This is a genomic window from Pseudomonas sp. NY8896 (assembly GCF_039634505.1).
Genome location: NZ_CP132350.1, coordinates 3,843,763 through 3,900,501, shown reverse-complemented (window position 1 = coordinate 3,900,501; position 56,739 = coordinate 3,843,763). Strand labels below are relative to the sequence as shown.

Here is a 56,739-nt window from a genome sequence, read left to right as displayed (position 1 = left end):
CCTGGTGGTCGATCAGGCCACGGGTGGCAGGGGTGAGCGGGGCGGCGATGACCAGGTGATCGCTGCCGGCAAACAGCTGTTGCAGGTTGTCGACGCGCTGTACGCCCGGCACCTCGGCAATGGGTTGGCCTGGGCGATTCAGCGCCAGTACCTGCATGCCCAGGGCATTTGCCTTGCGCGCCAGGCTCTGGCCGATGCTGCCGAAGCCGAATATGCCCAGGGTACGGCCACGTACCGGGGCCAGCGGGGTCAGGCGCCAGTCGGCGTCTTTGACCCACAGGCCCGGTAGCTGCTTGGCGGCAGCGAGCACCAGAGCCAAGGCAAACTCGGCCACCTGCTCGGCATTGGCGCCGCGGCCACTGGTGACCGGCGGGCCCTGGAACACCCAGTCGGGGTAGAAGTCGATGCCCGAGGACACCACCTGCACCCAGCGCAATTGCCACGGCCAGCCGGCGGGCGGGGAATCCACTCGGTTACCGCGTACATTGACCGGGCGCAGGATGAAGACGTCGGCAGGGATGTCCAGCTGCAGCTGGGTGGGTGCGATATCGACCACCTCGTGGTCAGGCAAGTGATCGCGCAGGTACTGGTTAGCCTGGGCGTCCAGCTGGCTGGCGATGATCGAGTGGCTCATGCTGCCACCTCCGCCAAGGCTGCACGGCCGACCTGGCCAAGTACTACGTCATCCTGGGGGGTGTGGATGCGGCTGCACAGCACATCGCGATAGTGCCGCTCCAACGGGTTGCGCCGCGACAGGCCAGGGTTACCGGCAGCCTCGATGGCCAGCTCCACAGCCTGGATGGCATTGCGGCTGACCAGGTGCTTGAGTTGCCCGGCATGGCGCGGCTCGGTCTGCCCGCTGACGGCGGCGTTCAGCAGGCTCTGGTTGGCGAACAGCAGCGTGTCGATGCGTCCGACCACGTCCTGGAAACGCGCCAGGCTGGCCAGCGGTGCCCCCAGGTTGGACGGCGCCCGCTGGTTCAGGAACTGCACCAGCCAGTCACGTGCGGCCTGGGCCACACCGTCGTACAGTGCAGGCAGCAACACTGCCATCCACAGCAGGCCGGTGCTGTCGAGTTCGGGGCGTGGTGCGCTGGCCGGGCTGACGCTGACGGCATGCTCCAACGGGATCAGCACCTCGTCGAACTGCACTTCATGGCTGCAGGTGGCACGCATGCCCAGGTGGTCCCAGTCTTCGACGATACGGATGCCAGGGGTGTCCTTGTGTACCAGGAAGCCGCCTACGAGGGGGTCCTGGTCGTCGCTGCGGGCCCACACCAGGTACCAGCTCAGGCCATGGCTGCCGGTGGAGTAGATTTTGCGCCCGGACAACCGCCAGCCCTCGGCGGTGCGCCGAGCGGTGGTCGCCGGCAAGCCACCGCGTGCCGGTGTGCCCAGTTCCGGCTCGACGCGAAAGGCGTTGATCAGCGCGCCGTTGGCCACCGCGTCGCGTGCCACTTGCAGGCGCAGGTGCTCGGGCCAGCGATCCTCGTCCTGTAGGCGCAAGTGCTGCAGGTACTGCATCACCAGGATCAATGCGGTGGACGGGCAGCCTTTGCCGACGGCGGTGATCACCAGGCGTGCGCTGGCCAGGTCGGCCCCGCCACCGCCCAGGGCGCGCGGCACGGTGAAACTCAGCAGGCCGTGGCGGTGCAGCAGGGTGAAGTTGTCGACGGGGAACTGGCCGCTGCGGTCGTAGCGCTCGGCATTGCTGGCCAGGGCCTGGGTGAGTTCGGCTAGTGCGCTGGCGGAAGGGGGGTGACTCATGGGTATTCATCCCTGGAACACGGTGGGTTTCTAAGACCGTATTCGTATGGGTGAAGGCTGTAAAAGTCTTTTTTGTTCTATGCTAATTATCAGTTGTATGAATTAAAGTTGTTAGTTGTTATGCAATACTGGTATTTAATCGGGCTGCATTGCAGCCCATCGGGAACATGAGGCGTCTCCTAGACAGTGAACTGCGCCACGTTTTTACGCTCACCCACACAACTGTTGCCCGGCCACCCGGCCAAACAGCTCCACCGGCTCCTGCAGGTTGCCCAGGTAGCGCGGGTGGAACAGCCACAAATCCACCTGGGGCTTGAAGTCCGTTACATTGACCACATCCAGCGCGTCCCGATGGCGGCTGTTCTGCAACAACGGCTCAGGCACGAGGCCAAGCCCCTGCCCATTGGCCACCAGCCCCAATTGCAACTCGGTACCAAAGGTCTCCAGGTTGATCGACAAGCTCAGCCCCTGTTCACTCAGGGCGCGCTGCAGCCCCGCGCGGAAGCCGCAGCCATCGGGGTTGAGCACCCAGCCACGGGTGTAGCAGTCCTTGAGCTTGAGGCTGCGCTTGCCGGTGCTGCCTTTGGCTGCAACTACCCGCAGTGGCATGCGTGCGATCGACTGGCTGGCGATGCCCTCGGGGAAGATCTTGCCCGGCGGGAACAGCGCAGCGGCAGCGTCGAGTTCGCCATTTTCCATGCGCGCGATCAGGCTGCTGCCCCAGCCGCTGGTGACCTGGGTGCGCAGGTCCGGGTAGGTTTCGCGGATTTGCGCCAGGGCATCGAGCAGCACCACATCACCCAGGGTTTGCGGCACGCCCAGCCGCAGGGTCCCGGAAGGCGCTCCGTCGTTGGCCACCAGCTCGCGCAGCGAGTCGATCTCGCGCAAAATGGCTTTGCACTGTTCGTACACGCGCAGGCCCATGGGGGTCGGTTTGAGAGGCTTGGTGTTGCGGTCGAGCAGGGTGGCGCCCAGGTCTTCCTCGAAGTTCTGTACGCGGCGGGTGATGGCCGGTTGAGTCAGCTGCAGGGCCTCGGCGGCGAGGTTGGTCGACTGGCAGCGGATGACCGCCACGAAGGCGTCCATGTCATCGATTTTCATATTCGGCGCTCACATATTGGGGCGGTGGGACATACCTTGGAAGAATAATCCTCATTGGCAGGATTGTCACAGCACCGTCCGTGTAACCCGCGTGATCAACCTTGGGCGAATGCCGCCAGCTTCTCCCCATCCAAGCGGTAGCGCACCCACTCATCCTGCGCCTCGGCCCCCAGCTTCTGATAGAAACCGATCGCAGGCTCGTTCCAGTCCAGCACGCTCCATTCCAGGCGCCCGCACTGGTTCGCCACCGCCTCGCGGGCAATGTGCTGAAGCAGTTGCCGCCCGGCGCCATCGCCACGTTGCTCGGGTGTCACATACAAGTCTTCCAGGTAAATGCCATTGCGCCCGAGCCAGGTCGAGTAGCTGTAGAAATACACGGCAAAACCAATCGCCCGGCCATCACGCTCGCAAATCAGGCTGTGCACTGTGCTGCCCTCATCGAACAGGCTGTGCTCGATATCCGCCAAGGTGGCGACCACCTCGTGGCGTGCGCGCTCGTAATCGGCAAGTTCAGTGATGAAGGCCAGGATCTGCTCGGCATCGGTGCGAACGGCAGGGCGAATGATGAGGCTCATGGTGACGGCTTCCTTGATCCGGGTTAGCGGTACAGTGGTGTGTATCTAAGTAATTTAATGTAACTGTATCGGTCGCAGGGTAGGGCGACTCCGGTAGTGTGACAGTACCTAAGAAGAAAGTGGAATGCCCGCCATGCTTGCCTCTGCCGACCTGCTGACTGCCTTCGTGCTATTTGCTTTCGTGTCTTCCATCACCCCTGGGCCCAACAACACGATGTTGCTGGCGTCGGGGGTGAACTTCGGCGTGCGCCGCTCGATCCCCCATGCCCTGGGCATCAGCGTCGGGTTCATGGTCATGGTGCTGGCCGTAGGCCTGGGCCTGGGCGAGGTGTTCAAGGCCTGGCCGCCGTTGTACACGGTGCTGCGCTATACAGGCGCGGCCTACTTGCTGTTCCTGGCCTGGAAGATTGCCACCTCCGGGCCGGTCGGGACGGCCTCTTCCAGTGCCCGCAAACCGCTGGGCTTCTGGGGCGCGGCGGCGTTCCAGTGGGTCAATCCCAAGGCCTGGGTGATGGCGGTAGGGGCGATTACCACCTACACGCCGGCGCAAGGCTATGTGACCAACGTGATCGTCATCGCCGCCTTGTTTGCATTGGTCAACCTGCCCAGCGTCGGTGTGTGGGTGATGTTCGGCAGCGCGTTGCGCAACTTGTTGCAGAACCCGCGCTGGCTGATGCTGTTCAATGTCCTGATGGCCGTGTTGCTGGTGATTTCACTGTACCCACTGCTGTTTGTAGAATCAGCGTTTTCCTAGCCTCGCGAGTACAGCCAACTGATGGAGTTGATCCCCTGGTCCCACGAATGTGCCGAAGGCTTCACCCTGCGTGGCTGGCGTACCCCGGCCAGCGGCAAGCCGTTGCTGCATTTCCTGCACGGCAATGGCTTCTGTTGCCTGGCCTACCAGCCGTTGTTGATGCGCTTGAGTGAGCATTTCGACCTGTGGCTTTGCGATGTCCAAGGGCATGGTGACAGTGACCACGGAGGGGTGTTTCGTGGTTGGAACCGTACCGCTGCGCTAGCCGTTGAAGCGTTTGAGGAAGGGCGTGGCGAGTACGGCGACGTACCTCGATTTGCTGTAGGGCACAGCTTCGGTGGCGTACTTACCGGGCTGATCCTGGCCAGCGAGCCGCAACTGTTTGCACGTGCCGTGCTGCTCGACCCGGTGCTGTTCAGCCGACGCATGATTGGCGTGATGGGGGCGGCAGCCCTGGTTGGTCTGCATCAGCGCCATGCGCTTGCGCGCAAGGCTGCCAGCCGCCGCAGCCACTGGCCCGATCGCGAAGCCGCGCTGGCATCGCTGCAGGGGCGTGGCATTTTCAAAGGCTGGACCGATGCGGCGTTGCAGGCCTATGTCGAGCATGCCATCGGCGATTGTGGCGAGGCAGTGGTGCTCAAGTGCCGGCCCAGCCGTGAAGTGGAAATTTTCAGTTCGTTCCCCAAGCGCATGTGGGCAAGCCTGGCGGCGATCAATACCCCCACGCGGGTGATGTATGGCGAACGTACCTACCCCTTCGTACCGCACTCGGTACAGCGGCTGCTGGCAATCAACCCGCAGGTGACCGGCCACCAGGTACCCGGTGGGCACTGCTTCATGCAAGAGGACCCCGAGCTTTGTTCCAGCGAAGTGAAAAGGTTCCTACTGGAGGGGCTTGCGGGATAACTTTTCCACGCAGTAGCGGAGAAATGTCATCAGTAAGGTGATGCTTTTTTGAGCCTGCAACGATGATTACCACGACCTTTTCACAACACCCTTGTTTGCAAAAGCACTTCGATCATTCTTGGCAGGCAAACAATTCGCTGCGCCAGGCCATGCAGTACGCCCTCGCTCCGCTGGTCAGGCAAGCCCCCGTTTCTGTTGTTGTCGTGGGGTCTTACGGGCGGTGCGAGGTCTCGCGTATTTCGGACATCGATTTTTTCATCGTGCATGACGGCAGCATGTCTGAGGCCCGGCTGCTCGACGTACTGCATCAAGTCAAAAACCTGGTTCGACCGCTCAGCTGGCCGGGTGAGAGCGATGAGTCCAAGTTTGGTCAGGGCGCGCTTTCACTCTATTCGGAGTTGAGCAACCACATTGGATGGAAGCAGGAAAGCAATACGGCGCTCACCCGACGAATGCTGCTCCTGCTGGAAGGCCGCCCACTGTTTGGCGATGAGAGTTTCACTCGGTGGCGAACTGAGTTGCTGTGCCGGTATGTGGCAAGCGACCAAGGAACAGGGTTGCCCAGGTTCATGCTTAATGATGTGGTTCGGTATTACCGCAGCATGATGGCGAACTTCGAGGAAAAGCGGGCTGAAGGCAAGGCTTGGGGCGTGCGTAACATCAAGCTGAAGTTCTCTCGCAAGCTGCTTTACCTGGGAGGGATCGTGGTGATTGCCGAGGCCCATGGTCTACCGGCCAGTGAAAAGATTAAACGCCTCGACCATTGGCTTTCATTCACACCGCTACAACGCGTTGCGATGCTGGGACAGTCAAACCCCCATACTGGGCAGTTGCTAGAGCAGTATGCCTTGTTCCTGGACTTGATATCTTCACTGGAAAATCGTCGTCGCTTGGACTCACTGAGCCCAGAATACGCACGGACAGATCCTCTCTATCGAGAAATTTCCATCGTAGGCAAGGCATTTTCCGAGGGGCTTGAGCAATGGCTCGCAGCCCAGTATCCAGGCCACCCAATCCTGCACGCAATGCTTTTCTGAACAGGCTCAGTGTCCTATTGGTGGAACGATGTATGCCATATGAGCCAGCTACCGCCGCATTGGCATCATTGATAAGGTTATCCCAGCCAAGAGAGGAGCCTTCTCATGAAAAAGATTCTGGGTATCCACCGCAGCCCCCACGCCCATTGGGTGGGTGATGGTTTTCCGGTGCGCAGCCTGTTCACCTACGACAACCTGGCCAGCCGGATCAGCCCGTTCCTGCTGCTGGACTACGCCGGCCCGCATGATTTCACCCCCACCACTGCACGGCGTGGGGTGGGTCAGCACCCGCACCGTGGTTTCGAGACCGTGACCATCGTCTACCAGGGTGAACTGGAGCACCGTGATTCCACCGGTGCTGGCGGCTTGATCGGCCCAGGTGACGTACAGTGGATGACGGCTGCCAATGGCATCATCCATGAAGAGTTCCATTCTCCGGCCTTCGCCCACAGTGGCGGCACGCTGGAAATGGTCCAGCTGTGGGTCAACCTGCCGGCGCGGGACAAACGCGCGGCGGCTGGGTACCAGACCCTGCTGGCCAGCGACATCCCGGTGGTCACGCTGGACGGTGACGCTGGCAGCTTGCGGGTGGTTGCGGGCGACTACCGTGGGCACCTGGGGCCAGCTCGGACCTTTACCGCGATGGATGTGTGGGACCTGCGGTTGAATGCTGGCGCGGCCTTGCAACTGCCGGTCGCTGCCGGCCGCAACGCGGCGCTGGTGGTGCTGCGTGGTAACGTGCGAATCAACGGCGAGCGCGAGGCAGGCCCGGCCAGCCTGGTGTTGCTTGACCGGGAGGCTGAGGATGTCAGTGTCGAGGCGTTGGAAGGTGCCAGCGTGCTACTGCTCAGCGGTGAGCCGATCGATGAGCCGATCGTCGGCTATGGCCCGTTCGTGATGAACAGCCAGGCGGAGATCGCCGAATCTTTCGATGACTTCCATGCCGGGCGGTTTGGGCAGATGCAGGATGAGCGGGAAGGGGCTCGGCACTGAGCCTTGCCTGAAAAAGCCGGGGTTGCAAAGCAGCCCCGGCATGCTTGTACATGGCTTGACCCTCAAGGTTTTCTGGCATGATCCACCCATGCCCACCCTCACTCGACAGCACGCCGTGCGCCGATCATTGCCCACCCCCGGCCACCACACCCTGTGGCTGCGCTACCGTGCCCCCTATCATTGGCCCTCGACCCTGGGCTTCCTAGCCGCCCGCTGTATCCCCGGCATCGAAACCTGCCACGACGGCACCTACAGCCGCACCCTGATCGTTGCTGGCCACCACGCCGTCCTGCACGCGACGCCAATGACCAACCAACACCTGCGCGTTCGCCTTGAAGGCGCGCCTTCAAACGCGCTGCCCGGCCTGATCGCCAGGCTGAGGCGGGTTTTCGACCTTGACGCCGACCCTGCACGCATCAGCGCCGAGCTGTCTTGCGACCCTTTGATGGCAAGCCTGCTCAAGGCGCGCCCGGGGCTGCGTGTGCCGCAAGGCTGGGACGCCTGCGAGCAAGCCATGCGTACCGTACTTGGCCAGCAAATCAGCGTGGCCGGCGCCATGACCCTGGCGGGCCGGCTGGTCCAACGCCACGGCGCCCCGCTGCGTCTGTCGGCACCGGGCTTGAGCCACGTGTTCCCGGCTCTACCGACATTGGCAAATGCACAGTTCGAAAACATGGGCATGCCGAGCGCGCGCGCCACCACCCTCGCCACCCTGGCCAACGCCTTGCTGGCCGACCCCGGCTTGCTGCGTCGCGGGCAAGTGCTGGATGAGCTATTGCGCAACCTGTGCCGGCTAAAGGGTATCGGGCCGTGGAGCGCCCACTACCTGGCGCTGCGTCAGGCCGGCGCCGCTGATGCCTTGCCGCTGGGTGACGTAGCCTTGATCAAGGCGTTGCGGTTGCTTGAGGGCGACGAGGCGCAACTGGCCGAAAGGGCACTGGACTGGCGCCCGTGGCGGGCTTATGCGGCGCAGCACTTGTGGGCCTCGCTGGGGCCGGCAGGGACCACTCGTCGTTAAGTCGGTCATTGCATTCGAACGCACGGCCTATGCGCAGGATCTTCCACTAAGGTGCTAGAGGATTCCCCGCATCATCATTGCCCCGGCGCATGGACGCCTGCCCGGGCATGCGCAATATCAATTGGCGCCCCGCCCGACAAAGGCGTAATTCCACACAACAGGCCATCGCACAGAGAGGGTCGTACCATGTCGTTGATAGGAGTTTCGATGCTAGAAATGCGGCAGATGATCGAGCAGGCGTGCCTGCCGGATCGCTGTGAAGTCAGCTGCCTGGATGGCGCCAACCTGACCATCCGCCTGGGTCAGGGCCAGAGTCTCGATCAAAGTGTGACCCTTAGCGGGGTCTCGCTGCACAACCTGAACAGTTGCCGTGACCTGGTCAACCTGGTGGGGCAGCTTCATGCGCTACGTGACAACCACCCGGCGCCTCTCAGGTCGATGGCCTGAGGGCGCCCGCCGTGCCCCGGTCAGCCCAAGCTGGCCGGGCGTACGTACTCTGGCATCAGGCCGTTGAACCAGAACAGGATCATCGCCACCAGCATGCTCACCAGCAGCAACAACCCTACACCCCAGACACAGGTTGCAAACAGCATCGCCTGTTCCTTCTTCAGCCGCAGGAATGTCTGCAACCCGCCATAGAGCAACACGCTGGCATAGGCAGAGGCAGCCAGCAGCGCGGCGAAAGCCAGCCAGCGAATAGGCACCAGGCCGACCACCCCGGCAAAGAACCACGGCGTGGCGCAGTAGGCGGCAAAACCAATGCACTGGTTCAGGCTGGGCTGTGCATCGAACCCGCGCGACATCCAGCGGATCATCACCCCCATCAGCATCACCCCCACGACGGTGGTGGCATACAGCAGCCCCGCCAGTTGCGCGGCGCTGCCCATGCTCAGGCGCACTCGCTCCTCAGCCGCCAGGCTCCAGCCGAAGGTGGTGGTGCCGACAAACAGGCACACCGCAGGGACCAGTGCCAGGGCCAACAGGCGCGGCAGGTATTGCTGTGGGTGGTCCTCCTCGGCACGGCGGATATCCAGCCAGGCGTCGGCGGGGTGGGTGAATAGCTTGAGCAACGGGCTGTTCATGGCGTTCTCCAGCAGGCATGGGCCTTTTAGCTATGGAGACACGCTGCGGCCAGGCGGTTCAGCCGGGTTGGCCGCCGTTGATCGGCTTACTGCAATTCCAGCAGCAAGTTCAGGCCGCCGTCACCGCATTTGCCCTGGTCGCGGACCACACCACGGTAACTTCGCCCATCCCAGACGAAGGCCACGCTATGCGCACGGTCCACCTTGTCAGGCAGCGGTGGGCAAATGTGCAGGCGCAGCCCAGGGCGGCCTTGCAGGTTGAGGGCGGCGAGCTGGCATTGGCATTCCACGCTCTGCGCCACCGGGCCGAACAGGGTGTCGCGTACGTAATCGAGCTGCAGCGAGGCATTGGGTGCACGGCCAGGCATCTTCATGGGTGCGTGGCTCCGTTGCACAGGCTTGAAGGATTGAGCGGGTAGGGCATGGCGAGCTCCAGACTGAAGAGAGAGCGGCTTAACGTTTGAAGCTTGCCTGGCCAAGATGTTCAATGTGTTTCATGTACGTTCATCTTGTTCGACGTCGATGAGGGAGGGCAGACCCTTCAGGCACCCGCCTTGCGCAAAGTCAGGTTGATACGCCGCTCACCCAGACGCGGGTGCGTGCCGGGCTTGATCGGTAGCACACCATGGAAGCGCAAGCGGTCTATGCCCCCCCAAACCAACACATCGCCGTGGCTCAGCGGGATGCGCTGGGTTTTGTCGGCGCGCTGCAGACCGCCGAACAGGAACACCGCCGGCAAGCCCAGTGACACCGACACGATCGGTTGGCCGAAATCCTGCTCATCGCGGTCTTGGTGCAGGCTCAGGCGGGTGCCCGGCAAGTAGTGGTTGACCAGGCAGGCATCTGGCACGAAACCCTCGAACCCAGCCAAGGCTGCAGCTCGGGCAGCCAGGGCGAGCAAAACCGGGGGCAGGGCGGGCCAGGGCTTGCCGCTGAGTGGGTCGCTGGGGCTGTAGCGGTAGCCGCCTTCGTCACTCACCCAGCCCAGCGAGCCGCAATTGGTCAGGCCTACCGCCATGCGCAGGCCCCCCGGGGTGTGCATGTGCCGGAACGGCGCGGCACGCAGCACTGGGCGCAGGGCGTCGAGCAGCGCCTCGGTTTCGGCCAGGGCGAAGCCAGGCAGCAGCACGGTGTGGCTGGCCAGGCGTTGCGGCTGGGGGCCGAACAGGTCGAGGTCGGACTGGATCATGAGGGGCTGCATATGTGTGATGTGTAGCCAGTGTATCCCGATGGATGCAATTGCTGTAGGACCGGCCTTGTGCTGCGAAGAGGCCGGCATAGCTCCCCAGGCGGAGCGAAAGTATGCCAAGGGTTGGGGTATCAAAAAAGGAACCGCGGCACCAGGGAGAGGAGCACCGCGGTTCAAGGGGGAGAGGTTTACTTCTGGGTCACAGTGGCCAGGTTCGCGCTGCCCAGCTGGGTGATGGTGGCGGTTTGGGCGATACCGCTCTGGTCGACGAACGCCTTGTTGCCCTGGCCTCCCTGGGTCACGTAGGCGACGTTGATGCTGTCAGTCTGTTTGATGGTGGCTTCGTTGCCGCTACCGTACAGCTGGTTGGTGTAGCTTTGGTTGGCGTAGCCGGACTGGTCGAGGGTGATGGAGTTGCCGGTGCCCTGGCTGTTGCCGTAGGCATAGTTGTCGGTACCGCGTTGGTCGGCGATCAGGATGTTGTCGGTGCCGTTCTGCTCGAAGTACAGCTCGTTGTTGACGTCATCCTGCTTGGTCTGCATCTGGTTGCCTTTACCCGTCTGGGTCAGCGTGGCCATTTGGTCAGCGCCCTTCTGGGTCAGGTTGACGCCGTTGCCATTGCCCGTCTGGTTGATGGTGGCGTTCTGGTTGGTGCCGAACTGGCCGCCCATCTTGGCGCCTTTCCAGTTGCTGGCGGTGATGCTGTTGCCATTGCCTTTGGTGTTGATGGTCAGGTTGAGGTTTTCACCATTTTGGTAGGTGAAGTGCAGGTTGTTGTTGCCGGTCTGGGTGATGGTGGCGGTCGCGTTGTTGGTCTCGAACTGATCCGACCAGCTGGCGTTGGCATTGCCTTGCTGCGACAGGCTGACCTTGTTGCCGGTACCGAAGCTCTGGTCGATATAGCCTTCGTTCGCCTGGCCGGTCTGGGTCACGGAGGCCTGGCTACCGATCTGGTTGTCCTGCCACACCTCCACCGAGTTGCCGCCACCGTACTGGCCAATGCCGATGGTGCCACCGGTGCCTTCACGCTGGTCGCCATAGGCCCAGTTGTCGTGGCCATCCTGGTAGACCTGAATGTCGCCATCGACATGGTTCAGGTGCTCGGCGGCGGCGTAGTTGTCCTGGCCGGTCTGGTTGACGGTGCTGCGGTTGTTGAGGCCACCGAAGGTTTGCTCGATGAAGGCCTCGTTGCGCTGGCCAGATTGCCAGGTGGTAGCTTTGCTGCCTTCCTGGCTGTCCTGCCACACCGTGGATTTGTTGCCGACGCCTTGCTGGGTTTGCAGCGACTCGTTGTTCAGCCCAACCGACTGGCTGGCGAAGGCGTCGTTGTAGCTGCCTGAAGCCTGCTGTTTGATCTGGCTGCCATTTTCAAACAACTGCTCGGCGTAGCCGGCATTGTACTGGCCAGTGGCGCTCTGCTGGATATCGCTGGTGCTTTCGGTCTGCACCGCCAGGTGGTTGTGGCCCTTGCCGGTCTGGTTCTGGGTGGCCGAGGCAAAGGAAGCCTGGGTCTGGGTGACTTCGGCGATGTTTTCCTTGCCGTCCTGAGTCTGGGACGAGGTGCTGTCAGCAGCCATGGCCTGACCTGCGAGGGCCAGGACGATAGCGGCACTTAACGGAGCGAGCTTGTACATGGTGGTGCCTCCAGGTCTATCGGTATTGGGTGATCTGAACATGCTGGCCATTGCCGGCCTGGGTCACGGAGCTGTTGAGGCCCGAGCCGGACTGCACGATGCTGGCGCTGTTGTCGTTGCCGATCTGCTCGATGGCAGCGCTGTTGCTGCTGCCGCTTTGGCGGATCGACGCGCTGTTGCCATTTCCCTGTTGGCTGATGCTGGCCATCAGGTCATTACCTTCTTGCAGGATGTACGCTTCTTGCGCACCACCGGCCTGCACGATGCGGCCCAACAGGGCCTGACCGTTCTGGTCGAGGGCGGCGCGGTTGCCCGACCCTTGCTGTTCGATCACCGCAGCCTGACCGGCACCGACCGGTAGCAGGCGGATGATCACCGGGTCACCTAGGTCGTTGCCGGGCGCAAGGTCGGCATTGTCCATCAGGTCATCGGCCCAGCTGGCCTGGCCCGCCAGGGCCAGGCTGAACAGCAGTGGATACAGGCGTTTCATGGCGTTTCCCCCGCCTTTACTGCACAACCACGTTGACGGTGCGGGTGGTACCCGGGCTGGTGGTGATGGTTGCCGTCGGCGCGGCGGTCGGGATGATCGTGGTGCTGTTGCTCACTGCCAGACGCCAGCGGCCGTTCACCGGCACCGTGGCGGTACCCAGCGTCTGTACGCCGGTGGTGGTGGTGACCCGGACGGTGACAACGTTGCCCGTGGTCACCGACGAGGTACCGCTGATATCCCAGTTGTACCGGTTGTTGGAGCGCGCCGTGACGGTGGCTGCCGTGACCGCGAAGGTTTCGGCGGCAGGCCGTGGCGATACGTTGACGGTGACCGTGCCTGGGGTAGACAGCGCCCCCAGCGAGTCACGGGCCTGGTAGGTGAAGGTGGTGGTGAAGGCCGTGGTCACCGTGGCCGGTGGGGTGTAGGTGACCGTGGTGCCGTCGGTGCTGACTGTGCCTCGGCCGGCAGCCGGTTGGGTGACGCCAGCAACGGCCAGCGGTACGTTGCCTTCTGGATCGGTGTCGTTGGCCAGCACGTTGATGGTCAATGGCACGCCCAGGGTGGCAACGGTTTCCGGGTTGGCAGTCGGTGCCTGGTTAGGCGCGACGTTGATGGTGACCGTGGCCGGTTCCGACTTCAGCCCCTTGGCGTCCACCGCCCGGTAACTGAAGGTGGCCACCAGCGGTTGCGTGGCCCCGGCTGGCGGGGTGTAGGTAACCGAGGTGGTGCCGTTGAGCACCACGCCGCCAAGGCCGGTTCCAGGCTGGGTCAGGTCGCTGATGGTCAGCGGAACGTTGCCGTCCGGGTCGCTGTCGTTTTGCAGCAGGTTCAGGGTAATCGGCACACCGACACTGGTGCTGCCAACGTCGGCCTGGGCTAGCGGTGGCTGGTTGGCCGCCTCGACCGGTGCGTTGCCGACCACGATCACCGGCTCCACGTCGCTACCCCCATGGGCAGACTTGACCGTAACGGTGGCTGGCGGTTGCGCCACATCGTTGACCGTGAGGCTTTGCAGCGTGCCCGATTTGGACAGGCGGCCATAGCCTTGGGCGAGCATGTCGGGGATGGTGACCTCGTCACTCGACCTGGCCTCGATCAGCAGGCGCTTGTTGGCCCAGTCATAGCGCGCGGTGCTGACCTTGACCACGTCGGTGAGCTTGCTTGACAGCGCGGTCGGCTGGGTGCCGGCGGCACTGTTGCTGGCGGTGACCACCACTACCGCCGGCGGCACGGCCTGGCTGAGCTGCTGGCTGAAGAACAGGCCATTGTTGTCCGCCGTCAGGTTGAACTGGCAGGGCGAAGGCGGCGTGCCGATAAGCGCCAGGCCATTGCGCATGCACAGGCTGGCCTCTTTCGGGGCCTTGGCGAACACTTCCACGCGGGTGCCGCTGCCGTTGCGCGAGTAGGTGGCGCGCTCCAGGGTGACCGGGGTTTGCGCGCGTTGGTCCAGCACCTTGCCCGAGACAGTGAACAACGCAGTCTCGATGCGACCGGGCGGGCCGTCGATGCGGATGAAGTTGGTATTGAACGGGCTGCCCACCACGGCTTCTGGGCGGTTCGGGTCACCAATGAAGGTTTCGGTGGCGCCGGTGTCCGGGTTGACTTCGGTGTAAGGCCCGCCAACCCCTCGCAGCCATGGCCCGAGTGCGCCGTTGAGCGCCCCGGTGAAGTTCCCCGGCGCACCGATACCGATGTCGCGGGTAATGTTGATCGCTCGCCGACCGGGCGAGGTGACGTTGACGGTTTCGACACCGTAAGGGTGCGTAATGGTGTACACACCTGCGCGGGGTACCGATACACGAATACGGATGCGGGCGAAGCTCTGCTGGTCGCCGTCCACCGGGTTTTCGGCGGCAAAGGCCGCTTCCAGGCCTGCGACATAGGCATCCAGTTCATAGCCGCTGTTACCCACGGCAGGGATGGTGGCCTCGGCCAGGAACCAGAACATCTCAGGCGGCCAGTTGTCCGGGAACACCAGCGGCAGCGCATCGTCGTAGATGCCGGGTTCCGGCAGCAGGGTGCACATGTAGGACGGTGCGGCCGGGGTGCCAGGTACGCGGGTACTGGTGGCACGTGACTGGCACAGCTCCAGGGACTGGTTCAGGCCGTCCTTGTACCACATCGGGTAGCCACCGGTGGCGAAGGTGTAGGGCCCTGGGTCCACTTCAGACAACGCGGCAAAGGCAGCGCTGGTAACGGTGAGGGAAAAACCGGCGGCGAACAGCGCACGGCGCGACCAAGTGTTCATGCTGCCTCCTTGAAGGCTGAGCCTTTGTCTGTTCATGGCACCAGCACCACGTCTTCGGTATCGCTACCCCCATTGGCGCTGGTGACCTGCACCTTGGCCGGCGGGATGGGTGAGACGGTCATGCTCAACGTCTTCACCGCGCCGTTGCCGCCAAGGTTGCCGATCAACGTACCGTTGCCGGTATGGGCGGTGAGCACGGGTGGGGTGGTTTCGTCGCTGGTGCTGGCCACCAAGGTCAGCTCGCCGGTGGACAGCCGGTACTGGGCTTGGGTGATGGTGACCAGGTCGGTCAGCGGCACGTTGTGGGTGGTCAGGCTGCTGGTCGGAATCGCCACGCTGTTGTCGGCGGTGAGTGTGAGGAGGGTGCCGGCCGCCGGGTTCAGCGCCGATTGGGCGTACCAGGCGCCGGTGCCGTTGGCCTCGGTGAGGCTCAGGTTGGGGGTCTGGCTGGTCAGGGTTACGCTGGCAGGCGGCGGCGGGGCCATCACGAAGATGTCCTGCTGGGCACGCAGGTCGCCATTCTCGGTATGCCGCGAGTAGGTGCTGCGCTGTGGCATCAGCGGGGTAGGCAGGGCGACAGTCGAGAGCTTGCCGGAGATTGCGAAAAGTTCGGTACGCAGGTCGATGCCGCCAGGGCCTTCGATGCGGACGAAGTTGGTGTTGAACGGGCTGCCGGTTACCCGTTCTTCCAGGTTCGGGTCGCCGATGAAGCGTTCGTTACCTTCGGTGTAGGGGCCGTTGACACTGCGCAGGAACGGCCCGACATCGCCTTTCAGCGCACCGGTGAAGTCGCCTGCGCCGGCAATGCCGATGTCGCGGGTCATGTTGATCGCACGGCGCCCTGCGGCGGGGACATCGAACACTTCAACGCCGTAGGGGTGGGTGACCACGTAGGTGCCGGCGGTAGGGACATCAACCCGGATACGCACCCGGGCGAAGCTGACCTGGTCACCCTCCACCGGCTCTTCGGCGGCGAATGCCGCTTCGATTGCCGTGCCGTAGCTGAGGTTGATGCCGCGGGCGGCGTCGGCGATGGCGGCGTCGGCAGTGAACCAGAATGCCTCGTCAGGGAAGTTGGTGGGGAAGACGATGGGTTGGGTATCGTCGAACACACCGGGCGTGGGCAGCAACGTGCACATGTACGACGGTGCGCCGGGTGCGCCGGCGACCCGAGAGCTGACGGCTTTGGTCAGACACAGGTCGAGGGTACGACCGTGGCTGTCCTGGTACCAGGCAGGGAAGCCGCCGTTGGCGGGGACGTAGGCGCCTGGATCGACAGCATTCAGTGCAGCCTGCGCCGGAAGCTGGAGCATGCCGGCGAAAATCGCCACTGCCAGCGGGTGGGGTATCGGTCGGTGCATGAGTCAATTCCTCCTGCAAACGGGCCCATGGACTTGGGGCGTCTGGGAGGAGATCGGCAAGAGCTGTGCCAACAGTTGAATATTGCGTTGCAGGCCTTGTGGCGCAGGGGGTGGAGGTTTTCAGCAGGGGTTTTTACGAGCGGCTGGCGGTGGGCCGCGTTCCCCCAAGGTTGGGGATTGGGGACAGGTAGTCCCAACCCAGTTTTAGAAGCAAACCGCTGTCAGCAACGCTATGACAACAACTTCGCTCGGCACGGGTTGGGAACGGGCAAGAGTGGGAGCGGACCACGGATAACACTTACTCTTTCGATTTGGATCTGCGCGGTTTACGTGGTTTTTTTTCAGGGCGCTTGCCGGGTTTGAGCTGCCAGCGATCGGCGTTGGCGAGCAGGCGCTGCTGGATTGCGGGTGGGTAGTCGCTCAGTGTCGTTACCGGTGGAACGGGTTTGCCAGGCATGCCAGCCTCGCGGATCACCTTCGGCCAGCGTGGTCGCCAGCACAGCAGCAGGCTGAGCCAATGCCCGGTGCCGATGATGACGAAGGCGGGCCAGATCATCAGCAGGATGACTTTGAACAGCCAGCTGCTTTTGCGGAAGAAGCGACCAAGGCCTTCGAACTGGGCGCTGAAGGCCTGGATGGGTGAGGGGAGTTGAGTGCTTAGGCGGGGGCGGGGGACGGCGTGTGGGCCTTCTTCCATGTAGCGGCGGATGAATTCCCATTCGTCACGCAGTTCGCTGCCGCCTTGGCCTTGTTTGCCGAGTAGGGCCATTTCCATGTGGGGGAGGCCGGTCCGGCTGGGGTGCCAGACCAGGCCGAGTCGCATGCCAAGGCTGAGTGCGTCATCTTCTGGGCTGATGGCTGTGCTTCCGGTGGTTTTCCAGGGGAAGGTTACGATACCGCCACAGTATTTCGGTCGATGGAGGTGAACTTGTTGAGTTTCTCGATTGAAGCGTACGAGCAGGTGACGGCTAGTCAGTATTTCTAGTCGTGTTAGGTGAATTCCGTACTTTGAATAAAGATACAATAAGGTTGAACTGACTGAAAGCATTATAAGTGTTGTGAGAAATGTGATTGCCGAGCGGCCCTCGGGGTCAGTAATATCCATCCATATAAATCCAGTGGTGGTGATGAGTGCGGCAGCAATGGCGGGGGCGATGGCGCCGAGCGTTGCGAGTGTAATAAGACCACGTTTTTCTTCTGAGCCACCACAGCGAATGTCTAAGAAAATGTCGTTAAAAGCGAATACAGGGCCTCTTGCGCGTGGGTTTTCACTGACGGATTGGAAGTGCACTTCCTCATCGAGATCACCCTCATAAAAATCCTGACCTATACGCTTTTCATTTGGTGTCAACTCTGACTCATATGCTTTGCGCTCGGCCTCGGACTCAGTAGCCATTTTCCAAAAGCCCCATTCGATCAAATACATTACAATACCTCGCTGAATGCTGAGTGTAGGGCCTTCAGTTCTTCTTGTTCTTCAAATGGTTTTGAATTTTTTGCAAGACGGAAGCTGCTGCGCTTGCACCACTTCTCCAAAGCATCGTCTTCAAATATGTAAATTATCACTGTCAGGACCAAGCCAATCCAGAAAGCGCCGAGAACTAGGCGGGCAAGTAGTAACCGAGCGGCTTGCGTTCCGAGTTTTTTTGCGAGTGATCCCAAGGACGCGGATAGCATCCTTACTAACTTGGCTTTGGCATTTTGAGAAAGGTAGTCGAAGAAAGGTTTTGCAACAGCAATGGCCGTTCCTAATTCGGCCAGCGATAGGGTTATTGTCGCCATTCCTCTTACGAGGTACGTCGTGGCCAAAAGCCTGGATTTTTTTTGAGTCTGTTTGATATGTCCAACGTGACTGTCGTTGAAATGTTCAAACCAATCCGCGAAATCCCACCACGCGAGCAGCGAACCTCCAACACTAGCCAATCCAGCTCCCCAGAGCTTCAATCGCCCTAAAGTGGCCGCAGCACCTTTTTTCCCAGTCACACTTTTAGCGCCATACCGTGTGACCACTTGATCCACATAGCTGGCCCCAATTTCAAAGCCCGCCGCAGCCGTGGTCATCGCGGCCGCCAGGAGTTCGGTCTTTATCCGCGCGTCACTGTCGGGCAATTCGCGGGCTTTGAACGCCATCAGCATGCCTTCCAGCAGGCACACTACGCCGGCGGCCCGTACCTTGTAGAAGTCACTCTTCTTGCTATCGGCCTGCATCAAACCCTCAGCCCAGGCCTGATCCAGGTAGCGTGCAATCTGGCCACCGCTGCGTTGTGGGTCAATGGGTTGCCCGCTGCGCGCAGCTTCGCTCAGGCGAATATCAACCGCCGTCTCATGCACCGAGGCAAACAACGTTAGGCGCAGGCCATGGTGCAGTGCCCGGTCTGCACTGTTGGGCGCGCCGGTACGCAGCACTTGTCGCCCCAGTGCAACGTACCAGGCATGCAGGCCGATGCTGGCCGTGTTGTTTCGCTTCTGCAGCTCCTCGTACAGCGAGTTGATACGCCCGAAGGCATTTGCAGCGATGTGCGCCTGGCGGGCGAGCGCCTCACGTAGCACGAACGACGACTGCGCAGGAGGCTCGGCCTTGGCCGCCTCCAGCAGCGCCGCAAGTTCGTCTCGGATGTCGTCCTGGTTGTAGGAGATGCCGCGTATTGCCAGGTTGCCCCGGTCGGCCACGTCGCTGCGCCACCAGTGGTCCAGCACCTTCGTGCCCCATTCACTCAGCTCCATGCCGATCACGCACTGGCCGGTCTGCTCGGCAAAGGCCAGGCCGTTGATCAGGTCGGCGTTGTCGTAGCGGTCCAGCGCTTGCAGCAAGCGTTGGCTGATTACCCAGCGGGCATGGTCCTTGGCGCGGTCTTCGGCAGCTTGCTGAGCTTGTTGCATGGCTTGCTCGAAACCGTCGAGCTGATCGTGCATGGCCTGGCGGTCGACCAGGTGGCCGTATTTCTGGTCGAACTTCTTGCTGAACTCGCCAGCGTCCTGACGGGCTTGGACCTTGGCACGGACGTCGCGCTCGAACTGCGCCAGGTGAGGCTTCATGCGTTCGTCGTGGGCATCGGCCTGCTGTCTGGCGCGTTCGGAAAATGCATAGATTTCAGCATGTACGTAGGGTTGGTTGCGTATGTTTTCCGCCATGACTTCGCGCTTGACGGCCTGGTCGGCCATCATCTGCGGGTAGAGCTTTTCGATCTCCAGGAACGATTGCGCCACCAGCAGCCTGCGCTCGTTGTCCACACCGGGTTCCACGATGCGTTGCAGCCACTTGGTCTTCACATCCTCGACAGCGGCGTTGCGCCAGGCGTTGAGCTCCTGGGTGATGCCGATAGCGTCTTCGATGACGATGGCGGCGCCACGGGGTTTGCTCTGGTTCAACAGCGGTGCCAGGGCCTGGCGTGAGGCGTGGGGCGAGACGATTTGGTCATTGTTGAACGGCTGCAGGTCCAGCAACGCCTGCAGGTCGGCATCGTTCTGGGCCTTGAAATCGGCAACCCAGCCCAGTTGATCGTGCTTGAGCACGTGGGGCTGTGGCGGGGCCTCGGAGGGCTGGATGAAACGGGCGATGTCGATGGCCGGCAGGCTGCTGCGGTATTCATCGTCGAGCAGGCGGTAGTTGTCGAGCATGCGCGGGGTGAGCGGAGAGGGGCTGAACAGCGGGCGCAGCTCCTGGATATCGTCGAGGTCGTAGAGGGTGATGGTCCAGCCGAAACTGCGGATGATGTCATCCAGGTTGCCAGCGAGGGGGGCAGGCTCCCAGGGAGCGTCGGCGCTGATGTACAGCAGCGAGCCATTGGGTGCGACGCGGTACTGGCTGTGCCACTCGTAGGCCGGGGCGCTGTGGCGCTTGATCAGCAGGTAGAGAAAGCCTTCGCGCAGCGGGCGGATGGCGTAGCTGGAGTGGGTCAACTCGCCGACGTCCTGGAAGGGGCTGAGGTAACCGGGCAACTTGGGCAGGCGGGCACGCTGTGCCGGGTTGCCGCCAATGGCGGCGTAGCGCAGGGGCAAAAGTTCAAAGCGGCGGGTGCAGCCGGCGACCGGGCTGTTGCGCAGGGCGGGGCGGTAGCCGGTGGTGATGCGCCTGCACAGTTCGAGGGTTTCGCTGAGTGAGTCCATGGTTGTTTGCCTCAGTCCTTGGTTTGCAGGTGTCGCTGCACGTTGTCCATCAGGGATGTCTGCTGCTCGCGGGTGGCGGCAATCGCCGCCTGCCAGGCCGGTGAGTTGCTGAGTTGTTCGCCACCGCGAGCCATCATGAGCACATAGCTGATAAGGTCGTCCTCACGGTCCAGGCCTTGCTCGCGCGCCTGATCCAGATAGTGCTGGATCAAGCCAACCCGCGTGCCGTGGCAAGCAGTAGCCAAGGCCAGGCAGGACGGCTCGTCCTTGAGCAACTCGGCAAGCTGGTAGCTCAGCGGGTCGCCCGCCAGTTCAGCCCAACACGCTTCGTTCAACGTGATTGGCGGGAGGTGTGTGGATTGAGGCTGGTCACCGCCGCAGATCTGCAGCCACAAACGCCTGCTAGGGTGCGCGACGGACGACCACCAGTGGTGGATAGGCGCCAGCCATTCGCTTACCCCAGGCAGTTCACGGTGCGTATCCAGCACTTGCAAAACTGCAGCCGTGTGAAAGCGCAGGAGGTACGAGTGGCCGTCAGCACCGGTAACGATGTTGGCGTGGCTCAAATGCCGGGCCAGCCGGGCGGGGGGAAGGGCGCTGACTATCCAGCCGCATACTGCGCCCGATGCACTTTGTTCAAGTTGCCATTGAAAATCATACTGGGCCGAGACATCCGAGCCGGGGCGCGAACCAAACAACCAGGGGCCCGCCGTGCGCAGGTTGCTGAACTGTGCTTGCTGCAGCAATGGCCAACAGCGGTCCGCGTAGTGCCCGGTCAGTCGCTCCTGCACCTCGGGTGTCAGATTGGCCATTTCTACGATGGCGCTCAGGCGATATCGGTCGGATACCCGCAACACCTCGACCATTGCTCTGACAAATGGGCTGGGCATCAGCTTGCTCCTTCCATGCGAATCATGTTGTGGCCGTCTGCGATCGCTTTCAGCAGGCAACTGAGACATATGGGTTCGCCGGGCTCAGGTACGCCAGGTGTTGAAGTGGTGCGATGACTCCCGGTTGCCTGCTGGTTGACCGGCCCCTTGAAGGCCAGCGCCAGGCCGTCCAGCGTGATACCGGCGCCATCGATTCGCAGCAGGCCCGCCGGGCTCCTGATGGTCAGGCTTTCACTGACCTGGATGTCATAGACCTTGGTGGTGTGCCGGATGGCTTCGCCGGTTTGCAAGGTGTTGTGACCGCCCACGACCTGTTCGAGGTGGCCGCCGATTTCTACCGTGTGGTTGGCCTTGGTGATGTCCTGTCGCTGATTCCCAACGTGTTCGATTCGGTCCTTGCCCGTGATAATGGTATGGGTGCGACCAATGCTCAGGCTGTCGTCGTTGCCAATTTCGTGTGTTCGGTTCTGGCCAATGCTGACGGACTCGTCCCGGGCAACGTCTTCGAGGCGATTCTGCCCAATCGAAATTGTCTCATCTCGTTCGACGCGTTCGGTGCGGTCGTTGCCCACTCGCGTGGACTCATCATTGCCGACCACATTGTTCTGGTCCCGCTGGGCATGAATGAACACTTCCTCTTTGCCTAACTCGTCTTCGAAACGCAGTTCGTTGAACCCATCCCCTTTATGGGTCTGGCTTTTGATGGTCATGCGTGTCTTGTGTTCGGGCAGGTCATAGGGCGGCAGCTGGTTGCCGCAGTAGGTGCGCCCGGTGATCATCGGCTGGTCCGGGTCGCCATTGACGTACTGGATGATCACGTCCTGGCCAATGCGCGGAATGGCCATCGAACCCCAGCTACCACCGGCCCAGCCCTGCGACACGCGTACCCAGCAGGAGCTGAACTCGTTGTTTTCGCTCTCCCGGTCCCAAGGAAAGCTGACCTTCACCCGGCCCCATTGGTCGCAGTAGATTTCCTCGCCCTTCGGCCCCACCACCGTGGCCATGTGCGGGCCGTCGATGCGCGGTTTGGGCAAGGGGGCCGGGCGCCATTCGGTTCTGCCGGGGACCAGCACGGCGTCCTGCTTGTAGCGGGTGCCTAGCTGCGCACCTGCTGCCTCTTCCTGCAGGCTGGTGAACTGGGTGCCCTCGTGGTGCACGCGGGTGACCCGCCAATGCAGGTTCAGGTCTTCGCGCGGGTGCTCGATCAGGGTGAAACTCAGCCCCGGTTGCAGGCGCACATCGTCGCCTTCCACCTCGGCCATGCGGGCATCATGGCGCAGGGCCGTGATGCGGGTGGCGGTGAAAGGCACGCCGACCGCCTCGCGCTTGTAGCGGCCGGGGTAGTCGAAGCGTTCGTAGGCGGTGGACTGGTGCGCCAGGTCGCCGCCCTCGGCGCGTAGCTCCAGGCGATAAGCCGGGTGGGTGAAGGTGTGGTCGCGCTGAACCTGGCGCGCGGTACGTACCTGCTCGCTGTAGCGCAGGTGGCGCAGGCAGGGTATTGCCTGATCGCCAGCACTGTTGGCGTGGTACAGCACCTGGTTGGGGTCGATGTCAGCCTGTTCGAAGAAACCTTCATCCTCGTCGTCGGCCTTGATGACGCCCTGGCTGATCTGCCTCAGCGCCAGCAGCCGGTCGGTGATGATCAGCGTGTGGCCTTTCGGCGTGTGCTCGAAGCGGTAGACGAGGCCCTCTTCGGCGGCCAGGCGAGCAATGAAATCGAGGTCGGTTTCACCGGCCTGCACGCAGAATTCGCGCACCTGGTGCTGATCGATGCACTTGAGCTGGTACGCATTCACGCCCTGGCGCTTGAGCATGATTTCGAGGATTTGCGATACGGTTTTCTGCTGGAAGATGCGCCAGTTCGAGCGCAACCCCGCACGGGCCAGCACGGGCTCGACCAAGGCGTGGTAGCGGGTGCGATGGAAGCCCGTTTCACCTTGGCTAAACGTGCTGACCAGGCCGTGCACATAGCGCAGCGGGCGCTCACCACGCCAAATGGTGAACAACACCGGTTTGTCGAGCAGTTGGCCAAAGTCGACAGCGTCTTCGAAACTGATCAGTTCCAGCTGCAACTGGAATGGTGTGCTGATGGCTTCATCCAGCTCGAACGACACCACTTCGAACTCGCTACGGCCCACCAGCGGCTGGAAGGTGAAGCGCAAATCGGATTGGCTAGACATGTGGTGCCCCCCGCTACTGCTGCAAAATGACGTTGAGCGATTCCACGACTTCGGCGGTGAGCCGGTCGAGACGGTAGCGGTAGTAGCTGTAAGCACAGACCATGGCGATGGCGGAGATCAGCAGCGGGCTCCACCAGGGCCACTCCCAGCGTCGCGAGCGGTAGGGACAATGAACGACGTTGCTGTAGGGGTCGCACACCTCTTCCGGCGTGGGGCCACGCAGTTCGCGAATGACCTTGTGCATGCGACTGATGAGGGCGTTGATGATCTCATCGCACTTCGGATCGAGGGCGTGCTTGCCCCTGAGCCCCAGGCAGAAGCAGTAATACAGAAACTCCAGCACATCCTGGAATTCCTTGGGCGCCTGCATGACCCGTTCGAGCAGCACGAAGACCTTCTCGCCGCCCTGGGTTTCGTCGTGGAAGATGCTCAGCAGCGGTTCATGGCTCCAGCACGAATTGTTGCCCCACGGGCGGCTCATCACGGCTTCGTCCAGGTGCAGGCACAAGGCGTAGGAGTAGACCTCCAGATGCGCGGTGGCATAGCCGTGCTGCCGCATTTCTTCGCGGATGTTGCTGACCTGGTTTTGCACGGTCTTGTGCACGTAGGCGATGTTGGGCAGCTCATCCAGCGTGCGCAGGCGAATGACCAGGCCGAACAGCGGGCTTGCTGCGTCGAGCATCAGGTTTTTGAAGCCGCCGCGCAGTTGGAAGTCCGGGTCGGCGGGGTAGCCGGGTAGCTCCGTTGCGTGCTCGGAACCCGCACCATCAAGAGGCGGCTGAGTACCGTTTATATCCTCAAGCAGGATTGGCTTTTTTTTGGTGGGCACTGGCTTGGCAGTGCCATCGGAGTCTTTGGACATCCTTAATCCTCGTCTATACCTAGGCCGAAATCGCGCAAGGACCGCGCACTTTCCATGCGATCGGGTGCAAGCATTTTTGCGAAAGCCTGAAGGTTAGCGAGGAACCAATTTATATGGGAGATTGAAACTTCCTAATCTCGTGTAGGAAGTTTCGCTTCAAGTTATTTTTAAATTATTATCTTCAGGCAAAGTATCACCGCCTTGTATGAGTCACATTTGTATTTTGTGGCGATCGGGCCGCTGCTACGAGGGCTGCAGCACAGCGGCGTCACCTATGGCCTGGTTTTGTTCAGGCGCCTGCAACGCGATGCGTCCATAGAAAAACAATGCCGTTGCCCAGGTTGTCAGCCAGACAAAGATCCCAGCCCAGAAGGTATGGGACATATAGTGCCAACCCTGCAGCACCCGGGTAGTGCCGTACACGAACCCGATCAACAAAATAGCCACCAGCAACTTGCGTGCATGCGCCCAGCGGTGACGAAGTGCAACGAAATACAGCGCCAACAAGGTAAACCCGCTGGAAGCATGGCCACCCGGCCAGCAACGGCCATCGCCGGCCTTGCTCCACAAGGAAAAGTTTTCGAACCATTCGACCCGGGCGTGTGAGCCGCCATACAGCGTGGTTTCCACGGGGCAATACACGCTGGTGTGGCTTTTCAGGTAATGAATCACGGTTGTGCTCAGCGCAAACGCCACCACAATAAACAGCAAGTCGCGGCGGTGTTGGGTGGTAAAACGCAGCACCGGGGCGATTCGGGCCTTTTCCAACACCCGGGTCAGGCCCCCTTGAGGGCGGTTGGCCAGGCGCGGCCAGATGAACGACAGCAGGCTGCCGATGACGGCCAGCTCACCCGTCCAGTCTGGCAGGATGCGCGGCCATTTGTGCGTGGCTTTCTCGAACCACTGGTTGTGCAGCAGCGGGAACTGCCCAGTGGCCGGGTCGAGCAGCAGGTTGCTAATCCAGCGATCGAGCTCCGTGAGGTCGAATGCCATGAACACGATGGCGGCCAGCAACAGCGGCAGCAGCAGGTTGTTGCGGTAGAAGGTGGCGCGGGAGGGCATGTTCAGAGTTCCTTGGCTTCAACGAGTTTGCGCCATTCACTGGCTGCTATCTGGCCCAGCATTTTCGCCTTGCCATCGCTGCCCTGGGTAATGAACAGGGCGCTGGCATAGCTGTTGGACATCGCGCTTGAGGGCACTTCAAGCGCCTGTTCCAGCCGCTCCATGCAGCCGCTGTGGCTGACCAGCACGAGGTTGTGGCCGTTTCGCTTGAGCGCCAGGGCGTTTTCGGCAAAGTCGCCGTCACACTGATTAAGCCAGTCTTGCGTGGCAATGGTTTTACCGAACATGGCGTGTGCGGTCTGCCGGGTGCGCACCTCCGGGCTGGCCCAGACATCGGCTGCGCTCAGGCCGAGGTGTTGCAGGCCGAGGCCTACATTGGCCGCCACCTGGCTGCCCGCGACCGTGATACCGCTGGGGTCACCCAGGCAGGCACCGCTGGAGCGGTCGCAGCGTTCAGCATGGCGCAGCACCACAATCACCGAGCCTTTCGCCCAGGCGGCCTCGAGCCCGCTGCGTTGCAGGTGATGCGGGTTGCCCAGGTTTGGGATGGCCATGTGGGCATGCGCCCAGGCTGCTGCCGCGCCCAGCACGAACAGCATGCACAGGACTGCCAATTGCGCCGCACCCCAAGGCAGTCGGTATACCTGCGCAAGCCGTGAGGCGGGGGATTTGTCGATAACGCCTTGCAGCATATTGCCACTCCAGTCAGCTCGCTCCATACGAGAGCGTCGGCACTGTAGGCGGTGGAATGTCGGCAGAGAGTGAGGCAGGTGTGAAAAAAGCCTTATCGGACAGCCGTACGGGGGTGGCTTGAGCTGTGATAAGTCAAGTATGAAACCGGTTTCAAAACATTTCTGAACGCGCTAGATTATTCGGCTGTCTTCTTGATGGCCTATCAAGATCACCCCCTAAAGAAATCAGATGGCGCTTTCCAAGGCCGCCGCACAGCCGAATGAGGACTTCCAATGCCTGAGCATGCCCCAGACAACCCGCGCAGGGATTTTCTGCGCAAGACCTTGACCCTGATCCCTGTCGTTACCGTGGCCAGCACAGGGCTGGGCGTGGGCGCCAGCCAGCTGCTTGCGGCACCGCAAGCGCATCAGCAACCCAACGTGCCGGCCATGCCACCCGCGGGCGACTATCAGCCGACGTTCTTCAGCGCCGAAGAGTGGGCTTTTGTCCAAGCTGCCGTGTCGCGCATCATCCCGGCCGATGAACTTGGCCCCGGCGCACTCGAAGCCGGCGCCGCCGAATTCATCGACCGGCAGATGAACACTCCCTATGCGACGGGTGCACAGTGGTACATGCAAGGCCCGTTCAACGCCGACGCGGCGCCCGAGCTGGGCTATCAGCTACAGCTCAGCCCACAACAGATCTACCGCCTGGGCATCGCTGCCGTGGACGGCTGGTGCAAAACCAACGGCGGGCAGCCTTTTGCTGCGCAAGATAGCGCTACCCGAGACCGTATTCTCAGCAAGGTCGAGGCAGGCGAGCTGGTGTTCGATACCGTTCCGGCCAAGGTGTTCTTCAGCTTGCTGGTGCAAAACACCCGTGAAGGGTTCTTCTGCGACCCGATCCATGGTGGCAACAAAGGCATGGTCGGCTGGACCCAGATCGGTTTCCCCGGCGCCCGCGCCGACTTCATGGACTGGGTCGAGCGCAACGAGCCTTACCCGTTTCCGGCTGTATCGATTCGCGGCAAGAGGGCTTGAAGCATGGCGACTGTGTTGAACAAAGTGGATGCCGTGATCGTCGGCTTCGGCTGGGCCGGCGCGATCATGGCCAAGGAGCTGACTGAAGCGGGTCTGCACGTGGTAGCCCTGGAGCGTGGGCCTATGCAGGACACCTACCCGGAAGGCAGCTACCCGCAGGTGATCGATGAGCTGACCTACAGCGTGCGCAAGAAGCTGTTCGTCGATGTATCGAAAGAAACCGTCACTGTCCGCCATAGCGTGAACGATGTGGCGCTGCCCAACCGCCAGCTCGGTGCCTTCCTGCCAGGTAAGGGCGTTGGCGGCGCAGGCCTGCACTGGTCGGGCGTGCACTTTCGGGTCGACCCGGTCGAGTTGCGCCTGCGCAGCCACTACGAAGAGCGCTACGGGCGCACGTTCATCCCCGAGGGCATGACCATCCAGGACTTCGGCGTCAGTTACGAAGAACTGGAGCCGTATTTCGACTTTGCCGAAAAGGTTTTCGGCACTTCAGGCCAGGCGTGGACCGTCAAAGGCAAGGTGGTCGGTGAAGGGAAGGGTGGCAACCCCTATGCACCGGACCGTTCCAACCCGTTCCCACTGCCTGCGCAGAAGAACGTTGTATCGGCCAGGTTGTTCGAAAAGGCCGCCACGGGCCTGGGCTATAAACCCTACAACTTGCCCTCGGCAAACACCTCCGGCCCCTACACCAACCCCTACGGTGCGCAAATGGGGCCGTGCAACTTCTGTGGTTTTTGCAGCGGCTACGTGTGCTACATGTACTCCAAGGCCTCGCCCAACGTGAACATTCTGCCGGCGCTGCGCCAGGTGCCCAACTTCGAGTTGCGGCCCAATGCCCACGTGCTGCGGGTGAACCTGGACGATAGCAAGCGCAAGGCTACCGGTGTGACCTATATCGATGCCCAGGGGCGCGAGGTAGAGCAGCCAGCGGAGCTGGTGATCCTGGCGGCGTTCCAGTTCAACAACGTTCGCCTGATGCTGCTTTCCGGCATTGGCAAGCCTTACGACCCGGTGAAGAACGAAGGTGTGGTCGGGCGTAACTTCGCGTACCAGAACATGGGGACGGTCAAGGCGTTCTTCGACAAGAGCACCTACACCAACAACTTTATCGGCGCGGGTGGCAATGGCATTGCCATTGACGACTTCAATGCCGACAACTTCGACCATGGCCCGCACGGCTTTGTCGGCGGCTCGCCGATGTGGGTGAACCAGGCCGGCAGCCGGCCGATTGCCGGCATCTCCAACCCGCCGGGCACGCCGGCCTGGGGCAGTGCCTGGAAGAAAGCCACAGCGGACTACTACACCCACCAGGTGTCGATGGACGCCCACGGCGCTCACCAGTCCTACCGTGGCAACTACCTGGACCTCGACCCCACGTACCGCGACGCCTACGGCCAGCCGCTGTTGCGCATGACCTTCGACTGGCAGGAGAACGACATCAAGATGAACCAGTTCATGGTCGGCAAGCTGAGCAAGATCGCCCAGGCGATGAACCCCAAGGCCATTGCCGTGCTGGGCAAGCAGGTGAAGGATCACTTCAACACCGCCAGTTACCAGACCACCCACCTGAATGGCGGCGCGATCATGGGCACCGACCCGAAAACCAGTGCACTGAACCGCTACCTGCAAAGCTGGGACGTGCACAACGTGTTCGTCCCGGGCGCTTCGGCGTTCCCGCAGGGGTTGGGGTACAACCCGACCGGGCTGGTGGCCGCGCTGACCTATTGGTCAGCCCGCGCCATCCGCGAGCAGTACCTGAAAAACCCCGGCCCGCTGGTTCAGGCCTGAGGAGCGATGAGCATGAAGACAATGTTGATCGCAACCCTGCTGCTGGGTGCCGGTACGGCTGCGCAGGCGGCCACCCATGACGATGCGCAGGTGCGCCAAGGTGCATACCTGGCCCGCGCCGGTGACTGTGTGGCCTGCCACACCGCCAAGGGCGGCAAGCCTTTTGCCGGTGGCTTGCCGATGGAAACGCCAATCGGCAAGGTGTATTCCACCAACATCACCCCGGCAGCCAGCGGCATTGGCCAGTACAGCTTCGAGGACTTCGACCAGGCGGTGCGCAAGGGTATCGGCAAGGACGGCAGCACCCTGTACCCGGCCATGCCGTATCCGTCATATGCACGGGTCAGCGAGCAGGACATGCAGGCGCTGTACGCCTACTTCATGAAGGGCGTGGAGCCGGTCGAGCAGCCGAACAAGGCCACCGACATTCCCTGGCCACTGAGCATGCGTTGGCCGCTGGCAATCTGGCGTGGCCTGTTCGCACCAGAGGCCAAGCCTTGGCAGGCCTCGGCGGCAGCCGACCCGGTGGTCAACCGTGGTGCGTACCTGGTCGAAGGGCTTGGGCATTGTGGCGCCTGCCATACGCCACGAGCGCTGACCATGCAGGAAAAAGCGCTGAGCCCTGCGGATGGCGAGCAGTTTCTGGCCGGCAGCGCTCCGCTGGACGGCTGGATTGCCAAGAACCTGCGTGGCGATCACCAGGACGGGCTGGGCAGCTGGAGCGAGGCGCAGCTGGTGCAGTTCCTCAAGACTGGGCGCAGCGATCGCAGCGCCGTGTTCGGCGGCATGAGCGACGTGGTCGAGCACAGCATGCAGCACATGACGGATGCCGACCTGACCGCGATCGCCCGCTACCTGAAGACCTTGCCGCCGAGCAACCCCGACGACCAGCCGCACGTCTACGACAAGCAGGTGGCGCAGGCGCTGTGGAACGGTGATGACAGCAAGCCTGGGGCGGCGGTGTACATCGACAATTGCGCGGCCTGCCACCGCACCGATGGCCGGGGCTACACCCGAGTGTTCCCAGCGCTGGCCGGTAACCCTGTGGTGCAAACCACGGATGCCACATCGTTGATCCATGTGGTGTTGGCGGGGGGCACGGTACCGGCAACGCATACCGCGCCGTCGACCTTCACCATGCCAGCGTTCGGCTGGCGCCTGAGTGACCAGGAGGTTGCCGAGGTGGTGAATTTCATTCGCAGCAGCTGGGGTAACCAGGGCGGCGCCGTTACGGCCAGTGATGTGAAATCGCTTCGCTGACCTCTTACGTGCATCCTGATGCATTGGGGGAGCGGGGTTAACCCGCTCCCTTATTCTGTTTCTTAAAATTACTGTTATATCAGTATTTTAAGTAGCTTATATAATCTCGAACATCATATCGGTTTGAACATTACTGACTAACGGTATGTTGACGAATTGCCACAGATTTGCTGTATTGAAACCGGTTTCATTGCAATCACAATAATCACAAGGACAACCCATGACCGACGCGCCTGCCCATGCCCGCGAACGGGTCACCATCAGCGAAGTAGCGCGTATCGCTGGCGTTTCCAAAGCCACCGTCTCCCGTTACATCGGTGGCGATCGTCAATTGCTGGCCGACGCTACCGCCAAGCGCCTGGAAGAGGTCATCGAGCGCCTCGGCTACCGCCCCAACCAGATGGCCCGCGGCCTCAAGCGCGGCCAGACGCGACTGATCGGCATGCTGGTGGCCGATATTCTCAACCCCTATTCAGTGGCCGTGATGCATGGCGTGGAAACCGCCTGCCGTCAGCACGGTTACAGCCTGGTGGTGTGCAACACCAACCGTGACGACGAGCAGGAACGTCACCACTTGGAGGCCCTGCAGAGCTACAACGTCGAAGGGTTGATCGTGAACACCCTGGGTCATCACCCCGGTGAACTGCTCAACCTGCAGCGTGACATCCCCATGGTGTTGGTCGACCGCCAGTTGCCCGAACTGAACGTGGACCTGGTCGGCCTGGACAATGCCGACGCGGTCGAGCAGGCCCTCGACCACCTGCAGGCCCAAGGCTACCGCGATATCCTGGCAGTCAGTGAACCCCTCGATGGCACCAGCTCACGCCTGGAGCGGGTGCAGGCGTTCGGCGCGTCGGTTAGCCGCCGGCCCGGCATGCGTCAGCAAGTACTGGAAACCAGCACGGGGCTGCAGGGCCAGCTGGCTTCGTTTCTCGCCCGCCATAGCCATGGCCCACAAGCCATCTTCACCTTCAACGGCGTAGCGACCTTGGCGGTAACCCGGGCCTTGCAAGAGGCCGGGTGCAACTTGTTTGCCGACGTCGGGTTGATCGCCCTCGACGACCTGGACTGGTACCCCTTGGTTGGCAAAGGCATCACTGCACTGGCCCAGCCTACCGAACGCATCGGTGAGGCGGCTTTCGAAAGCCTGCTCGGCCGCCTTCGCGGCGACAGCGGGGCAGCGCGGCGCATCGACTTCAAGGCCGACCTGATCGTCCGCGGCTCAACCCAACTCCAGTAAGCAACGGCAGGCCTGTGTCCGCCGCTGCCGATCAAAAATGAAACCGGTTTCATAAGGATAAAAACAATGCACCCGAACCCCGTTTCCATCAGCCTTTCCAGCTACGGTGCCGACTTTGTGCGGCAACGTGGCCAAGAGCAGTTCCTGGACTTGCTGGCAGCCGCTGGCGTTAGCCGAGTGGAATTGCGCGAAGAACTGTTCGCCAGTGCACCTGACGCATCCGCCCTGGGTGCGGTCATTGCCGCATTGCACCTGGAGTGCCTGTATTCGACACCCCTTGAACTGTGGACCACGCAAGGCATGCCCGATCCACTCCTGGTCCACAAGCTCGAAATCGCCCGAGCGGTTGGCGCGGTGGCGCTGAAGGTTTCACTGGGCCATTTCAATGAGCGCTGCGATATGGCGGTGCTGGCGGCACTGCTGCCGGCACATGGGCCGCTGCTGCTGGTTGAAAACGATCAGACCACCCAAGGAGGCAGGATCGAACCCCTGGTGGAGTTTTTCCAGAATGCCGAGCAGTTACGGCTGCGCCTGGGGATGACGTTCGATATCGGTAACTGGCAGTGGCAGGGTGAGGCTGCGGGGCAAGCCGCACGGCAACTTGGCCGTTGGGTGCAGTACGTGCACTGCAAGGCTGTGCAGCGCCGGGCCGATGGCCGCCTGGTTGCCATACCGCCCCAGGCGGCGGACCTACACGAGTGGGCAACGCTGCTGGCCGAGTTCGCGCCTGGCGTGGTACGCGCCGTCGAGTACCCCTTGGTTGGCGAAGACCTGCTGGCGCTGACCCGCGCCCAGGTGCGTAGCCTGTCTGCGCTGGGCGCGGAGCAGGAGGTGGCCCATGCATGAGCATGACGTGCTGTGTTTCGGCGAGACCATGGCCATGTTCGTTGCCGAGCAAACCGGCGACCTGGCCAGTGTCGAGCAGTTTGGCAAACGCATCGCCGGTGCGGACAGCAACGTGGCCATCGGCCTGGCGCGGCTGGGTTTCAACGTGCGCTGGCTGAGCCGGGTAGGTGACGATTCGCTGGGCCGTTTCGTGCTCGACAGCTTGCGCCGCGAAGGCCTGGACTGTTCTGGCGTGGAGGTGGACGCCAGCTACCCCACCGGTTTTCAGCTCAAGGCCCGCTGCGATGATGGCAGCGACCCGTCGGTGGAGTACTTCCGCCGTGGCTCGGCAGCCCGTCGGCTGTCGCCAGCGCTGATTCATTCAGACGTGCTGCAAGCACGCCATCTGCACGCCACCGGCATTCCGCCGGCGCTGTCGGACAGTTGCCGGGCGCTGTCCCACGCGCTGCTGGACGCCATGCGCGCAGCGGGGCGCAGTATTTCGTTCGACCCCAACCTGCGCCCCTCGCTGTGGCCTGATCAAAGCAGCATGGTGCGCGAAATCAATGCCCTGGCGACCAAGGCCGACTGGGTTCTACCGGGCCTGGAGGAGGGGCGGTTGCTGACTGGCCAGCAAACACCGGCGGACATCGCCGCGTTCTACCTTGACCAAGGGGTTGAGCTGGTCGTCATCAAACTGGGCGAGGCCGGCGCCTACTTTCGCAGCGCCAAGGGCGAAGGGCAGGTGGCGGCGGTGCCGGTCAGCCATGTGGTGGATACCGTTGGTGCCGGCGATGCCTTTGCCGTCGGCGTGCTCAGTGCGCTGCTGGAGGGCCGTGCAGTGGTTGAGGCCGTGGCGCGTGGTAACTGGTGCGGCAGCCGTGCCGTGCAATCGCGGGGCGACATGGAAGGCCTGCCGCTGCGCCACGAGCTGGAGGCCCACAACCTGCGCAGAAGCGCTTGACCCAACCAACCCCGAATCACCTGTTGCAACAAAAACAACAAGCTCAGGAGAAACAAACCATGCAAAGCCCAAGCCTGGCACCTCGCCGTTGGTGGTACATCATCCCAATCGTGTTCTTCACTTACAGCCTGGCGTACCTGGACCGCGCCAATTACGGTTTCGCCGCCGCCTCTGGCATGGCCGACGACCTGCAAATCACTCCCGTGCTGTCTTCGCTGCTGGGTGCGCTGTTCTTTCTCGGTTACTTCTTCTTCCAGGTGCCCGGTGCCATCTACGCCGAAAAGCGCAGCGTGAAGAAGCTGATCTTCGTCTGCCTGATCCTTTGGGGCGGCCTTGCCACGCTTACCGGTATGGTCAGCAACGTCTACATGCTGATCGGAATCCGCTTCCTGCTTGGGGTGGTGGAGGCGGCGGTCATGCCGGCAATGCTGGTGTACCTGTGCCATTGGTTCACCCGTGCCGAGCGCTCGCGTGCCAATACCTTTCTGATGCTCGGCAACCCGGTGACCATCTTGTGGATGTCGGTGGTGTCGGGGTACCTGATCAAACATTACGACTGGCGCTGGATGTTCATCATCGAAGGCCTGCCAGCTGTGATTTGGGCGTTCTTCTGGTGGCGCCTGGTGGATGACCGCCCGGCCCAGGTCAGCTGGCTGAGCGCACAGGAAAAGGCCGCCCTTGCGCAAGCACTGGCCGCCGAGCAGCAGGGCATCAAGCCAGTGAAAAACTACCGCGAGGCGTTCCGCTCGCCGCAGGTGATCATCCTGGCGCTGCAGTACTTCTGCTGGAGTATTGGCGTGTATGGCTTCGTGCTGTGGCTGCCGTCGATTCTCAAGCAAGCGGCGAACGTCGATATCGTGCAGGCCGGCTGGCTGGCCTCGGTGCCGTACCTGGCAGCGGTGCTGGCGATGGTGGGCGTGTCCTGGGCGTCCGACCGCCTGCAAAAACGCAAGCGTTTCGTCTGGCCGCCACTGCTGATTGCCGCCGTGGCGTTCTATGGCTCGTACGCCTTGGGCACTGAGCACTTCTGGCTGTCGTATACGTTGCTGGTGGTCGCCGGTGCCTGCATGTACGCACCCTATGGCCCGTTCTTCGCGATCGTGCCCGAGATCCTGCCGGCCAACGTCGCAGGCGGTGCCATGGCCCTGATCAACAGCATGGGCGCGCTGGGCTCGTTCGGTGGCTCGTGGCTGGTGGGCTACCTCAATGGCGCAACAGGCGGGCCTGGTGCCTCTTACCTGTTCATGTGCGGTGCGCTGCTGAGCGCAGTGGCGCTTACCGCTGCACTCAATACTTCCCAAATGTCTGGCCGGGCAAAGCGCGATAGCGCGCAACTGGCCGTGAACCCTTAGGACACTTGCAATGAAGAAGCGAATTGTTCTGTATAAACGCCTGCCCGCTGACTTGATGGCACGCCTGCAAGCGCGCGTTGAGGTGACCTGGGTAGATACGGCCCAGCCCGATGGCCTGGCCCGCTTGCGCGATGCGTTGCCGGGCGCACACGGGTTGCTCGGGGCCAGTGTGCGCCTGGATGCCAGCCTGCTAGACCTGGCGCCTCAGCTGGAAGTGGTGTCCAGCGTTTCGGTGGGCGTGGACAACTACGATGTTGCCGAACTCAGCCGCCGTGGTGTGAAGCTGACCAACACGCCCGACGTGTTGACCGAAACCACCGCCGACACCGGCTTTGCCCTGCTCCTGGCCACCGCCAGGCGGGTGGTGGAGCTGGCGAACTGGGTGCGTGATGGCCATTGGCAGGCCAACCTGGGGCCTGCGCATTTTGGCAGTGATGTGCACGGCAAGACGCTGGGCATCGTCGGCATGGGCCGCATCGGCGAGGCCTTGGCCCGGCGCGCATCCGCCGGCTTTGGCATGCGTGTGCTGTACCACAGCCAGCGCCCCAAGCCCGAGGTGGAGGCACGCTATGGCGCAAGCAAATGCAGCCTGGATGCCTTGTTGCAGCAGGCGGATTTCGTTTGCCTGACGGTGCCGCTGAACGCCAGCACCGAAGGCCTGATCGGCACACGGGAACTGGCGTTGATGAAGCCCGAAGCAATCCTGGTGAACATCTCGCGTGGGCGTGTGGTGGATGAACAAGCGCTGATCGAAGCGCTGCGGAACCGGCGCATTCGCGGCGCGGGGCTTGATGTGTTCGTGCAGGAGCCGCTGGCGACAGACTCGCCGCTATTGCAGCTCGATAACGTGGTAGCCACCCCGCATATCGGCTCAGCGACCGAGGAAACCCGCCAGGCCATGGCGCGTTGCGCGGTGGACAACCTGCTCAGCGCGCTGGCCGGTGAGCGGCCGTTGAACCTGGTCAACGGCTAGCGCGAACCCTGGTACTTGCACAAGGCCGCTCACACAAGTGAAGGCCCCGCAAGTCAAGTCATCGGCAGTTACCCGCCTTGCGGTAGCCCGCTGCCTGCGCTTCACCTTCGGTGGCGAACGTAACCTGGTTCTTCGCCGCCACCTGGTTGTAGCCCGGGCAGCCAACCGACAGGTGATAGACATGGCTGTTGCGGTTGCCTAGCACAGCCCCGACCGACTCGGCGCTGGCCAGGCTCGGTTTGGCCTCTGCCTTGGCGGCTTTCACTGGCACCGCTTGCACCACGCCGCTGCCAACCGGCTTGTAGTCGGCCGTCCACTTGCGTTCCCCGCTTACGAACGGGTTGGCATGCCCCATGATCGCGGCAATACGCCGGTCGCGTTCTTTCTCCCAGGCCGACACCGGGTGTTGCTTGTCCCAGGCCATCAGCAGCTGTTGCTGCTGGCGCGACATGCTCAGCTGGTAGCGGTCGAACATGTAGAACGTGGTGCGGGCCACCAGGCCTTTGACTTCATCACGCGGTTCGGCGGCGCGCTGGACGAAATCGACCTTGGTGCTGCATTGGCCGTATTCACCTGCATTGCCAGCCACCATGCCGTAATTGAAGTTGCTGCGGTCACCGTTGACCTCGCCCACGGCCGGGTACAGGTTGAACAGGTCGGCCTCCATGGCGCGGAATACCGGATCGTTGTCCACGCAATGTTCGCGGCCACCGTTCTTCCAGCACTGGCGCTGGTTGCCGAAGGTGTAGGCGGGCACGATGTGCTCCCACTCGGTACGCTCGGCGCGGTTCTGCTGCTTGCGCGTCTGGTAACCGCACGAGGCGGCATCGATACGCCCGCCGGACTTGCCCACCCAGGTCCACTTGCAACCGCAGTACAGGTCGCCCATGGCACTGCTGGCTTGGTCCAGGTACACCTTCTGCTTGGCCACCACCTTGGCTTCGGTGAAGGTTGCCGGCGGGTTGGCCAGGGCGGGCAGGGTAAAGGAAAACAATAAGGTTACGGCGTAAAGCAGTGATTTCATGGAGAAAACATATTTCAGATTGGGGCGCGCATTGTAATGCTTTCCCCGTTGCAGGCCAGCTCGCGAAGCCATACCAGTGGTCGGCCAGGGTGTTCGCTGGCCATGAGGCTGAAGGTGGCTGAGTCGAGCATGTCGCGCACCTGGGTGCTCATGCGCAACAGGCGCTCGATGAAACCGGCTGTGACGGTGCCGTAGTCTTCCAGGGAAATACCGCTTTGGTTGTGCTGGATTGCCAAGTGGTAGTGGCTCACCCCGGCACCGTCGCCACTGCCGCCCAGGACCACGGTGAAACGTGGGCCGAGCAGGCTGGCCAGGCGCTGTTGGACCAGGTCGAGCAGTGCCAGCGGTATTTCATCGTGCCGCAGTGTGGTGGGGAAGCAAGGGGTGAAGGGAGGCATAAGTGTGTCCTGCTGGGCGAGGTTCGAGTGCAGGTCAGCTTAGGCAATGTGACTGTCAACTTGGGTTAAGCGAGGGTAAAAGCGGGTAATGCTCCAGAGCGCTTCGCGGTCCCTGTAGGACCGCGCATGACGCTTGCCTTGCCGGCTTCAGAATGTCTGCCCCAGGGAGAACTGGAAAATCTGGGTCTCGGCGTTATCCGGCTTTTTCAACGGCGCCGCCAGGCTGAAGCTCAGCGGCCCCATCGGGCTGTACCAGGTCACGCCAACCCCCAGCGACACGGCCATCTGCGCCAGGTCGACGCTGCCACAGCCTTGGGTGGTGGACAGGTAGCAGGTGTCGGCATACACATTGCCCGCATCGACGAACAATGAGCTGCGCAGCTGGCTCTGGTCCTTCACGAACGGCAACGGGAAAATGTACTCGGCACCGCCGGTGATCAGGATATTGCCCCCCAGCACATCGGTGTCTCGGTCGGAGTAGTAAGCCTGGCCTGACCTTGCATAAGCACCGGTGGCCGGGGTGTTGCGTGGGCCGAGGGTGCCGTCCTTGAACCCACGCACCGAACCCTGGCCACCTGCGGTGTAGCTTTCATAGAACGGCAAGCCGTCGGTGGAGCCGTAGCCATTGCCATAGCCCAGGCTGGTGTGCAGGCGCAGTGCGGTGTTGTTGGTCACCGGCAAGTAGGCCTGGCCGTTGTAGTCCAGCTTGTAGAATGACAGGTCGCTGCCTGGGGTGGTGGCCATCAGCGTCAGGCTCTGCGAGTGGCCACGGGTGGCCAGTACGCCTTTATTGAGGGTGGATTCCGACCAGCCGATCGAGGCCTTGAGGTTGTTGAAACTCTTGCCCTCGCGGGAAATGAAGTCGTAGATCTCGTCGGCGCTGTAGGTGCCCGGCGAAAGGTCGTCGTGCTGCAGGGTGAGGCCGTAGCTCAGGCGCGAGGTTTCGCTGATCGGGTAGCCAAAGCTGACCCCGGCGCCGTAGCTGTTGATCGCATAATACGAAACGCCATCGTCGTAGTAATCGCTGTAGTCGGTGCTGTTGTAGAACAGGTTGTAGCCCAGGCTGACCCCGTCGGCGGTGAAGTAGGGGTCGGTGAAACCGAAGTTGTACTTGGTCTGGTATTCGCTGCGCGTCAGGCCGATGGCCACCTTGTTACCGGTACCGAGGAAGTTGCTCTGGCTGATCGAACCACCGAGGATCAGGCCGGCGCTCTGGGCGAAACCGACGCTGGCGGTGATCGAGCCGGAGGCCTGCTCTTCGACGCTGTAGTTGACGTCGACCTGGTCGTCGGTGCCCGGCACCGGTGGGGTCTCGACGTTGACTTCCTTGAAGAAGCCCAGGCGCTCCAGACGGGTCTTGGACTGGTCGATCAGGTAGGTCGAAGCCCACCCGCCTTCCATCTGGCGCATTTCGCGGCGCAGCACTTCGTCTTCGGTCTTGGTGTTGCCGCGGTAGTTGATGCGGTTGACGTAGGCACGCTTGCCCGGGTCGACCACGAACATGATGTCGACCGTGTGGTCCTGGTCGTTCGGCTGTGGCACGCCGTTGACGTTGGCGAAGGTGTAGCCTTCGTTACCCAGGCGGCGGGTGATCAGCTCGGAGGTGGTGGTCATCACCTTGCGCGAGAACACCTGGCCTGGCTGCACCAGCAGCAGCGACTTGACCTGGTCTTCCGGCACCTTGAGGTCACCGGACAGCTTCACGTCGCGAACGGTGTACTTCTCGCCTTCGTTGATGTTGACGGTGATGTAGACGTGCTTCTTGTCCGGCGTGATGGACACCTGGGTGGAGGCGATGTCCATGTTGATGTAGCCGCGGTCCAGGTAGTAGGAACGCAGGCGCTCCAGGTCACCGGAGAGTTTTTCACGGGCGTACTTGTCATCGTTCTTGAAGAACGACAGCCAGTTGGTGGTCTTCAGCTCGAACAGCTGCCCCAGGGTTTCATCATCGAACACGTTGTTGCCAACGATGTTGATGTGCTGGATGGCGGCGACGGTGCCTTCGTTGATCTTGATCTTCAGCGCCACACGGTTGCGCGGCTGCGGCACCACTTCGGCGTCGACCTCGGCCGAGTAGCGGCCCTGGGCCACGTACTGGCGCTGCAGCTCGTTACGCACACCTTCGAGGGTGGCACGCTGGAAGATTTCGCCCTCGGCCAGGCCCGATTGCTTCAGGCCCTTCATCAGGTCTTCGGTGCTGATCGCCTTGTTGCCTTCGATCTCGATGCTCGACACCGACGGGCGCTCGACCACGTTGATGATCAGCACATTGCCATCGCGGTTCAACTGGATGTCCTGGAAGAACCCGGTCTTGAACAGGGAACGGGTCGAGTCCACCAGGCGGCGGTCATCGGCCTGGTCGCCGACGTTCAGCGGCAGGGCACCGAACACACTGCCGGCGGAAACCCGCTGCAGGCCGTTGACGCGGATGTCGGCGATCCTGAAGGGGGAGGCCTGGGCCAGCGTGGCTTTCAGCAACAGGATGGAGAGCAACAGGCGCGGGTAGTTCATCGGGGGTTCCAGACAAGCGGATTCGGAGTGCAGCACGTGCGGGCAACCCGCATGCGGCGGGCGATGAGGATACGGGCGGGCTGTGTACGGCGCGGTTAGCCGAGGGTAAAGATGTGTAAAGTCCGACCGGCCGGCGGTGACAGTGCCCGCCTGCAGGGTGATCATTACGGCCCCTGCAATTGCGATATCTGGCCCTGATGATCCCTGTGCTGCTGGTCGACGACGACCGCGAACTGACTGAAATGCTCTCTCTGTACCTGGCGCGCGAAGGCTTCCAGGCCACGGCCGTGGACACCGGTGAAGAGGGCGAGGCCCAGGCGCTGTCCGGTAACTACCAGGTGGTGGTGCTGGACGTGATGCTGCCCGGTATCTCCGGTATCGAAGTGCTGCGCCGTGTGCGTGCACGCAGCCAGGTGCCGGTGCTGCTGCTGACCGCCCGTGGCGACAACATCGACCGCATTGCCGGCCTTGAACTGGGGGCCGATGACTATGTGCCCAAGCCCAGTTCCCCGGGGGAACTGGTGGCACGTCTGCGGGCGATTCTGCGCCGGGTACAGCCACAGCAGATGGGCGAGGCCAGTGCGCCCGAACAGCTACGCACCGGGGCATTGAAAATGTGGCCGGGCCGACGCGAGGCGCACTGGGGCGACGCTACGCTGGAGCTGACCGGCTCCGAGTTCAGCCTACTGGAGGCATTGGCCCGTCAGGCTGGCCAGTTGGTCAGCAAGCAGGACCTTTCGCTTAATGCCCTGGGCCGGCCGCTGACCCGTTACGACCGGCGTATCGACGTGCATGTCAGCAGCATTCGGCAAAAACTTGGCCCGCGCGCCGACGGCAGCAGCTGGATCCAGAGCGTGCGTGGCATGGGCTACATGTTGATCGTCGAATGATGCGCCGGCGCCTGTTCTGGAAGCTGTTTCTGGCGTTCTGGCTGGCCAACTGCCTGACCTTCCTGGTGGGGGCGGGCGCTTTCATGCTCAATGACTGGCGTGGCGATACGCCGGCGCTGCGCTCGCTGCTGGCCACCGAACTGCAGCTGTTGCAGGGTTACGGCGAGCAGGCAGGCCGACAGCTGCTTGAGGTATCACCGCAACCGCCCGATGTACAGGTGGGCCTTTACGACAGCCAAGGCCAGTTGCTGGCCGGCAGAGCGGTGCCGGTGGCGCGTTTCGAGCAGGCGTTGAGCGACCGTGAAGGTCGCCCGCTGGTGCTACGTGCTTCGGTGGCCACGGTGCTTGGCGAGCCACCGCGCCCGCGTGGTATGGGCCCGTTGTTTACCGGCACGCTGATGAGTGCACTGTTCGCCTTCCTGTGCAGCTTGTACCTGACTCGCCCGCTGGCCTGGTTACGTGAGGCGATGGGCCAGGTAGCCCAGGGCCGCTTCGAAGTGCGGGTAAAGCCCAGGCTGGGCAAGCGCCGCGACGAGATCGTCGAGCTGGCGGAGGACTGCGACCGCATGGCCGGTCAGCTGAAGGCACTGGTGCAGGCGCAGCAGAACCTGCTGCACGATATTTCCCACGAACTGCGTTCACCGCTGACGCGCATGCATGCTGCCATTGGCCTGATGCGCCAGCAGCCCGACCGGCACGACATGCTGGAGCGGGTGGAGCGCGAATCGCGGCGCATGGATGACCTGATCGAGCAGTTGTTGACCTTGGCCCGCGCCCAGGCTCGCCAGGGCGATAGCGACTTTGCCAGCGTGGATGTGGTGGAGCTGCTGGCGCAGATCGTCGAAGACGCCCGCTTCGAGGCCGGCATGAAGCAATGCCAGGTGTCTTTGCAAGCCCAGGGTGCGTTTCTCATCCACGGTCATGAAGAACTGCTGTACCGGGGGTTCGAGAACATCATCCGCAACGCGGTGCGCTACACCGCAGTTGGTACGGAGGTGTTGGTGGAGGCCGCTATGGCGCCGGGTGGGCAATGGTTTCAGGTCTGTGTCAGCGACCATGGGCCGGGCGTAGATCCGGCGCGCCTGCCGCGGATCTTCGAGCCGTTCGACCGGGGTGCCGACAGCGATGGTGATGGTTTCGGCCTGGGCTTGGCTATCGCCCAGCGGGCCATTGCCCTGCACGGCGGTAGTATCACTGCGCAGGCCGCCGCCACTGGTGGTCTGCGGGTGCGCATCGAACTGCCACAGGCAAGCCCGGCTTGAGCCATTGAGGCCGTAAAGCGGCCTGAATGGCTCAAGCCGTGAGCGTCGGTACGAACATGCCGGTCTTCACATTGCTCATCGAAACCAACGTCTTGAAGCGTTTGACATTGTTGTTTTCGAAGAACAACTCACGGGTCAGCTGGGTGTACTGCTCCATGTGCCGCACCAGCATGATCAGCACGAAATCGCATTCCCCCGCCACGTAGTAGCACTGTTGCACCTGCGGGCAGGCGAGGAAGGTGCGCTTCATCTCGTCCAGCAGGTCCAGCCGCTCGTTCTCCACTTCGACCTCGGTGATTACGGTCAGCGTGTAACCCAGATGCACGGCATCCACCTGTGCCACCGTTCCACGGATCACGCCGTCGGCCGCCATTTTCTTCAAGCGCCGGTTCACCGCTGCCGAGGACAGGTTGACCTGCGTGCCCAGGTCCAACTGCGACGTCCCGGCATTGCGCTGTACGGCCTCGAGCAGGGCCAGATCGAAGTGATCGAGGGGCATGAAGGTATCTCCGTTGCTAAGCAGCGCCAAAGGCTGGAAAAGCGTAATGAAAGTGCATGAAAAGGTCGAAAATCAAGTTTTTCGTACGCTTTCGCCGAATAGAATTCTCCCATGATCAAACAGGGTGCGCTGCCATGGCATGGCACCCAAGGAGAAACGGTTGATGAATACGAGTACCCCGTTGCAATTGGACGGCGCGTTGCTATTGCAGCAAATCAGTGCGCTGGGGCAAGTAGGCGTCGACCCCATTCACGGCGGACGCACTCGGATTGCGCTGACCGATACAGAAAAGGCTGGGCGCGATCTGCTGGTTGAATGGATGCATGAGCTTGATCTCGAGGTGCAGATCGATCGCATCGGCAACATTTTCGGCACGTTGCGCTCAGCTACTGACAGCGGTGCCCAGCGCCCACTGATGATGGGTTCGCACATCGATACCGTCACCAATGCTGGCGCCCTGGATGGCTGCTACGGGGTGCTGGCGGGGCTGGCAGTGATACGTGCTTATCGTGAGGCAGGGCGGCAGCCCGAGCGTTCGATCACCGTTGGCGCCTTTACCAACGAAGAGGGCGTGCGCTACCAGCCAGACATGATGGGCTCGTTGGTATACGCCGGTGGCCTATCGTTGCAGCAGGCCCTGGATACGCTTGGCACCGACGGCACGCGGCTGGGCGACGAATTGGCGCGTATTGGCTATGCCGGCACAATGCAGCCAGGGGCCGTGGTGCCGCACGAATACCTTGAGCTGCACATCGAGCAGGGCCCGATCCTTGAGGCCGAGAACACCCTGATTGGCGTGGTCGAGAACCTGCAAGGCATTTCCTGGCAGCAGGTAGAGGTGCTGGGCCATGCCAACCATGCCGGCACCACACCGACTCACCTGCGCCATGATGCCGGTTTCGTGGCCAGTGCCATCGTTGCCGAACTGCGCGCCATGGCCGTAGATTCTGGCGCGACCCTGGCCACCGTCGGCTGCATGCGGTTCGAGCCAAACCTGATCAACGTCATTGCACGCAAGGCGACCTTCACCGTCGACCTGCGCGACCCGGACGAAACCTGCCTGGCTCACGCCGAAAACCGCCTGAGCCAATACCTGGATTCCCTCGCCAAGCGTGAAGGCGTGAGCATCGCTACGGAGCGCCTGGTGCGCTTTGAACCAGTTGCCTTCGATGCCGGCCTGGTCGATGCGATCGAAGCCTCGGCGCGGCGCTTGGGCTTCAGCCACCGACGCATGACCTCTGGTGCCGGGCACGATGCGCAAATGATCGCCCGCATAGCGCCGGCTGCGATGATCTTCGTGCCCAGTCAGGGCGGCATCAGCCACAACCCGCGCGAGTTTACCGCTGACGATCACCTCGTTCAGGGGGCGCAGGTGTTGCTGGATGTCGTGAGCCATCGCCTGGCCCACACCTGATATTCATTGAAAAAACCGCCCACGGCAGTTTGGCTGCAGCGGCATGGGCTTGCTGATACTTGTAGAACGGAGTGCTGCATGTTTGTTTCCAACCCCAAGGCTGGCCGCCAGCCATACCCACAAGCGTTGCGAACTGTGATGAGCATTGCCAAGGCCGAAGAAAGCCGCCAGTGGCTGACCGGTTGGTCGTGCCTGAATGCTGGGGCCACGCCGCTGTACGGTTTGCCTGACCTGGCCGCAGAACTGGGCATAGCCCAGCTGTCGGTCAAGGATGAATCGGTGCGCTCGGTGCTGGGTAGCTTCAAGGCCCTTGGGGCGCCGATCGCCTTGGTTCGGTTGATTCTGCGAACCTTCCCCGAACAGCCTTTCGCGCCCCATGGGTTGCTGGAGGGCCATTATGCGGATCTGCTGGCCGGCTTCACCGTCGTCAGTGCCACTGATGGCAACCATGGCAAAGGCCTGGCGGCAGCAGCACACAGCATAGGCTGTCGCTGCGTGATCGTGCTGCACGCCAATGTCAGCATCGAGCGTGAGCAGGCGATTGCCGCCTACGGCGCACAGATCGTGCGGGTTGCCGGCAACTATGACAAGTCGGTCGAGCACGCCGCCGTGCTGGCGGCGAGCAATGGCTGGACCGTGGTTTCCGATACCTCGTATGAAGGCTATGAGGAGATCCCACGCGACGTGATGCAAGGCTACGCAACCATCGCCGCGGAAATCATCGAAGCCACCGTCGGGCAGCCACCGTTCACTCATGTGTTCCTGCAGGGCGGGGTAGGTGGCTTGGCAGCTGGCATCGTCAGCTACCTGTGGGAACACTTCGGCGAGCAGCGCCCGCTGTTTGTCATGGTCGAACCCGAGCAGGCCGACTGCCTGTACCAAAGTGCGATGCTTGGCAAGCCGGCCAGGGCTGTTGGCTCGGTGGACTCGGTCATGGCCGGCCTGGCCTGTGGCGAGACATCGCCCCTGGCATGGCGCTTTCTGGAGCCGAGCATCGATTGTTTCATGACCATCAGCGACGACGAGGCCGTGGCCGCCATGCGCCGCCTGTCAGCCGGCAGCGTTCGTGACATTCCATTGATCGCGGGTGAGTCAGGTGTGGCCGGGTTGGCTGGGCTGGCCCGCCTGGTCAAGGACTCGGGCGCAGCCGCCAGCCTGGGGGTCGGTAGAAATGCCCGTATTCTCTTCATCAACACCGAAGGTGCCACCGCCCCCGGCGTTTACGCCGAGCTGTTGGGCGAAACGGCCGCCTCGGTGCTGGCGCGCCAGCAGTGCTGGGCCTAACGACCGGATGTTTCAGTGGCCGCCTTTCATCCGCCGTGCCAACAGGTAGATACCCAGGCCAACCAGCGCCGTCGCCGCGCCGATGAACCCGGTGCTGGTCCAGCCCATGCCGGCAGTGATCGCCATGCCGCCCAGCCATGGCCCCAGTGCATTGGCCAGGTTGAACGCCGCATGGTTCGACGCGGCGGCCAGGCTTGGCGCTTCATGAGCAATGTCCATCAGGCGGATCTGCAGCGGTGCGGCCAGGGCGATCATGGTACCCACCAGGCCGATGCCCAGCAGCAGGCTCCACAGTGCCTGGGCGGCGAAGGTGAAGAACAGCAGCACGGCAATCGACCACATCAACACCAGCCCCACCGCGCGGAATTGCAGGCGGTCGAACAGTTTGCCGCCCGCGATGTTGCCGACGATACCGCCAACACCGAACGCCGCCAGGCCGAACGGAATCCACTGCGGCGAGACCTGGGTCACTTGCAGCATGGTCGGCGCCAGGTAGCTGAACACGCAGAACATGCCGGCAAAGCCGATGGAAGCGATGGCCAGCGCCATCCATACCTGCGGGAGGGTAAAGGCCTGCAGTTCCTTGCGTGGGTCGCTGCGTACTTCGTCGTGACGCTGGGGCACGAAACGCCAGACCAGGGCGATGGTGCACAGGGCAATCGCGCCGACCAGCACGAAGGCCGAACGCCAGCCGAAATACTGGCCCAGGAACGTGGCCACCGGGTTGCCGAGCAACATGGCCAGGGTCAGGCCCATCATCACCCGAGCGACGGCACCTGCACGTTGATCTTTGGCCACCATGCTCGAGGCCACCACAGCCGCAATGCCGAAGTAGGCGCCGTGGGGCAGGCCACTGATGAAGCGGAAGGCGACCAGGCCGCCGAACGAGGGGGCGAAGGCCGTGGCCAGGTTGCCCAAGGCATACAGCAGCATCAACAGCAGCAGCATGTGCTTGCGCAGCAGTTTGGCACCGAGAATCGCCAGGGTAGGGGCGCCGACCATCACCCCCAATGCATAGGCGCTGATGGCATGGCCCACCTGTGGCTCGCTCAACTGCAGGTTGCTGGCTATGTCGGGCATCAGGCCCATGATGGCGAATTCGCCGGTGCCGATGGCGAAGCTGCCCAGCGCCATGGCGGCTTCCATCTTGGCGACGGTGCTTTTACTGGCGAGCGGGGGGAGTTCCTGGACTGACATCTGTATCCCTATTGAAACATGCTGAAACGTTCAAGGCGGGATCATAGTCAATCTGTGACTGCAACGTCGAGGACGCTGGACGGCTATTCAGCGTGTCGGGGGGCAATCACAGTGTCAGCTTCTTGCTGAACTTTGTCTCCATGACAATGTGCGAAGCAGTGTGGGTCACGCCCTTGATCATGTTGATGCGGGTCAGCTCGGCATTCAGCTCCCCCAGCGTGTGGGTGGTCAGGTGGATGATGAAGTCCATTTCACCCGACACCGCATACACCGCCTGCACCGAGTCCATCTTGCGCAAAGTGGTCATCACGTCGGTGTAGCTCTTGTTGCTGCATGAAGTCATGGTGAAGCAGTTGATCACTTGCTGCAGCTTGTCCTGGTCGATGCGCACGCTGTAGCCGGTGATGACCCCGGCGTTTTCCAAGCGGTTGATGCGCTCCTGCACCGCAGAACGCGACACGCCCAGCTTGCGCGCCAGCGAGGCGGTGGGCTCGCGGGCGTTGGCCTGCAGCAAGGCCAACAGTTGCCGGTCTTTTTCGGTCAGTTTGAACAGCGCGCCGGGTGGGAGGGCGTCCATGGTGGTTCCTGGTGATTGTTCTTAGTGGTTGTACTGCGCGCGGGCTTCCTGGAACTTGTCCATCAGCTTCAGGCCGGCATACACCGTTTGCGCCGCCGCTGGCCCGAACGGCCCGCCGTTCCATTCCAGGCCGTAGGCGTCGAACAGGCGGTAGCGGTCACTTTCGTTACAGACTGCCTCGGCGATTACCCGTGCACCCACGGGTGCGGTGTTCATACCATGGCCCCCAAATGAAGTACAGGCCCACAACCCCGGGCCCAGAGGGCCGATGTGCGGCATCTTGTGGCGGGCGTAACCCATCAGCCCAGACCAGGCCTTGGCGATTTTCAAACCCTGCAGTTGTGGGTACACGCTAAGGATGTCACGGGTCAGCAACTGCCCCAGGCGCTGTTCGTCCTGCAGGTTGCGCGTGGTGATATGGCCACCCCACAGCAGGCGGTCACCCTCGACGATGCGGTAGTAGTCCGAGGCGCGGCGGTTGTCGCCCACTGCGTCTGTAGTACGTACTACATCGCGCAGGCGCTCACCCAGGTGCTCGGTCAGCACCACGTACGTGGCAATCGGCAGAAACGCACGGCGCAACTGGCCAAACTCAGGGCCGCCGTAGCCGCCGCAGCAGTACACCACATCGCCGCAGCTGACCGCCCCCTGGGCGGTGACCACCCGATGCTGGCCGGCCTTGCGTTCCACCCGCAGCATTGGCGATTGTTCGTGTATGCGGCCACCGGCCAGCTCGACCAACTCGGCCAGGCCCAGGCAGTAGTTCAGCGGGTGGAAGTGAAAGCCATGGCTATCACGCAGCCCCTGGAAGTAGCGATCGGTGTTCAGACGGCTGCGCAGCGCCTGGGTATCGAGGTACTCCATGTCGAAATTGAAGTCGCGGGCCATGCGGTCGCGGGTGCGCTGCAGGTTGTCGGCGTCGTCGTAGCGCACCACGCTGAGTTTGCCGGTGGTTGCCGCGCAGCCTGGCAGTTGGTGGCGGGCGATGGTGTCGCGGACGATATCGACCCCCTCCAGCGACAGCCGGAACAGCGCCGCGGCGGTCTGCTTGCCGCAGCGCCGCTCGATCGCCGACAGCCCTTCGGACCAGCCTTGCAGCACGAAGCCGCCATTGCGCCCGGAGGCGCCCCAGGCCACCCGTGCCGCCTCCAGCAACACCACCGAGCGCCCGCGCATCAGCAGCTCGCGGGCCAGGCTAAGGCCTGCCAGGCCGCCACCGATCACGCACACATCGGCGCGGCTTTCACCTGTCAGTGCCGGGCGCAGGGGGGCAGCGCGCATGGTCCCGGTGTAGTAGTTATTGCTGTAGCTGGACATCGGCTGGGTCATCCTTTTGCTGGGAACTGTACGTTTTGCGGGCATGAGGGTGCCGCACGCCCTTCAAGGGAAGGGCGCTGGCCTGCGGGTCTGGGGGTTACTGCACTTGCGTGAGGTCGGCGCCGTACCACTTCTCGGACAGCTGTTTCAGCGTACCGTCGGCCTTCATGCCCTCGACCGCCTTGGCCAGTTCGGCGTTGAAGGCGTCGTCGCCCTTGTCGGTGGCGATGGCCAGTGGCTCGTAGTAGGCGGGCTTGCCCTGCACAGGGGTGATCGGGTATCCAGCCTTGATCGCACCCATGACGGTTGGCAGTGCCGACAAGGTGGCATCCAGGCGGGTGCCGTTGCCCATGCGCAGGTCGTCCAGCGGGCCCATGCTGTCGCCATAGGTCTGCACTTCGCCTGGCTCTACGCTGTAGCTGAAGGCTGGCACATCCGCTGCGTCGATTTTCAGCCGGCGGTTGATGTAGTCCTCGGAAGTGGTACCGGCCTCGACGCCGATGGTCTTGCCGTTAAGGTCGGCAGTGTTGCTCCCGGCGGCGTCCTTGTGCACGGCGAAGACGTAGGGGGTGTAGTAGTAGATGGCCGGGAAGTCGAGCACCCGGCCACGCTCGGTGGTGGGGGTCATCGAACCGACCGACAGGTCCCAGCGGCTGGCCCAGCGCCCTGCCGTGATGATGCCGTACTCGGGGGTGACGAAGGCCACTTGGGTGCCCAGGCGTTTGCCGATCTCGTTGGCTACATCGATGTCGAAGCCCTTGAGGGTATTGTCCTCGCCAAGGAACGACTGCGGTGGCCAGTTGGCGGCGGTGGCCACGTTCATGACCTTGCTCTGGTGGATGCGGTCAAGGGTGGCACCGGCCCAGGCGGCGCCGGCCATCAGGGTCAGGCTGCCGGCAACGGCGGTGAGTGCGAACAAGCGTGCGACTGGGTTCATTCGGTAAGTCTCCGGGCATGCAATTGTTGTTGTGGTGTTGGCACAGCGGTAGACACAGGCCTCAATGACTGAGGATCTGCGAGAGGAACTCCCTGGCACGTGCGTGGCGCGGGTTGTCGAAAAACGCGTTGGGCTGGCCTTGTTCGATCACCTGGCCCTGGTCCATGAAGATGATGCGGTCGGCCACCCGGCGGGCGAAGCCCATTTCGTGGGTAACGCACAGCATGGTGATGCCGTCCTGGGCCAGCTCGCCCATGACGTCGAGCACTTCCTTGACCATTTCCGGGTCCAGCGCCGAGGTGGGTTCGTCGAACAGCATGATGCGTGGTTTCATGCACAGCGCGCGGGCAATGGCCACGCGTTGTTGCTGGCCACCGGAAAGCTGCCCGGGGAACTTGTCGGCCTGGCTGGCGATGCGCACCCGGTCCAGGTACTCCAGCGCCAGGGCACGGGCCTGGGCCTCGCTGAGCTTGCTGACCAGGCGCGGGCCGAGCATCAGGTTTTCCAGTACGGTCAGGTGCGGGAACAGGTTGAACTGCTGGAACACCATACCCACCTGGCGGCGGATGGCCGCCACGCTGGCCGCGTCGCGGCCCAGCAGGTTGCCGGCGATCAGCACCTGGCCTTTCTGGAAGTCTTCGAGCAGGTTCAGGCAGCGGATCAATGTGGATTTGCCCGAACCGGACGGCCCACAGACCACCACGATTTCGCCACTGGCGATCTCCAGGTCTATGCCCTTGAGCACGTGAAACTCGCCGTACCATTTCTGCAGGCCACGAATCGATATGGCGGCCTGGGCGATACCGGGGATGAAAGGTTGGTTCATCATGGGGCTCCTCGATCAGCGATGGGCGCGGTCGAAACGTTTTTCCAGGCGCGACTGCACGGCTTCGAGCAGGATCGACAGCACCCAGTACAAGACGGCGGCGGTGATCAACATTTCCAGGTGGCGAAACTCCGCACGGCCCTGGGTGCGGGCGAGGAACATCAGCTCCCACACACCGATCACCGACACCAGCGAGCTGTCCTTGAGCATGGAGATGAACTGGTTGCCGGTGGGCGGGATGATCAACCGCATCGACTGCGGCAGGATTACCCGGGTCATGGTCTGGAAGGGGGTCAGGCCGATCGCCCGCGAAGCTTCCCATTGCCCGCGCGGGATGCTGCTGATACCGGCGCGGAAGATTTCCGTCATGTAGGCGCCGTAGCACAGCGACAACGCCAGGATCCCCGCCGGCACGGCACCGACTACATAGCCGAGCTGGGGGATACCAAGGTAGATCAGGTAGATCTGGATCAGCAGCGGCACGCCGCGAAAGAACGAGGTGTAGAAGCTGGCAATGGCGATGGCGAAGCCGTTGGACGACAGCCGTGCGGTTGCGCCCAGCAGCGCCAGGACGAAGGCGATGGCGATCGAGAGGGTGGACACGTAGACGGTGGTGAACACCCCTTGCGTGATCATGAAACCGACCTTGGTGGCGATGAAGCTGTAGGACAGGTCGAAGGTGTCGAAAAACAGCAGGAACAACAGCAACAGTTCGCACCAGACCGTAATCACCTGGGCCCGCAACGGAAAGCGGCCAAGGATGAACACGTTCAATACCAGGGTCACGGCCAGGGTGCCGGCCACGGCGATGTTGCGCATCAGCGGTGCCTGCAGGTCGAGCACGATCGGGCCCATCAGCCGGGCCAGGCTACCGTCGCCCACGCCGTAGAGCAGGGCGAGGGCGAAGATCACGGCGGCGGCCATACCCATGAATGCCGGGTTGTCGGTCGCGCGCGGTTTGACGATATGGTCTCTGTACATGGGGGCGTGCCTCACGGAGCTGGGCTCGTTTGTTGTTGTGGGGTCATTGTAGGGAGGCGAAGCGCAGGCAAGAACCTGGCGAACTGCAATGATTCTGCTGTTTCCAATTGCATTTGCTTGAGCATGAGCCTGACATATGCAACAGGATGCCTGTCAGATCGTTTGCCCTTTTGCAGGGGTGAGTACGGATGTAGGCTTGGCAAGCGGCGTGAATAAGCGCCATACATTCGGTTCACAAGGACAACTGCGATGTCGGACACCCCGCGTAACCCACTGCTCATCGACGGGCCGCTCGGCCAGATCGAGCTGTTGATCGACTACCCCGCTGGCGCACCGAAGGGGCTGGTGCTGGTCAGCCACCCGCAACCGCTGCTGGGCGGCAGCCCACGGCATATCGTGCCGCTGACCTTGGCACGGCAGTTATGTGCAGCCGGCTGGCAAGTGGTGCGGCCGAGCTTTCGTGGGGTGGGACAGACGCAAGGGGTGCATGACGAAGGCATCGGCGAAGCGCAGGACTGCATTGCGGTTATTCGTCACTTCAGCCGGGAACTGCCAGAGCTGCCGCTGGCCCTGGTCGGGTTTTCCTTTGGTGCCTACGTGTTCGCGCGTGTGGCTTGTGAGCTTGAAGGGCAGCTGCAGGCGGTGGCATTGCTGGGGCTGCCGGTGGGTGATGTGCCGGGCGGGCGTTATTACGAGCCATTGCCGGTGCCTGCGGATTGCCTGTTGCTGCATGGCGAACGGGATGAAATGGCGCCGCTGGCCAACCTGCTGCAATGGGCAGGCCCTGGCCAACGGGCGGTGTCGGTGTATGCCGGTGCCAACCACTTCTTCAAGGGCTGCCTGGGACGCGCAGTGGAGCAGGTGATCGAGCATCTGGCCCTGAAAACTGCCGGTTATCGCTCCAGGTAGTGGGTTTGCGCGGCAAAGTCGATGAACCGTTTGCTGGCGAGCGAAAGGTATTCCCCCGAGCGCCAGCACAAGCGGAAACTCATCTGCTGTGCCGGCCGGAAGGGCACACCGACGATGCCTGGCGTGCGCTGTTGCACCGAGCGCAGCAGGGTGGCCACCCCCATGTTGTCCAATGCGGCCTGCACCACAAGCGAGACGAAGTTGCTCTGCAGCGCCACTTGGTAAGTGATGCCATGCTCGGCAAAGAACGCGTCCAGCAGATGGCGTTGCACGAAGGTGCGGTCGAACACCACCATGTCGGTATTACGCAGGTCTTCGGCGGTGAGGAAAGCCTTGCCGGCATAGGGGTGATCGGGGTGCATGCACGCCAGCATCTCGTCGCTGCCCAGCAGGATCGATTCCTTGTCCGGCGGCACACGCCGGGACTCCAGCAGTGCGAGGTCGATTTCCCGCTGCTCCAGCCGATGGCCAATGTCTTCGGCACTGCCTTCGAACACGGTCATGGCAATGCCTGGGTACAACTGGCGGAAGGCGTTCATCAAACCGGGCACGTAGTGCAGGCCGAACATCGGCGGAATACCCAGGCGCACTTCGCCGCGCTTCAGGTCGGCCATGTCGCGCAGTTCTTGTCGGGCAACATCCATCTCGCGCAGGGCCGAGGCAATGCGTGGCAGAAATTGCTCGCCTTCTGCCGTGAGGATCACTTTGCGCGTGGTGCGGTTGAACAGGGTGACGCCCAGTTCTTCTTCCAGCCGGGTAACGGCCATGCTCAGCGCTGGCTGGGCGATGTGCAGGTGCTGCGCGGCCTTGGTGAAGCTGCCTTGCCGGACGATTTCGACACAGCAACGCAATGCCTTGAGGTTCATTGAGGGGGGCTACCTTTCATGCGAGCTGCATTCATAACGAACTGTGATGCTAAGCATCATAACAATATATTTATTATTATTAACCAGAGGGCCTACGATGCGCGCCACTGAGACATCCTGCAACATCTCAGTCACGCAGCTTAATAAATCTGCAATCCCACAAAGATTTTGAGGTAGTACCCCAAATGGCCAAGGCCGCCGATGTCGTTGTGCAATGCCTGGAAAACGAAGGTGTCGAGTATGTATTCGGCATTCCTGGTGAGGAAAACCTCGACCTGCTCGAATCCCTGCGCAAGTCGAAGATCAAGCTGGTACTGACCCGTCACGAGCAGTCTGCAGGTTTCATGGCTGCCACCTACGGCCGCCTGACCGGCAAGACCGGCGTCAGCCTGTCGACCCTCGGCCCTGGCGCCACCAACCTGGTCACCGCCAGCGCCTATGCCTACCTGGGCGGCATGCCGATGATGATGATCACCGGGCAGAAGCCGATCAAGAAGTCCAAGCAGGGCCGCTTCCAGATCATTGACGTGTGCGGCATGATGGACCCCATCACCAAGTACACCCACCAGTTCGCCTCGGCCGACAACATCCCGTCGCGCATGCGCGAAGCCTTCCGCCTGGCCGAAGAAGAAAAGCCGGGGGCGGTACACCTGGAACTGCCAGAAGACATCGCCGCCGAGCAGACTGATGCACTGCCTATCCCGCGCAGCCTGCACCGCCGCCCGCTGGCCGAGCACGTGGCCATCGAAGCAGCCGTCGAGAAACTGCTGAACGCCCGTAACCCGATCCTGGTGATCGGCGCAGGCGCCAACCGCAAGATGACCGCCAAGGTCCTCAAGCAACTGATCGACAAGACCGGCATCCCGTTCATCACCACCCAGATGGGTAAAGGTGTGGTCGACGAGCGCCACCCGCGCTTCCTGGGTAACGCCGCGCTGTCGTCGGGTGACTTCGTTCACCGCGCCGTCGAAGCGGCCGACCTGATCATCAACATCGGCCACGACGTGATCGAGAAGCCGCCATTCTTCATGGTCCGTGGCGGCACCGAGGTCATCCACATCAACTTCCGCTCCGCTGAAGTCGATGCCGTGTACTTCCCGCAGGTTGAAGTGATCGGCGACATTGCCAACGCCGTGTGGCAGATCAGCGAAGCGTTGAACGACACGTCGCACTGGGACTTCACCCGCCTGATGGCCATTCGTGAAGCCAACGAAGCACAGATCGCCGAAGGCGCCGACGATAACCGCTTCCCGGTCTACCCGCAGCGCCTGGTGGCCGACATCCGTCGTGTACTGCCGTCCGAAGGCATCGTTGCCCTGGACAACGGCATCTACAAGATCTGGTTCGCCCGTAACTACAAGGCGCACAAGCCCAACACCGTGCTGCTCGACAACGCCCTGGCGACCATGGGCGCCGGCTTGCCATCGGCGATGGCCGCGCACCTGGTGCACCCGGACCGCCCGGTGATTTCGGTGTGCGGTGACGGTGGCTTCATGATGAACAGCCAGGAACTGGAAACGGCGGTACGTCTGGGCATGCACATCACCGTGGTGATCCTGCGTGACGACGGCTATGGCATGATCCGCTGGAAGCAGGCCAACATGGGCTTCACCGATTTCGGCCTGGACTACGGCAACCCGGACTTCGTCAAATACGCCGAAGCTTATGGTGCCAATGGCCACCGCGTGGAAAGCGCCGAAGGCCTGCTGCCGCTGCTGGAACACTGCATCAAGACCCCAGGCGTGCACGTGATCGACTGCCCGGTCGACTACAGCGAGAACGACCGCATCCTCAACAGCGAGTTGCGTGAGCGCGCGCTGGCGGTATAACGCCTGACAGGGCTGGCGCCACTTCATGGCTGGCGCCGTGCCCTTGTTGTAACAGCCTTGTGCTGCGAAGAGGCCCGTATAGCCGACACATCACTGTCAGCCGTACGGGCCTTTTCGCAGCACGAGGCTGCTACAACCATTCAGCCCAGATCGAGCAACCGTTTCAAGCTGGCCAGAATGGCATTGGCGTCATAGGGCTTGCGTGTGACGGGCACGTGCTGCAGGTGCTCGGGAATGCTGATGCTGTCGCCATAGCCGGTGGCGAACAGGAACGGAATCTGCCGACGCACCAGTTCATCGGCCACAGAAATGGATGTGCCAGTGCCCAGGTTGACATCCAATATCGCGGCATCCGGTGTGCGACTGGCAATCAAGCGCAAGGCTTCATCTTCGGAGCTGGCGGTGATCACGTCCTTGATCTGCGCATCGTTGAGAATCTGTTCCAGGCCAATCGCGATCACCAGCTGGTCTTCGAGGATCAGCACACTCAGCCCTGTTTGCGCTGCGAAGATATCCTTGGCACGTGCGATGGGCGCAGCCAGGCTCGCGGGTTCGGCAGCCTCGGCCACGGAAAGGTGCATTGCAGGAATCTTGAACAACCCTTGCAGGCCTTCGGCGTGATACTCCACCGCGCTCGTGCCGCCAAGGTCGAACGGGATACTGCGGTCGATCAGCACCGAGCCAAAGCCATTGCGGGTAGGTGGCCGAACCGTTGGCCCGCCGCTTTCACGCCAACTGATGGCGCAGGCGTTGGTAGCGTCGATGGCCCAGCTCACTGCAAGCTTGCCGCCAGCCCGCGACAGCGCGCCGTATTTGGCGGCATTGGTTGCCAGCTCGTGCAGCACCAAAGCCATGACCGAATAGGCGCGGGCATCAAGGGTAACATTCGGGCCCTGCAGCTCGATCACCCCAGCGGCGGTGCGGTAGGGTGAAAGCTCTGCCTCCAGCAGCTTGGCCAGTCGCCCGCCACCATCACCACGTACCACTTGATCGTGAGCGAGAGACAACGCCTGGATGCGCCCCTTCAGTGTCGCCACGTAGTCCTGCAGTGTCTGGCTTTCCGAGGTCGGGTGGGCAACCAGAGCGCCGATCAACGACAGAATGTTCTTGACCCGATGATTGAGTTCTTCGTTGAGGATGCGCTGGCGCACTTCCGCCTTCGTGCGCTCGCTGGCCAGTAGTTCGCTGTTGTACAGCACCACTTCGACGATGGCGGTACGGATGGAGTCGCCAAACTGGCGGTCCTGTTCGGTCCAGGGCAGCGACTGCTGGTGAACGGTTTCTTTCCAGATGGCAAAGCTTTTGCGGGGTGTCAGGCGGTCGCCCAGCAAGCCGCTGTCGTAGGTCTTGTTCGGGTCCCCGGCCCAGTCGAGCGTCTCGACCACCTCCTTGCGGAAGAAGATCAGGTAGTCCCTCGGCTGCTGCGACATCGGGATGATCAGGACGCCCGATACTTCGGTGAAGTATGCCTGGGCTGAAGGTAATACCATCGACAGACGGTTGGACGCCCAGGTCCGGCCTTCGCTGACCATGTCTGCCAGGCGCAGCAAATCGGGGACGGCCGTTTTAGGCGGCGCCAGGCCGACGGTTGACCAGCGGCCTTGTAGCGACATGCCGATGCCATCGCAGGGGATCAGCGACATCAACCGTGGCAGGCGTGCGTGGAAGAACGAATCGATGTCAGCGGTCTGGTTGGCGTCGCGCAGCATGCTGTCCAGCGCTTTGTGAACCTGCACGGCAGCTTCGAGCTTCTGCCGGCTGCGCAAGGTCTCGATGTGCAGGGAGAAGAACTCGCCGAACATCTCCGCGGCTACCCGCTGCCCCATGGCCAGCGTGCGGGGTGCATAGTGGTGGCAGGCGATCATCCCCCACAGTTCGCCGTTGACGATCACCGATATCGACATCGAGGCGCCCACGCCCATGTTGCACAGGTACTCGCAATGGATCGGCGACACGCTGCGCAGGTGCGCGTAGGACAGGTCGAGCGGTTCGCCTGACGGATCGAGGACAGGCTCGATGGCCACCGTTTTGAACTGGGCGTCGGAAATGACCCGGATCGGGTTGCGCAGATAAAGCGCACGGGCCTGCTGCGGGATGTCGGACGCGGGAAAGTACTGGCCCATGAAGCTTTCGAGGTCGCTGCGCCTGGCCTCTGCGACCACCTTGCCGGCACCGTCGGTGCCTAGCTGGTAGATCATCACCCGGTCATAGCCAAGCACTGCCCGGACAAAGCGGGCGGCGTCGCGGAACAATTTGCTGGTTTGTTCGATTTCGCGCAGCTGGGCAATCAGGGTTCGCGCCAGTTCAATAGGCTCGGCGATGCTGGCGCCGGCCGGTTCGAACTCCAGGATCGCAGTGCCTTTGAACAGGTGGGCGGCGACATCGAAAGCCTGGCCGTTAGGCAGCCTAACGCTGAAGCTGAGTGCAGGGCGCGAGGCTTCGCGAGTACGGGCCAACGCGTTGCGCAAGGTGTGGGCTACCTCGTCCCCTAGCACCGCTTGCAGCTTCTGGCCGTTGATATCGCCTGTTATGCCAAGCACATCCGGGGCGTTGACTGAATGGCGCAGGACCACGGTCGCCGATGCATCACAGGCCAGCAGGCAGCCGTGGGGTTGGATGCTGCCGGGCGTCTGGATGGGCTCGCGGTC

Annotated in this window: 50 protein-coding genes (2 of these 50 cut by a window edge); 20 read left to right on the top strand and 30 right to left on the bottom strand. The window is 62.3% G+C overall.

Features of this window, described 5'->3' with window-relative positions; translation table 11 throughout:
* The 4 genes from Q9451_RS17470 to Q9451_RS17455 all read right to left on the bottom strand — a co-directional run.
* On the bottom strand, positions 1-634 hold the 5' portion of the coding sequence (locus Q9451_RS17470; protein ID WP_012272177.1) for a D-isomer specific 2-hydroxyacid dehydrogenase family protein. 311 nt of this gene lie to the left of the window's left edge; only the first 634 of its 945 coding nucleotides appear in the window; it begins with the start codon at positions 632-634; its stop codon lies beyond the left edge, outside the window.
* Positions 631-1,767 carry an acyl-CoA dehydrogenase family protein gene (locus Q9451_RS17465; protein WP_012272178.1) on the bottom strand — a complete coding sequence of 379 codons (1,137 nt, stop codon included), beginning with the start codon at positions 1,765-1,767 and terminating at the stop codon, positions 631-633. The genes Q9451_RS17470 and Q9451_RS17465 overlap by 4 nt, the downstream gene beginning before the upstream one ends.
* Positions 1,768-1,977: 210 nt before the next feature.
* Positions 1,978-2,868 carry a LysR family transcriptional regulator gene (locus Q9451_RS17460; protein ID WP_012272179.1) on the bottom strand — a complete coding sequence of 297 codons (891 nt, stop codon included), beginning with the start codon at positions 2,866-2,868 and terminating at the stop codon, positions 1,978-1,980.
* Positions 2,869-2,963: 95 nt separating this feature from the next.
* Entirely contained in the window at positions 2,964-3,443 is a 480-nt protein-coding gene (locus tag Q9451_RS17455) for a GNAT family N-acetyltransferase (protein WP_012272180.1), read from the bottom strand.
* A gap of 124 nt (positions 3,444-3,567) precedes the next feature.
* On the opposite strand from Q9451_RS17455, the gene Q9451_RS17450 reads away from it, so the two are divergent.
* From Q9451_RS17450 to Q9451_RS17425, 6 genes are all read left to right on the top strand, one after another.
* Positions 3,568-4,197 (top strand): LysE family translocator, encoded by a 630-nt coding sequence (locus tag Q9451_RS17450; RefSeq protein WP_012272181.1) that lies wholly within the window; start codon positions 3,568-3,570, stop codon positions 4,195-4,197.
* Positions 4,198-4,218: 21 nt separating this feature from the next.
* The gene (locus tag Q9451_RS17445) at positions 4,219-5,103 is read left to right on the top strand and encodes an alpha/beta hydrolase (protein WP_012272182.1); all 885 of its coding nucleotides are present in this window, start codon (positions 4,219-4,221) and stop codon (positions 5,101-5,103) included.
* Between the two features lie 62 nt (positions 5,104-5,165).
* Positions 5,166-6,140 carry a nucleotidyltransferase domain-containing protein gene (locus Q9451_RS17440; RefSeq protein WP_012272183.1) on the top strand — a complete coding sequence of 325 codons (975 nt, stop codon included), beginning with the start codon at positions 5,166-5,168 and terminating at the stop codon, positions 6,138-6,140.
* Between the two features lie 105 nt (positions 6,141-6,245).
* Positions 6,246-7,133: a pirin family protein gene (locus Q9451_RS17435; protein ID WP_012272184.1), complete on the top strand. Its 888-nt coding sequence runs from the start codon at positions 6,246-6,248 to the stop codon at positions 7,131-7,133.
* An 88-nt stretch (positions 7,134-7,221) separates the two neighbouring features.
* Positions 7,222-8,151: an AlkA N-terminal domain-containing protein gene (locus tag Q9451_RS17430; RefSeq protein WP_049773295.1), complete on the top strand. Its 930-nt coding sequence runs from the start codon at positions 7,222-7,224 to the stop codon at positions 8,149-8,151.
* Between the two features lie 186 nt (positions 8,152-8,337).
* The gene (locus Q9451_RS17425; protein ID WP_012272186.1) at positions 8,338-8,598 is read left to right on the top strand and encodes a DUF1652 domain-containing protein; all 261 of its coding nucleotides are present in this window, start codon (positions 8,338-8,340) and stop codon (positions 8,596-8,598) included.
* A gap of 20 nt (positions 8,599-8,618) precedes the next feature.
* On the opposite strand, the gene Q9451_RS17420 is transcribed toward Q9451_RS17425, so the two are convergent.
* From Q9451_RS17420 to Q9451_RS17355, 14 genes are all read right to left on the bottom strand, one after another.
* Positions 8,619-9,233, bottom strand: a complete 615-nt coding sequence (locus Q9451_RS17420) for a Yip1 family protein (protein WP_012272187.1) — start codon at positions 9,231-9,233, stop codon at positions 8,619-8,621.
* 86 nt (positions 9,234-9,319) lie between these two features.
* Entirely contained in the window at positions 9,320-9,607 is a 288-nt protein-coding gene (locus tag Q9451_RS17415) for a hypothetical protein (RefSeq protein WP_012272188.1), read from the bottom strand.
* A gap of 167 nt (positions 9,608-9,774) precedes the next feature.
* A complete protein-coding gene (gene alkB, locus Q9451_RS17410) occupies positions 9,775-10,422 on the bottom strand; it encodes a DNA oxidative demethylase AlkB (RefSeq protein ID WP_041166487.1) in 648 nt (215 codons plus the stop codon).
* A gap of 188 nt (positions 10,423-10,610) precedes the next feature.
* Complete coding sequence (locus Q9451_RS17405) at positions 10,611-12,056, bottom strand: curlin (protein WP_012272190.1); 1,446 nt, start codon at positions 12,054-12,056, stop codon at positions 10,611-10,613.
* A gap of 16 nt (positions 12,057-12,072) precedes the next feature.
* On the bottom strand, positions 12,073-12,546 hold the full coding sequence (locus Q9451_RS17400) for a curlin (RefSeq protein WP_012272191.1): 474 nt from the start codon (positions 12,544-12,546) through the stop codon (positions 12,073-12,075).
* Between the two features lie 16 nt (positions 12,547-12,562).
* A complete protein-coding gene (locus Q9451_RS17395) occupies positions 12,563-14,794 on the bottom strand; it encodes an Ig-like domain-containing protein (protein WP_012272192.1) in 2,232 nt (743 codons plus the stop codon).
* Between the two features lie 32 nt (positions 14,795-14,826).
* Positions 14,827-16,155, bottom strand: coding sequence for a hypothetical protein (locus Q9451_RS17390; protein ID WP_012272193.1), 1,329 nt, complete (start codon positions 16,153-16,155; stop codon positions 14,827-14,829).
* Positions 16,156-16,453: 298 nt separating this feature from the next.
* Positions 16,454-17,581, bottom strand: coding sequence for a DUF6708 domain-containing protein (locus tag Q9451_RS17385; protein WP_012272194.1), 1,128 nt, complete (start codon positions 17,579-17,581; stop codon positions 16,454-16,456).
* Positions 17,581-20,262 carry a T6SS effector BTH_I2691 family protein gene (locus Q9451_RS17380; protein WP_012272195.1) on the bottom strand — a complete coding sequence of 894 codons (2,682 nt, stop codon included), beginning with the start codon at positions 20,260-20,262 and terminating at the stop codon, positions 17,581-17,583. Before Q9451_RS17380 ends, Q9451_RS17385 begins: the two co-directional genes overlap by 1 nt.
* 11 nt (positions 20,263-20,273) lie before the next feature.
* On the bottom strand, positions 20,274-21,152 hold the full coding sequence (locus Q9451_RS17375) for a DUF4123 domain-containing protein (RefSeq protein WP_012272196.1): 879 nt from the start codon (positions 21,150-21,152) through the stop codon (positions 20,274-20,276).
* Positions 21,152-23,332, bottom strand: a complete 2,181-nt coding sequence (gene tssI / locus Q9451_RS17370; RefSeq protein WP_345960691.1) for a type VI secretion system tip protein TssI/VgrG — start codon at positions 23,330-23,332, stop codon at positions 21,152-21,154. Before tssI ends, Q9451_RS17375 begins: the two co-directional genes overlap by 1 nt.
* A 13-nt stretch (positions 23,333-23,345) precedes the next feature.
* Positions 23,346-24,194, bottom strand: coding sequence for a type IVB secretion system protein IcmH/DotU (gene icmH, locus Q9451_RS17365; RefSeq protein WP_012272198.1), 849 nt, complete (start codon positions 24,192-24,194; stop codon positions 23,346-23,348).
* Positions 24,195-24,437: 243 nt separating this feature from the next.
* Positions 24,438-25,256, bottom strand: a complete 819-nt coding sequence (locus tag Q9451_RS17360; protein ID WP_012272199.1) for a phosphatase PAP2 family protein — start codon at positions 25,254-25,256, stop codon at positions 24,438-24,440.
* A 2-nt stretch (positions 25,257-25,258) separates the two neighbouring features.
* Entirely contained in the window at positions 25,259-25,948 is a 690-nt protein-coding gene (locus tag Q9451_RS17355; protein ID WP_012272200.1) for a histidine phosphatase family protein, read from the bottom strand.
* A 273-nt stretch (positions 25,949-26,221) separates the two neighbouring features.
* Between Q9451_RS17355 and Q9451_RS17350 the strand changes: the two genes are divergently transcribed.
* From Q9451_RS17350 to Q9451_RS17315, 8 genes are all read left to right on the top strand, one after another.
* Positions 26,222-26,968, top strand: a complete 747-nt coding sequence (locus Q9451_RS17350) for a gluconate 2-dehydrogenase subunit 3 family protein (RefSeq protein ID WP_012272201.1) — start codon at positions 26,222-26,224, stop codon at positions 26,966-26,968.
* A 3-nt stretch (positions 26,969-26,971) separates the two neighbouring features.
* The gene (locus Q9451_RS17345) at positions 26,972-28,756 is read left to right on the top strand and encodes a GMC family oxidoreductase (RefSeq protein WP_012272202.1); all 1,785 of its coding nucleotides are present in this window, start codon (positions 26,972-26,974) and stop codon (positions 28,754-28,756) included.
* Between the two features lie 12 nt (positions 28,757-28,768).
* Positions 28,769-30,016, top strand: coding sequence for a cytochrome c (locus tag Q9451_RS17340; RefSeq protein WP_012272203.1), 1,248 nt, complete (start codon positions 28,769-28,771; stop codon positions 30,014-30,016).
* A 220-nt stretch (positions 30,017-30,236) separates the two neighbouring features.
* Complete coding sequence (gene ptxS, locus Q9451_RS17335) at positions 30,237-31,256, top strand: transcriptional regulator PtxS (RefSeq protein ID WP_012272204.1); 1,020 nt, start codon at positions 30,237-30,239, stop codon at positions 31,254-31,256.
* A 66-nt stretch (positions 31,257-31,322) separates the two neighbouring features.
* A complete protein-coding gene (locus Q9451_RS17330) occupies positions 31,323-32,102 on the top strand; it encodes an AP endonuclease (RefSeq protein WP_012272205.1) in 780 nt (259 codons plus the stop codon).
* Positions 32,095-33,045 carry a sugar kinase gene (locus Q9451_RS17325; RefSeq protein ID WP_012272206.1) on the top strand — a complete coding sequence of 317 codons (951 nt, stop codon included), beginning with the start codon at positions 32,095-32,097 and terminating at the stop codon, positions 33,043-33,045. Before Q9451_RS17330 ends, Q9451_RS17325 begins: the two co-directional genes overlap by 8 nt.
* Positions 33,046-33,104: 59 nt before the next feature.
* Positions 33,105-34,397 (top strand): MFS transporter, encoded by a 1,293-nt coding sequence (locus tag Q9451_RS17320; protein ID WP_012272207.1) that lies wholly within the window; start codon positions 33,105-33,107, stop codon positions 34,395-34,397.
* Positions 34,398-34,407: 10 nt separating this feature from the next.
* Positions 34,408-35,370, top strand: a complete 963-nt coding sequence (locus Q9451_RS17315; protein ID WP_012272208.1) for a D-glycerate dehydrogenase — start codon at positions 34,408-34,410, stop codon at positions 35,368-35,370.
* A gap of 58 nt (positions 35,371-35,428) precedes the next feature.
* Here the strand turns inward: Q9451_RS17315 and Q9451_RS17310 are convergent, their stop codons facing one another.
* The 3 genes from Q9451_RS17310 to bamA all read right to left on the bottom strand — a co-directional run bounded on the left by Q9451_RS17310 (position 35,429) and on the right by bamA (position 39,303).
* On the bottom strand, positions 35,429-36,394 hold the full coding sequence (locus Q9451_RS17310) for an endonuclease (protein WP_012272209.1): 966 nt from the start codon (positions 36,392-36,394) through the stop codon (positions 35,429-35,431).
* A 14-nt stretch (positions 36,395-36,408) separates the two neighbouring features.
* Positions 36,409-36,792 (bottom strand): hypothetical protein, encoded by a 384-nt coding sequence (locus Q9451_RS17305; RefSeq protein ID WP_012272210.1) that lies wholly within the window; start codon positions 36,790-36,792, stop codon positions 36,409-36,411.
* A 147-nt stretch (positions 36,793-36,939) separates the two neighbouring features.
* Positions 36,940-39,303, bottom strand: coding sequence for an outer membrane protein assembly factor BamA (gene bamA / locus Q9451_RS17300; RefSeq protein WP_041166490.1), 2,364 nt, complete (start codon positions 39,301-39,303; stop codon positions 36,940-36,942).
* A 197-nt stretch (positions 39,304-39,500) separates the two neighbouring features.
* Here bamA and Q9451_RS17295 point away from each other — a divergent pair, with 197 nt between their 5' ends.
* Both Q9451_RS17295 and Q9451_RS17290 read left to right on the top strand, forming a co-directional pair.
* On the top strand, positions 39,501-40,193 hold the full coding sequence (locus Q9451_RS17295; protein WP_012272212.1) for a response regulator transcription factor: 693 nt from the start codon (positions 39,501-39,503) through the stop codon (positions 40,191-40,193).
* The gene (locus tag Q9451_RS17290) at positions 40,190-41,455 is read left to right on the top strand and encodes a HAMP domain-containing sensor histidine kinase (RefSeq protein WP_012272213.1); all 1,266 of its coding nucleotides are present in this window, start codon (positions 40,190-40,192) and stop codon (positions 41,453-41,455) included. Before Q9451_RS17295 ends, Q9451_RS17290 begins: the two co-directional genes overlap by 4 nt.
* A 31-nt stretch (positions 41,456-41,486) precedes the next feature.
* Here the strand turns inward: Q9451_RS17290 and Q9451_RS17285 are convergent, their stop codons facing one another.
* Positions 41,487-41,954: an Lrp/AsnC family transcriptional regulator gene (locus Q9451_RS17285; protein WP_012272214.1), complete on the bottom strand. Its 468-nt coding sequence runs from the start codon at positions 41,952-41,954 to the stop codon at positions 41,487-41,489.
* Between the two features lie 163 nt (positions 41,955-42,117).
* On the opposite strand from Q9451_RS17285, the gene Q9451_RS17280 reads away from it, so the two are divergent.
* Complete coding sequence (locus Q9451_RS17280; protein ID WP_012272215.1) at positions 42,118-43,368, top strand: Zn-dependent hydrolase; 1,251 nt, start codon at positions 42,118-42,120, stop codon at positions 43,366-43,368.
* 78 nt (positions 43,369-43,446) lie between these two features.
* Positions 43,447-44,652: a diaminopropionate ammonia-lyase gene (locus Q9451_RS17275; protein ID WP_012272216.1), complete on the top strand. Its 1,206-nt coding sequence runs from the start codon at positions 43,447-43,449 to the stop codon at positions 44,650-44,652.
* 12 nt (positions 44,653-44,664) lie between these two features.
* Here the strand turns inward: Q9451_RS17275 and Q9451_RS17270 are convergent, their stop codons facing one another.
* The 6 genes from Q9451_RS17270 to Q9451_RS17245 form a co-directional block, all read right to left on the bottom strand.
* Positions 44,665-45,849: an MFS transporter gene (locus Q9451_RS17270; protein WP_012272217.1), complete on the bottom strand. Its 1,185-nt coding sequence runs from the start codon at positions 45,847-45,849 to the stop codon at positions 44,665-44,667.
* Between the two features lie 106 nt (positions 45,850-45,955).
* Positions 45,956-46,426: an Lrp/AsnC family transcriptional regulator gene (locus Q9451_RS17265; protein WP_012272218.1), complete on the bottom strand. Its 471-nt coding sequence runs from the start codon at positions 46,424-46,426 to the stop codon at positions 45,956-45,958.
* Between the two features lie 21 nt (positions 46,427-46,447).
* Entirely contained in the window at positions 46,448-47,743 is a 1,296-nt protein-coding gene (locus tag Q9451_RS17260) for an FAD-binding oxidoreductase (protein WP_012272219.1), read from the bottom strand.
* 97 nt (positions 47,744-47,840) lie between these two features.
* Positions 47,841-48,680, bottom strand: a complete 840-nt coding sequence (locus tag Q9451_RS17255; RefSeq protein WP_012272220.1) for an ABC transporter substrate-binding protein — start codon at positions 48,678-48,680, stop codon at positions 47,841-47,843.
* A gap of 61 nt (positions 48,681-48,741) precedes the next feature.
* On the bottom strand, positions 48,742-49,506 hold the full coding sequence (locus Q9451_RS17250) for an amino acid ABC transporter ATP-binding protein (protein ID WP_080516251.1): 765 nt from the start codon (positions 49,504-49,506) through the stop codon (positions 48,742-48,744).
* A 15-nt stretch (positions 49,507-49,521) separates the two neighbouring features.
* A complete protein-coding gene (locus tag Q9451_RS17245; protein ID WP_345960690.1) occupies positions 49,522-50,487 on the bottom strand; it encodes an amino acid ABC transporter permease in 966 nt (321 codons plus the stop codon).
* A gap of 249 nt (positions 50,488-50,736) precedes the next feature.
* Here Q9451_RS17245 and Q9451_RS17240 point away from each other — a divergent pair, with 249 nt between their 5' ends.
* Positions 50,737-51,396 (top strand): alpha/beta family hydrolase, encoded by a 660-nt coding sequence (locus tag Q9451_RS17240; RefSeq protein WP_012272223.1) that lies wholly within the window; start codon positions 50,737-50,739, stop codon positions 51,394-51,396.
* Here Q9451_RS17240 and Q9451_RS17235 read toward each other — a convergent pair.
* Positions 51,381-52,262, bottom strand: coding sequence for a LysR family transcriptional regulator (locus Q9451_RS17235; RefSeq protein WP_012272224.1), 882 nt, complete (start codon positions 52,260-52,262; stop codon positions 51,381-51,383). The two genes, Q9451_RS17240 and Q9451_RS17235, sit on opposite strands and share 16 nt — an antisense overlap.
* A 185-nt stretch (positions 52,263-52,447) precedes the next feature.
* On the opposite strand from Q9451_RS17235, the gene Q9451_RS17230 reads away from it, so the two are divergent.
* Positions 52,448-54,091 (top strand): acetolactate synthase large subunit, encoded by a 1,644-nt coding sequence (locus tag Q9451_RS17230; protein ID WP_012272225.1) that lies wholly within the window; start codon positions 52,448-52,450, stop codon positions 54,089-54,091.
* A gap of 140 nt (positions 54,092-54,231) precedes the next feature.
* Here Q9451_RS17230 and Q9451_RS17225 read toward each other — a convergent pair whose 3' ends face one another.
* Positions 54,232-56,739: the 3' portion of an HWE histidine kinase domain-containing protein gene (locus tag Q9451_RS17225; RefSeq protein WP_012272226.1), read on the bottom strand. Its footprint extends 36 nt past the window's final position; the window shows 2,508 of its 2,544 coding nt (coding positions 37-2,544); its start codon lies beyond the right edge, outside the window; its stop codon occupies positions 54,232-54,234.

Excerpts from the sequence above, each read along its gene's own strand:
- Q9451_RS17330 (WP_012272205.1), top strand. The coding sequence starts at position 31,323 with ATGCACCCGAACCCCGTTTCCATCAGCCTTTCCAGCTACGGTGCCGAC.
- Q9451_RS17355 (WP_012272200.1), bottom strand. The coding sequence starts at position 25,948 with ATGCTGCAAGGCGTTATCGACAAATCCCCCGCCTCACGGCTTGCGCAG.
- Q9451_RS17460 (WP_012272179.1), bottom strand. The coding sequence starts at position 2,868 with ATGAAAATCGATGACATGGACGCCTTCGTGGCGGTCATCCGCTGCCAG.
- Q9451_RS17305 (WP_012272210.1), bottom strand. The coding sequence starts at position 36,792 with ATGCCTCCCTTCACCCCTTGCTTCCCCACCACACTGCGGCACGATGAA.
- Q9451_RS17270 (WP_012272217.1), bottom strand. The coding sequence starts at position 45,849 with ATGTCAGTCCAGGAACTCCCCCCGCTCGCCAGTAAAAGCACCGTCGCC.
- Q9451_RS17395 (WP_012272192.1), bottom strand. The coding sequence starts at position 14,794 with ATGAACACTTGGTCGCGCCGTGCGCTGTTCGCCGCCGGTTTTTCCCTC.
- Q9451_RS17275 (WP_012272216.1), top strand. The coding sequence starts at position 43,447 with ATGTTTGTTTCCAACCCCAAGGCTGGCCGCCAGCCATACCCACAAGCG.
- Q9451_RS17235 (WP_012272224.1), bottom strand. The coding sequence starts at position 52,262 with ATGAACCTCAAGGCATTGCGTTGCTGTGTCGAAATCGTCCGGCAAGGC.
- Q9451_RS17380 (WP_012272195.1), bottom strand. The coding sequence starts at position 20,262 with ATGGACTCACTCAGCGAAACCCTCGAACTGTGCAGGCGCATCACCACC.
- Q9451_RS17295 (WP_012272212.1), top strand. The coding sequence starts at position 39,501 with ATGATCCCTGTGCTGCTGGTCGACGACGACCGCGAACTGACTGAAATG.
- Q9451_RS17390 (WP_012272193.1), bottom strand. The coding sequence starts at position 16,155 with ATGCACCGACCGATACCCCACCCGCTGGCAGTGGCGATTTTCGCCGGC.
- Q9451_RS17320 (WP_012272207.1), top strand. The coding sequence starts at position 33,105 with ATGCAAAGCCCAAGCCTGGCACCTCGCCGTTGGTGGTACATCATCCCA.
- Q9451_RS17420 (WP_012272187.1), bottom strand. The coding sequence starts at position 9,233 with ATGAACAGCCCGTTGCTCAAGCTATTCACCCACCCCGCCGACGCCTGG.
- Q9451_RS17445 (WP_012272182.1), top strand. The coding sequence starts at position 4,219 with ATGGAGTTGATCCCCTGGTCCCACGAATGTGCCGAAGGCTTCACCCTG.
- Q9451_RS17415 (WP_012272188.1), bottom strand. The coding sequence starts at position 9,607 with ATGAAGATGCCTGGCCGTGCACCCAATGCCTCGCTGCAGCTCGATTAC.
- Q9451_RS17265 (WP_012272218.1), bottom strand. The coding sequence starts at position 46,426 with ATGGACGCCCTCCCACCCGGCGCGCTGTTCAAACTGACCGAAAAAGAC.
- Q9451_RS17340 (WP_012272203.1), top strand. The coding sequence starts at position 28,769 with ATGAAGACAATGTTGATCGCAACCCTGCTGCTGGGTGCCGGTACGGCT.
- Q9451_RS17310 (WP_012272209.1), bottom strand. The coding sequence starts at position 36,394 with ATGAAATCACTGCTTTACGCCGTAACCTTATTGTTTTCCTTTACCCTG.
- Q9451_RS17405 (WP_012272190.1), bottom strand. The coding sequence starts at position 12,056 with ATGTACAAGCTCGCTCCGTTAAGTGCCGCTATCGTCCTGGCCCTCGCA.
- Q9451_RS17245 (WP_345960690.1), bottom strand. The coding sequence starts at position 50,487 with ATGTACAGAGACCATATCGTCAAACCGCGCGCGACCGACAACCCGGCA.
- Q9451_RS17315 (WP_012272208.1), top strand. The coding sequence starts at position 34,408 with ATGAAGAAGCGAATTGTTCTGTATAAACGCCTGCCCGCTGACTTGATG.
- Q9451_RS17435 (WP_012272184.1), top strand. The coding sequence starts at position 6,246 with ATGAAAAAGATTCTGGGTATCCACCGCAGCCCCCACGCCCATTGGGTG.
- Q9451_RS17375 (WP_012272196.1), bottom strand. The coding sequence starts at position 21,152 with ATGCCCAGCCCATTTGTCAGAGCAATGGTCGAGGTGTTGCGGGTATCC.
- Q9451_RS17280 (WP_012272215.1), top strand. The coding sequence starts at position 42,118 with ATGAATACGAGTACCCCGTTGCAATTGGACGGCGCGTTGCTATTGCAG.
- Q9451_RS17290 (WP_012272213.1), top strand. The coding sequence starts at position 40,190 with ATGATGCGCCGGCGCCTGTTCTGGAAGCTGTTTCTGGCGTTCTGGCTG.
- Q9451_RS17360 (WP_012272199.1), bottom strand. The coding sequence starts at position 25,256 with ATGCCCTCCCGCGCCACCTTCTACCGCAACAACCTGCTGCTGCCGCTG.
- Q9451_RS17345 (WP_012272202.1), top strand. The coding sequence starts at position 26,972 with ATGGCGACTGTGTTGAACAAAGTGGATGCCGTGATCGTCGGCTTCGGC.
- Q9451_RS17385 (WP_012272194.1), bottom strand. The coding sequence starts at position 17,581 with ATGTATTTGATCGAATGGGGCTTTTGGAAAATGGCTACTGAGTCCGAG.
- Q9451_RS17230 (WP_012272225.1), top strand. The coding sequence starts at position 52,448 with ATGGCCAAGGCCGCCGATGTCGTTGTGCAATGCCTGGAAAACGAAGGT.
- tssI (WP_345960691.1), bottom strand. The coding sequence starts at position 23,332 with ATGTCTAGCCAATCCGATTTGCGCTTCACCTTCCAGCCGCTGGTGGGC.
- Q9451_RS17250 (WP_080516251.1), bottom strand. The coding sequence starts at position 49,506 with ATGAACCAACCTTTCATCCCCGGTATCGCCCAGGCCGCCATATCGATT.
- Q9451_RS17440 (WP_012272183.1), top strand. The coding sequence starts at position 5,166 with ATGATTACCACGACCTTTTCACAACACCCTTGTTTGCAAAAGCACTTC.
- Q9451_RS17325 (WP_012272206.1), top strand. The coding sequence starts at position 32,095 with ATGCATGAGCATGACGTGCTGTGTTTCGGCGAGACCATGGCCATGTTC.
- Q9451_RS17285 (WP_012272214.1), bottom strand. The coding sequence starts at position 41,954 with ATGCCCCTCGATCACTTCGATCTGGCCCTGCTCGAGGCCGTACAGCGC.
- Q9451_RS17455 (WP_012272180.1), bottom strand. The coding sequence starts at position 3,443 with ATGAGCCTCATCATTCGCCCTGCCGTTCGCACCGATGCCGAGCAGATC.
- Q9451_RS17255 (WP_012272220.1), bottom strand. The coding sequence starts at position 48,680 with ATGAACCCAGTCGCACGCTTGTTCGCACTCACCGCCGTTGCCGGCAGC.
- icmH (WP_012272198.1), bottom strand. The coding sequence starts at position 24,194 with ATGTCCAAAGACTCCGATGGCACTGCCAAGCCAGTGCCCACCAAAAAA.
- Q9451_RS17450 (WP_012272181.1), top strand. The coding sequence starts at position 3,568 with ATGCCCGCCATGCTTGCCTCTGCCGACCTGCTGACTGCCTTCGTGCTA.
- Q9451_RS17240 (WP_012272223.1), top strand. The coding sequence starts at position 50,737 with ATGTCGGACACCCCGCGTAACCCACTGCTCATCGACGGGCCGCTCGGC.
- Q9451_RS17425 (WP_012272186.1), top strand. The coding sequence starts at position 8,338 with ATGTCGTTGATAGGAGTTTCGATGCTAGAAATGCGGCAGATGATCGAG.
- ptxS (WP_012272204.1), top strand. The coding sequence starts at position 30,237 with ATGACCGACGCGCCTGCCCATGCCCGCGAACGGGTCACCATCAGCGAA.
- Q9451_RS17465 (WP_012272178.1), bottom strand. The coding sequence starts at position 1,767 with ATGAGTCACCCCCCTTCCGCCAGCGCACTAGCCGAACTCACCCAGGCC.
- Q9451_RS17260 (WP_012272219.1), bottom strand. The coding sequence starts at position 47,743 with ATGTCCAGCTACAGCAATAACTACTACACCGGGACCATGCGCGCTGCC.
- bamA (WP_041166490.1), bottom strand. The coding sequence starts at position 39,303 with ATGAACTACCCGCGCCTGTTGCTCTCCATCCTGTTGCTGAAAGCCACG.
- alkB (WP_041166487.1), bottom strand. The coding sequence starts at position 10,422 with ATGATCCAGTCCGACCTCGACCTGTTCGGCCCCCAGCCGCAACGCCTG.
- Q9451_RS17350 (WP_012272201.1), top strand. The coding sequence starts at position 26,222 with ATGCCTGAGCATGCCCCAGACAACCCGCGCAGGGATTTTCTGCGCAAG.
- Q9451_RS17430 (WP_049773295.1), top strand. The coding sequence starts at position 7,222 with ATGCCCACCCTCACTCGACAGCACGCCGTGCGCCGATCATTGCCCACC.
- Q9451_RS17400 (WP_012272191.1), bottom strand. The coding sequence starts at position 12,546 with ATGAAACGCCTGTATCCACTGCTGTTCAGCCTGGCCCTGGCGGGCCAG.